The sequence below is a fragment of the Hymenobacter lapidarius genome, assembly GCF_001816145.1.
Taxonomy (GTDB): Bacteria; Bacteroidota; Bacteroidia; order Cytophagales; family Hymenobacteraceae; genus Hymenobacter; species Hymenobacter lapidarius.
The window spans coordinates 1-57671 of sequence record NZ_MDZB01000091.1 but is presented as its reverse complement, the minus strand read 5'-3'; the positions used below and the strand labels follow the sequence as shown (position 1 = coordinate 57671).

General features: G+C 61.9%; 39 protein-coding genes, 1 tRNA gene, 1 rRNA gene and 1 pseudogene. 25 read left to right on the top strand and 17 right to left on the bottom strand.

Annotated elements, in window-relative coordinates; all coding sequences use genetic code 11:
- Positions 1 to 128: 128 nt before the first annotated feature.
- Positions 129 to 1945 (bottom strand): annotated as a pseudogene (locus tag BEN47_RS06485) (DUF885 domain-containing protein).
- 177 nt (positions 1946 to 2122) lie between these two features.
- A complete protein-coding gene (locus BEN47_RS20160) occupies positions 2123 to 3376 on the bottom strand; it encodes a T9SS type A sorting domain-containing protein (protein ID WP_083322179.1) in 1254 nt (417 codons plus the stop codon).
- A gap of 468 nt (positions 3377 to 3844) precedes the next feature.
- Between BEN47_RS20160 and BEN47_RS06475 the strand changes: the two genes are divergently transcribed.
- The 4 genes from BEN47_RS06475 (at position 3845) to BEN47_RS21990 (ending at position 11740) form a co-directional block, all read left to right on the top strand.
- On the top strand, positions 3845 to 7012 hold the full coding sequence (locus tag BEN47_RS06475) for a serine hydrolase domain-containing protein (RefSeq protein WP_239691523.1): 3168 nt from the start codon (positions 3845 to 3847) through the stop codon (positions 7010 to 7012).
- A 177-nt stretch (positions 7013 to 7189) separates the two neighbouring features.
- A complete protein-coding gene (locus BEN47_RS06470; RefSeq protein ID WP_070726436.1) occupies positions 7190 to 9952 on the top strand; it encodes a TonB-dependent receptor in 2763 nt (920 codons plus the stop codon).
- A 163-nt stretch (positions 9953 to 10115) separates the two neighbouring features.
- Positions 10116 to 11558, top strand: coding sequence for a long-chain-fatty-acid--CoA ligase (locus tag BEN47_RS06465; RefSeq protein WP_239691522.1), 1443 nt, complete (start codon positions 10116 to 10118; stop codon positions 11556 to 11558).
- Positions 11519 to 11740: an AMP-binding enzyme gene (locus BEN47_RS21990; RefSeq protein ID WP_239691521.1), complete on the top strand. Its 222-nt coding sequence runs from the start codon at positions 11519 to 11521 to the stop codon at positions 11738 to 11740. The genes BEN47_RS06465 and BEN47_RS21990 overlap by 40 nt, the downstream gene beginning before the upstream one ends.
- A gap of 256 nt (positions 11741 to 11996) precedes the next feature.
- On the opposite strand, the gene proC is transcribed toward BEN47_RS21990, so the two are convergent.
- From proC to nagB, 7 genes are all read right to left on the bottom strand, one after another.
- Entirely contained in the window at positions 11997 to 12797 is an 801-nt protein-coding gene (gene proC, locus BEN47_RS06460; protein ID WP_070726432.1) for a pyrroline-5-carboxylate reductase, read from the bottom strand.
- 177 nt (positions 12798 to 12974) lie between these two features.
- Entirely contained in the window at positions 12975 to 13424 is a 450-nt protein-coding gene (locus tag BEN47_RS06455; RefSeq protein ID WP_139147351.1) for a hypothetical protein, read from the bottom strand.
- Positions 13425 to 13836: 412 nt separating this feature from the next.
- Positions 13837 to 15018 carry an acyltransferase family protein gene (locus BEN47_RS06450; protein ID WP_070726426.1) on the bottom strand — a complete coding sequence of 394 codons (1182 nt, stop codon included), beginning with the start codon at positions 15016 to 15018 and terminating at the stop codon, positions 13837 to 13839.
- 163 nt (positions 15019 to 15181) lie between these two features.
- Positions 15182 to 16525 carry a RagB/SusD family nutrient uptake outer membrane protein gene (locus BEN47_RS06445; protein ID WP_070726470.1) on the bottom strand — a complete coding sequence of 448 codons (1344 nt, stop codon included), beginning with the start codon at positions 16523 to 16525 and terminating at the stop codon, positions 15182 to 15184.
- Between the two features lie 171 nt (positions 16526 to 16696).
- Positions 16697 to 19744: a SusC/RagA family TonB-linked outer membrane protein gene (locus BEN47_RS06440; protein ID WP_070726423.1), complete on the bottom strand. Its 3048-nt coding sequence runs from the start codon at positions 19742 to 19744 to the stop codon at positions 16697 to 16699.
- Between the two features lie 138 nt (positions 19745 to 19882).
- Positions 19883 to 21094 (bottom strand): anhydro-N-acetylmuramic acid kinase, encoded by a 1212-nt coding sequence (locus BEN47_RS06435; protein WP_070726421.1) that lies wholly within the window; start codon positions 21092 to 21094, stop codon positions 19883 to 19885.
- A gap of 136 nt (positions 21095 to 21230) precedes the next feature.
- The gene (gene nagB, locus BEN47_RS06430; RefSeq protein WP_070726418.1) at positions 21231 to 23165 is read right to left on the bottom strand and encodes a glucosamine-6-phosphate deaminase; all 1935 of its coding nucleotides are present in this window, start codon (positions 23163 to 23165) and stop codon (positions 21231 to 21233) included.
- Positions 23166 to 23530: 365 nt separating this feature from the next.
- Between nagB and BEN47_RS06425 the strand changes: the two genes are divergently transcribed.
- From BEN47_RS06425 to BEN47_RS06415, 3 genes are all read left to right on the top strand, one after another.
- Positions 23531 to 26665 carry a SusC/RagA family TonB-linked outer membrane protein gene (locus BEN47_RS06425; protein ID WP_070726416.1) on the top strand — a complete coding sequence of 1045 codons (3135 nt, stop codon included), beginning with the start codon at positions 23531 to 23533 and terminating at the stop codon, positions 26663 to 26665.
- Positions 26666 to 26767: 102 nt separating this feature from the next.
- Complete coding sequence (locus BEN47_RS06420) at positions 26768 to 28318, top strand: SusD/RagB family nutrient-binding outer membrane lipoprotein (RefSeq protein WP_070726412.1); 1551 nt, start codon at positions 26768 to 26770, stop codon at positions 28316 to 28318.
- Positions 28319 to 28389: 71 nt separating this feature from the next.
- Entirely contained in the window at positions 28390 to 29658 is a 1269-nt protein-coding gene (locus tag BEN47_RS06415; protein WP_125921542.1) for a hypothetical protein, read from the top strand.
- A gap of 131 nt (positions 29659 to 29789) precedes the next feature.
- Here BEN47_RS06415 and BEN47_RS06410 read toward each other — a convergent pair whose 3' ends face one another.
- On the bottom strand, positions 29790 to 31529 hold the full coding sequence (locus BEN47_RS06410; RefSeq protein ID WP_083322181.1) for a glycoside hydrolase family 10-like protein: 1740 nt from the start codon (positions 31527 to 31529) through the stop codon (positions 29790 to 29792).
- A gap of 351 nt (positions 31530 to 31880) precedes the next feature.
- Positions 31881 to 32159 (bottom strand): hypothetical protein, encoded by a 279-nt coding sequence (locus BEN47_RS06405; RefSeq protein WP_070726402.1) that lies wholly within the window; start codon positions 32157 to 32159, stop codon positions 31881 to 31883.
- A gap of 150 nt (positions 32160 to 32309) precedes the next feature.
- Between BEN47_RS06405 and BEN47_RS06400 the strand changes: the two genes are divergently transcribed.
- From BEN47_RS06400 to BEN47_RS06385, 4 genes are all read left to right on the top strand, one after another.
- Entirely contained in the window at positions 32310 to 33149 is an 840-nt protein-coding gene (locus tag BEN47_RS06400; protein WP_070726400.1) for a hypothetical protein, read from the top strand.
- A gap of 111 nt (positions 33150 to 33260) precedes the next feature.
- Complete coding sequence (locus tag BEN47_RS06395; RefSeq protein ID WP_070726397.1) at positions 33261 to 34136, top strand: rhomboid family intramembrane serine protease; 876 nt, start codon at positions 33261 to 33263, stop codon at positions 34134 to 34136.
- A gap of 216 nt (positions 34137 to 34352) precedes the next feature.
- Positions 34353 to 35363, top strand: coding sequence for a zinc-binding dehydrogenase (locus BEN47_RS06390; RefSeq protein WP_070726394.1), 1011 nt, complete (start codon positions 34353 to 34355; stop codon positions 35361 to 35363).
- Positions 35364 to 35502: 139 nt separating this feature from the next.
- Complete coding sequence (locus BEN47_RS06385) at positions 35503 to 35775, top strand: hypothetical protein (protein ID WP_070726391.1); 273 nt, start codon at positions 35503 to 35505, stop codon at positions 35773 to 35775.
- A gap of 94 nt (positions 35776 to 35869) precedes the next feature.
- Here the strand turns inward: BEN47_RS06385 and BEN47_RS06380 are convergent, their stop codons facing one another.
- Complete coding sequence (locus BEN47_RS06380; protein WP_070726388.1) at positions 35870 to 37258, bottom strand: FAD/NAD(P)-binding protein; 1389 nt, start codon at positions 37256 to 37258, stop codon at positions 35870 to 35872.
- A gap of 144 nt (positions 37259 to 37402) precedes the next feature.
- Positions 37403 to 38371 (bottom strand): ADP-glyceromanno-heptose 6-epimerase, encoded by a 969-nt coding sequence (gene rfaD, locus BEN47_RS06375; RefSeq protein ID WP_070726385.1) that lies wholly within the window; start codon positions 38369 to 38371, stop codon positions 37403 to 37405.
- Between the two features lie 150 nt (positions 38372 to 38521).
- Between rfaD and BEN47_RS06370 the strand changes: the two genes are divergently transcribed.
- The 5 genes from BEN47_RS06370 (at position 38522) to BEN47_RS06350 (ending at position 46078) form a co-directional block, all read left to right on the top strand.
- Positions 38522 to 39400 (top strand): ABC transporter substrate-binding protein, encoded by an 879-nt coding sequence (locus BEN47_RS06370; protein WP_070726381.1) that lies wholly within the window; start codon positions 38522 to 38524, stop codon positions 39398 to 39400.
- A gap of 24 nt (positions 39401 to 39424) precedes the next feature.
- Entirely contained in the window at positions 39425 to 40405 is a 981-nt protein-coding gene (locus BEN47_RS06365) for a FecCD family ABC transporter permease (RefSeq protein WP_239691520.1), read from the top strand.
- Positions 40406 to 40490: 85 nt separating this feature from the next.
- The gene (locus BEN47_RS06360) at positions 40491 to 40907 is read left to right on the top strand and encodes a 6-pyruvoyl trahydropterin synthase family protein (RefSeq protein WP_070726372.1); all 417 of its coding nucleotides are present in this window, start codon (positions 40491 to 40493) and stop codon (positions 40905 to 40907) included.
- Positions 40908 to 41018: 111 nt separating this feature from the next.
- Positions 41019 to 42131, top strand: a complete 1113-nt coding sequence (gene lpxB, locus BEN47_RS06355) for a lipid-A-disaccharide synthase (protein WP_070726364.1) — start codon at positions 41019 to 41021, stop codon at positions 42129 to 42131.
- A 218-nt stretch (positions 42132 to 42349) separates the two neighbouring features.
- A complete protein-coding gene (locus tag BEN47_RS06350) occupies positions 42350 to 46078 on the top strand; it encodes a reprolysin-like metallopeptidase (RefSeq protein WP_094123006.1) in 3729 nt (1242 codons plus the stop codon).
- Between the two features lie 251 nt (positions 46079 to 46329).
- On the opposite strand, the gene clpX is transcribed toward BEN47_RS06350, so the two are convergent.
- Complete coding sequence (clpX, locus tag BEN47_RS06345; protein WP_070726358.1) at positions 46330 to 47553, bottom strand: ATP-dependent Clp protease ATP-binding subunit ClpX; 1224 nt, start codon at positions 47551 to 47553, stop codon at positions 46330 to 46332.
- A 495-nt stretch (positions 47554 to 48048) separates the two neighbouring features.
- On the opposite strand from clpX, the gene BEN47_RS06340 reads away from it, so the two are divergent.
- On the top strand, positions 48049 to 48306 hold the full coding sequence (locus BEN47_RS06340; protein WP_070726356.1) for a hypothetical protein: 258 nt from the start codon (positions 48049 to 48051) through the stop codon (positions 48304 to 48306).
- Entirely contained in the window at positions 48300 to 48770 is a 471-nt protein-coding gene (locus BEN47_RS06335) for a hypothetical protein (protein ID WP_070726352.1), read from the top strand. Before BEN47_RS06340 ends, BEN47_RS06335 begins: the two co-directional genes overlap by 7 nt.
- A gap of 108 nt (positions 48771 to 48878) precedes the next feature.
- Here the strand turns inward: BEN47_RS06335 and BEN47_RS06330 are convergent, their stop codons facing one another.
- The 3 genes from BEN47_RS06330 to BEN47_RS06320 all read right to left on the bottom strand — a co-directional run bounded on the left by BEN47_RS06330 (position 48879) and on the right by BEN47_RS06320 (position 51230).
- Entirely contained in the window at positions 48879 to 49586 is a 708-nt protein-coding gene (locus BEN47_RS06330) for a ClpP family protease (protein WP_035562744.1), read from the bottom strand.
- Positions 49587 to 49732: 146 nt separating this feature from the next.
- Positions 49733 to 51061, bottom strand: coding sequence for a trigger factor (tig, locus tag BEN47_RS06325; RefSeq protein ID WP_070726349.1), 1329 nt, complete (start codon positions 51059 to 51061; stop codon positions 49733 to 49735).
- A gap of 87 nt (positions 51062 to 51148) precedes the next feature.
- Positions 51149 to 51230, bottom strand: a tRNA-Leu gene (locus BEN47_RS06320).
- Positions 51231 to 51368: 138 nt separating this feature from the next.
- On the opposite strand from BEN47_RS06320, the gene BEN47_RS06315 reads away from it, so the two are divergent.
- The 7 genes from BEN47_RS06315 to BEN47_RS06290 form a co-directional block, all read left to right on the top strand.
- Positions 51369 to 53567, top strand: coding sequence for a RelA/SpoT family protein (locus BEN47_RS06315; protein ID WP_070726347.1), 2199 nt, complete (start codon positions 51369 to 51371; stop codon positions 53565 to 53567).
- A 41-nt stretch (positions 53568 to 53608) separates the two neighbouring features.
- Positions 53609 to 53902, top strand: a complete 294-nt coding sequence (locus BEN47_RS06310; protein WP_239691519.1) for a CHY zinc finger protein — start codon at positions 53609 to 53611, stop codon at positions 53900 to 53902.
- Between the two features lie 136 nt (positions 53903 to 54038).
- A complete protein-coding gene (locus tag BEN47_RS06305) occupies positions 54039 to 54581 on the top strand; it encodes a Fur family transcriptional regulator (protein ID WP_070726469.1) in 543 nt (180 codons plus the stop codon).
- Entirely contained in the window at positions 54578 to 54928 is a 351-nt protein-coding gene (locus BEN47_RS06300; protein ID WP_070726333.1) for an STAS domain-containing protein, read from the top strand. Before BEN47_RS06305 ends, BEN47_RS06300 begins: the two co-directional genes overlap by 4 nt.
- 233 nt (positions 54929 to 55161) lie before the next feature.
- The gene (locus BEN47_RS06295; RefSeq protein ID WP_070726467.1) at positions 55162 to 56430 is read left to right on the top strand and encodes an adenylosuccinate synthase; all 1269 of its coding nucleotides are present in this window, start codon (positions 55162 to 55164) and stop codon (positions 56428 to 56430) included.
- A gap of 7 nt (positions 56431 to 56437) precedes the next feature.
- A complete protein-coding gene (locus BEN47_RS20155) occupies positions 56438 to 56830 on the top strand; it encodes a DUF2750 domain-containing protein (RefSeq protein WP_083322177.1) in 393 nt (130 codons plus the stop codon).
- 658 nt (positions 56831 to 57488) lie between these two features.
- A 16S ribosomal RNA gene (locus BEN47_RS06290) occupies positions 57489 to 57671 on the top strand; the annotation flags it as partial.

Sequence of the window (57671 nt, the reverse complement as noted above, 5' to 3'; positions counted from 1 at the left end):
ACGAAGCTGCTATGGGGCAGCAAGCTACGCCAACTCGCGGTTTTGAATAGGTAAATGATAGAGGTATTTTAAAACCAAAACCCGCACCGTAGTAACACAGTGCGGGTTTTCTGTTCAGTAAGCCAAAGCTATTGCTTGGCGGCCCAGGCGTCCATCTTCTTTTCGAGCACGGCCAGCGGCATCACGCCGTCTTTCAGCAGTTCGTCGTGGAAGTTGCTCAGCGAGAATTTGCTGCCCAATTGCTTCTCGTACTTGGCCCGCAGCTCCTGGATTTTCAGGGCGCCGGTTTTGTAGCTCAGGGCCTGGCCGGGAATGGCCATGTAGCGCTCAATCTCGGCCACGGCGCCGTCTTCCGAAATGGCCTCGTTGTCCATCATGTACTTGATGGCTTCTTCGCGGCTCATGTTGCGGAAGTGCAGGCCGGTGTCCACCACCAGGCGCACGGCGCGGTGCATCTCATCGCCCAGCGCGCCCATGTACTGGTAGGGGTCGGTGTAGAGGCCCAGCTCCTTGCCCAGGCTCTCGGAGTAGAGCGCCCAGCCCTCGCCCATGGCGCCGTACCAGGCAAAGCGCCGGAACTTGGGCAGGTCGTTGTTTTCCTGCTGCAGCGAAATCTGGTAGTGGTGCCCGGGAATGGCCTCGTGCAGAAACAGCGACTCCATGCCCGAGGTGGTGTTGAAGGTGCTGGCGTCCACAATCGGAATGTAGAAAACGCCGGGCCGCGAGCCGTCCGGCGAGCCCTGGTTGTACTCGGCCGAGGCTGAGGCGGCGCGGAAAGCCTCCGTCTGCCGAATCTCAAACGGCGTTTTGGGCGTGCGGCCGAACATCTTTTTCAAGTTCGGGTCAATGGTCGTCTGGATGTTGCGAAAAGCATCCAGTACTTCCTTCGCCGACTTGTAGGGCATGAATTTTTTGTCGGTTTTCAGGTAAGTGAAAAACGCCTTCAGGTCTCCTTTGAAGCCGGTTTCGTTTTTCACGCGCTCCATCTCGCCCCGAATTCGGCCACTTCGGCCAGGCCGGTCTGGTAGATTTCGGCGGGCTGCTTGGTGGTGGTGGTCCAGTAGCCCACGTAGTAGCGGTACATTTCGGCGCCGCCGGGCACGCCCGTGATGCCGCTGGTGGCGCGGGCCTTGGGCAGGTACTCCCGCTCCAGAAAGTCGCCCATCTTCTTATAAGCCGGCACCAGCCCCGTGCTGATGGCCTTCTTGTAGGCCTCGGTCAGCCGGATTTTATCGGCATCCGAAAAGTCTTTGGGAAAGCGCGTGATGGGGCCGTAAAACAGGCTCTTGGTGGGGTCACTTACGGCAATGTCTTTGCCGCGCATCTGGGGCAGCATTTTCACTACCAGGGCGCGGGGCAGCACCACGCCGGCCCGCATGCCCTGCCGGAAGTTGGCAATGGCCGAGTCGGTCCACACCGAGAAGCCGCGCACGCGGCCCAGCCAGTTGTCGTAGTCCTGCACCGTTTTGAAGGGCTGCACGCCCTCGCCCGAGCCGTACTGGCCCATGGTGATGGGCAGGCCCCAGAATTGCTGGGTCGGAATCATCCAGGTATTGAGCTTGAGGCCGGCCAGGCGCTGCTCCATCTCATACTTAAAGATGTCGTAGCTGATTTTGTCGTTGTCGCCCAGCTGCGCCCGGTCAAACTTGTCCAGCCGGGCCAGGTAATCGCCGTAAAACGTGCGCAGCGTGTCGCGGAAAGCGCGGGTCTGGTCGTTGGGCAGGCGGTTGTTGTAGCGGTTGTCGCCCTGGGCGGTGGCGGCCAGCGGGTCGAGCCGCGACTGCGTTTCCCAAAAGCTGCCAAACAGGCCGTTGAGGCCGCTGGTGGAGTCGGCCGCGGTGCCAGTACCCGCCGCGTCGGTGGTGGCCGTTTCGGTGGTTTTGGTCTGATTGCAGGCCGTGGTGAGTGCCGCGGCCACAAGGCCGGCGAGGGCAAGTCTTTTCATGAAATGATTGGAAGCAAAAGTAAAGAAAACCGTAGGGTCAAAGAACGTGAAAATCCCGGGGTGGCTGCAAAACCACATTTCTCCCTCGTACGGGTCGCGCTCCTGGGCAGGAGGGAAGCACAAAAAAGCCCGGCATCCTTGGGAGGGCGCCGGGCTTCTAAAGCGTTTGGCTAACTGCTACTCGCGCACCAGGCGCTGGGTAGTGCGGCCGGCGGCACCGGACATTTCCAGGAAGAATGGGCCCTTGGGAACCTTCGTCAAGTCAATAGTCTCGTTGCCAGCAGCTTGGCCATTAAGCAACGTTTGGCCCAGTGCATTGAAAATGCGGTAATGAATAATACCTGCCGATGCGGGCAGTTTCATAGTGCCTGTGCTGGGGTTTGGATAAGCCAAGGCATCCTGGCTGGACCGAGCAGCCACTACGGCTACAGGCGAATAAGAAACCGTGCCGTCGGTGTCTACCTGCCGTAGGCGGTAGTAGGACTGGCCGGCAAACGGCCGGCTGTCCACGAAGGCGTACTCGCGCAGGCTGCTGCTGTTGCCCTGGCCCTTCACGGTGCCAATAGTCAGGAATGCCTCACCGGTAGAGCTGCGCTGCACCTCAAACCGGTCGTTGTTCTTTTCGGAAGCGGTGGCCCAGTTCAAGCCGATGCCATTGGCTTGGGCGGTGGCTGCAAAGCGAGTGAGAGAGACGGGCAGGGGTGAGTTATTGCCGGAACTCAACGTAACATCATCAATCAGAAGCTCGGCTTTGTTGGCTGCTGCAATAACAATACGGACAGCCACCTGAGTGCCCGCAGTAGCAGAAGAAGGAAGCGTTATGATAATCGTTGAAGGACCCGTAGAATTGGTGCCGCCAACGAGTACTACTGAAGTCGGGGTGCCGGAGTCTGACGTTTGGGTCGTGCCCATGCCAAAACCATAGATGGGGCCCCTGTCGGCAGGGCCTGTAATTTTGAGTTGAGGAGTGGCAGGAAACCCAGCTCTATTAATGTCGAGATACACTTCGATCTTGGAATTTGCTTCAAATCCCTTTCCACCGTTAGGGGCTCCTAGGCTTGCTAAAGAAAAAGTAAGCTTATTGGGGGACGTGGCGGAACCTGAGCCAGTCGCAAAAGTTCTTTCCAGAAAATCTAACTGGACGGTATTAGCGGTACTGTTGTTGTTGCCATCAAAGGCTCCGTAGGCGCCAAGTCCTGGTTCGCCGGTTATCGGGTCAAAATATCCGGTTTGGCCAACACCACCCACCAAAACGGTGGCAGTGAAAGGAAGCTCAGTTTCCGCCGGTGGGTCTGTGGTAAAGGTTTGCTTAACCCGGCTTGTTGTCTGGGCTTGGCCACTCAGCGAGCTCAGCAACAAAAGAAACCCACCCGACAATACAAGTTTGCGATAGCCGGCACGGAGATTAAAAGATGAGGAGCAGTTGAGCATGAGGTAAGTGATTTTTTTATAAAAAAAGTGTAATGCAACGAGGCGTCAGCGCTTAGTAAACAACATCGAATTGTTCCAGGCGAAACAAGATTTCAAGCTTTTATGATGAAATATGGAGCAGCTACTTGAATTCAGTCAAAAGCATTAACAAGGTAGCGCTGCATACGGCAATTGGTGAAACTGTCGTCATAAGTATTCTGCAGATAATAAATTATTTAAAATACAATTTAAAATACAAGTTGCTACTATTCAATTACTTGTGTTTGTAAATCAAGAGCTTAACTTTTTTTTGGCAAAAGCCTAAATACGTATTTATACGTAAGAACTTACTAGAAATGGCGGGGGATTTATCCCAGGCTCAGCTTTTCCCTGATGGCTCAGCCGGTCTCGTTCCCCACCCCCCCTGCGGCGCCCGGGTTGGTTCGTGGCGACAGGCGTTACTTTCGCATAGAAATCCCGCCCTCGCCCTTGTCGCTCCTCAAATCTCTCTCGCTGCTGCTATTAATGGCAGCCCCGCTACTGGCCCCGGCCCAGCGCCGCGCTGCGCCCAAGCCCAGGCCAGCGGCTTTCCGCCAACTCCCTGCGGCCGGCCCCAAAGCCCAGGCACTCAGCCGAAAGGTGTCGGCAGGACCCGCCAAGACCAAAAGAGCCGGCCGCCAGCCTGTAATGCGCAAGCCCACCGCTGGGGCCACCCCACAACCCAGCGACCCGGGCTTCATCCAGTACCTGCACTCGCCCTGGGTCGATAGCCTCATGCGGGTGCTCACGCCCAATCAGCGGGCGGCGCAGCTGTTTATGGTGGCGGCTTATTCCAACCGCAAGCGCATCGACGAAGATTCGATTTCGGCCCTGATTCAGCAGTACGGCATCGGCGGGCTGATATTTTTCCAAGGCGGGCCGGGGCGGCAGGCGCGCCTGCTCAACCGCTACCAGAGCCAAAGCCGGGTGCCCCTGCTGGTGGCCATGGACGGCGAGTGGGGCGTGGGCATGCGCCTCGACAGCGTGGTGAAATTCCCCTACCAAATGAGCCTGGGCGGCGATGTGGATACCGCCCTGCTCTACGACATGGGCACGGAAGTGGCCCGGCAGTTCAAGCGGCTGGGCATGCACGTCAACTTCGCGCCGGTGGTAGACGTGAACAACAACGCCGCCAACCCCGTCATCGGCTTCCGCTCCTGGGGCGAAAACCCGGCGGCGGTGGCGCGCGACGGCCGCCAGTACATGCGCGGCATGCAGGACGCGGGCATTCTGGCCGTGGCCAAGCACTTCCCCGGCCACGGCGACGTGGACGCCGACTCGCACCTGGCCCTGCCCACGGTGCGCGTCGACCGCCGCCGGCTCGACACCCTGGAGCTGCCGCCCTTCCGCAGCCTGATTGCGGGCGGCCTGGGCGGCATGATGGTGGCCCACCTCAACGTGCCTGCCCTGGACGCGGTGCCAGGCCCCAGCACCCTGTCGCGGCCCATCGTCACGGACTTGCTGCGCGATAAAATGGGCTTCAAAGGGCTGATTTTCACCGATGCCATGAACATGAAGGGCGTCATCAGCATGTACCCGCCCGGCGAGGCCGACGTGCGCGCCCTCATGGCCGGCAACGACATTCTGGAGTTCAGCAAAAACGTGCCGCTGGCCATCCAGATGGTGCGCGCCGCCGTGGACAGCGGCCGCATTTCGCAGCAGGAAATCGACGTGCACTGCCGCCGCGTGCTGGCCCTCAAGCAGTGGGCCGGCCTGCACCGCTATCGGCCCATCGAGACCAAAAACCTCATCCCGGACCTCAACCAGCCGCACGCGCAGTACCTCAGCCACCGCCTCACCGAGCTGAGCATGACCCTGCTGCGCAACCAGAAAAACCTGCTGCCCCTGCAGCGGCTCGACACCCTGCGCATTGCCACGCTGGTGATTGGCGGCACCGCGCGCGACACCACTGACTTCCAGAAAACCGTGGCCGATTACGCGCCCGCGGCCCATTTCCGGGTTGCGGCCACGCCCACACTCGATGAGCTCACCAAGCTGCGCGAGAGCCTGAAGCCTTACAACGTGGTGCTGGTGGCTCTGCAGGGCCTCGGCCGCCTGCCCGCCACCAGCTTCGGCATCACGCCCGAAACCAACCTGCTGCTCCGCGAGCTGGTGAGCCAGAAACAGCAGGTGGTGCTGAGCGTGTTCGGCTCGGCCTACGCCGTGGCCCGCGTGCGCGACCTGGACCGCGCCGGGGCCGTGGTGCTGGCGTACCAGGAGAGCAAAGACGCCCAAAGCCTGGCCGCGCAGGTCATCTTTGGGGGCAGTGCGGCCAGCGGCAAGCTGCCCGTTACGGTGTCGGACCGCTACCCGCGCGGCTTTGGGCTGCGCACGCCCGGCAACGCCCGCCTGCGCTACGCCAACCCCGAAGACGTGGGCCTGGACGGCCGCCTGGAAGCCCGCGTGGACAGCCTGGTGGGGCAGGCGCTGGCCGCCCAGGCATTTCCAGGGGCGCAGGTGGTCATTGCGCGGCGCGGCACGGTGGTGCTGCGCAAAAGTTACGGCAGCCAGACTTATGCCGGCTTCATAGCCAGCGCCGGTGCCGGCAGGAAATCCCAGGAGCCAGCTCCCAGCCCGAAGAACATCTCGGTGCCCCGTCCGGTGCAGGACGGCGACATCTATGACCTGGCCTCGCTCACCAAGCTCATGGCCTCGGCCCCGGCGCTGCTGCGGCTGCAGGAGCAGGGCAAATTCAGCCCCGACAGCACCCTGGGCAACTACTTCCCCTTCCTGCGCGGCACCAACAAGGAGGGGCTGAAAATGCGCGACGTGCTGGCCCACCAGGCCCGGCTCAAAGCCTGGATTCCGTTCTGGAAGGAGCTCACGAATAAAAAAGGCAAGCTGCGGCGGCGCTACTTCCGGGCCGATTCGTCGGCGCGGTTCCCGCTGCAGGCGGCCAATGGCTTGTGGGCGCGCAAAACCCTGCCAGCCCGCATTTACAAGGAAATAGGGGAGTCGCCGCTGAACGAGAAACCGGGCTACGTGTACTCCGACCTCTCCTTTATCCTGTACCCGGAGCTGGTGAAAGCCCGCACCGGGCTGTCGTTCGACGCGTTTTTGCAGCGCGAAGTGTACGGCCCGCTGGGCGCCACCACCCTGGGCTTCCGGCCCACCAACCGCTTTCCGCTCGCGCGCATCGTGCCCACGGAGGTGGACTCGGCTTTCCGCGGGCAACTGCTGCACGGCACCGTGGACGACGAGGGCGCGGCCCTGCTCGGTGGCCTCTCGGGCCACGCCGGCCTGTTTGGCAACGCCAACGACGTGGCCAAGCTGGCCCAGACCTACGCCTGGGGCGGCCGCTACGGCGGCCAGCAGCTGTTCAACCAAGCGATTCTGGCTGACTGGACGCGCTGCCAGTTTTGCCCCGACAACCGCCGCGCCCTGGCCTTCGACCGCCCGGCCGCCAACCCCACGGTGAATTCGGCCAAAGGCGCCTCGCCCGGCAGCTACGGCCACACCGGCTTCACGGGCACTTATTTCTGGGTCGACCCCAAGGAAGAGTTGGTGGTGGTGCTGCTCACCAACCGCGTGCATCCGTCGCGAAAAAACAACCGGCTGACGGAGTTGGGCGTACGCTCGGCGCTGTTGCAACTGGCCATCGAAGCGGTGCGCAAGTAGCCCGCTAGACCGCACGCACCCTGGCCTTACCAACGCCCGCAGACCTGTTTTTTTTGTAAAAACGAACTCAGTTATATGTATTGACCAAAATTATTATGCTTGCATACTATAAATTTTTTTTCAATTAGACAATAAGTAGTTAGGTTTGTGGAATAAACCCCACCTAATCCTGACGGTATGCGCCACCTCTTCGCTGGTTTTTTATTAATTCTGTGGCTGCCGCTGTGCGGGTGGGCTCAAAACGTGCAAACCGTGCGCGGCACGGTACAAGATGAGGCCGGCCGGCCGCTGCCCGGCGTCACGGTACTAATCCGGGGCACGGGCACCGGCGATGCCACCAACGAGCAGGGTGCCTTTGAGCTGAAGGCCGACTTCGCAAAAGCCCCCGTGGTGCTGGTGGTTTCGTTTGTGGGCTTCGCCGCCCAGAACATTCCGCTGAGCGGCCCCGAAACCGCACTAGTGGTGAAGATGCGCACCAGCGGCATGCTCGACCAAGTAGTGGTGTCGGCCTCGCGCATTGAAGAAAGCATTGGCCAGGTGCCGGTGACAGTGGAGAAAATCGACCAGCGCCAGGTGAACAACATCACCACGCCCGACCTCGTGTCGGGGCTGGCCCGGTTCAAGTCCATTGACGTGAGCAACTCCAGCATGCTGCTGACCAGCTTCAGCACCCGCGGCTTCAGCTCGTCGCGCTCCGACCGCGTGATTCAGCTGGCCGACTACGCCGACACCCAGCTGCCCAGCCTGAGCTCGAACTTTGGCAACCTGCTCGGTACGCCCATTCTCGACGTGGCCAGCGTGGAAGTGGTGCACGGCCCGGCCTCGGCCCTCTACGGCGCCAACGCCTTCAACGGCGTGCTGCTCACCAACTCGAAAGACCCTTTTAAGGATACCGGCCTCTCGGTGCGCCTGCGCGGCGGCAACCGCGACCTGCTCGACGGCCAGCTGCGCTACGCCGTGAAGCTCGGTGAGCGGGTGGCCTTTAAGATATCGGGCGGCGGCATCCGCGCCAACGACTTCACCGGCAACAACCTGGACGCCACCTCCAAGTTGCTTGAACCGGCCAACAACCCCGCTGGCTCCAATCTGGGCTACGACGCGGTGAGCGTGTACGGCGACGCGGGCAACACCTTCGGGGCCACCGGCGGGGCGCTGGCTGGCAAAACGGTCTTCCTGCCCGGCTTCTCGGAAGCCGACCTGATTACCGGCAACAACCTCACGTACTCCGTGAAGGTGTCGCCCAGCTTGGCGGTGAAGCTCACCGACAACATCAAGGCTACGGCCAGCTACCGCTACGCGGCCACCAATACCACTTTCCAGGCCGCCAGCCGCTACCGCATCGTGAACACCGGCGCCCAGCAGGGTAAGCTGGCCATCGAAGGTCGCAACTGGGTTGTGCGGGCTTTCCAGACCCGCGACTTTTCGGGCGGGCGCGACCCCCAGACCGATGGTTCTTATAACCTGGGCTTTCTGGGCGGAGTGCTGCAGTTGCAGCAGGCCGTGGGCGCCAACGGCCAACCCGTGGTGGACGCCAGTGGTCGCCCGGTAACCTACGCCCAGCGCTACTTCGGCACCTACGCGGCCGCTTACAACGCTGCCCTCCAGGCCAACGGCGGCAATGCCGACGCAGCCGCCCTCACGGCCCGCACCACGGCCAACACGGTGGCGCCCGTGCTGCAGCCTGGCACCCAGGCCTTTAAGGACGCCCGCGACCGCATCATACACAACCCCACGCCCGGGCAGGGCGCCCGGCTCATTCTGCGCTCGGTACTTTCCGAAGCCAGCGGCCAGTACAACTTCAACTCCGAAATCGTGGATGTGGTGGTGGGCGGCTCCTACCGCCGCTACGACCTGGGCTCTGATGGCAGCCTTCTGGAAGACACCCGCGAAAGCGGCCGCATCCGGAACTACGAGTACGGTGCCTACGCCCAAGCCAGTAGGGCATTTTTGGACGACCACCTGAAGCTGGCTGCCGCTGGCCGCGTGGACCGGTTCCAGAACTTTGGTACCGCCTTCTCGCCCCGCGTATCGGCCGTGTATTCAGTGGGCGCCGAGAAGCAGCACAACTTCCGCACCAGCTACAGCCGTGCCTTCCGCGCGGCCTCGCAGGACGCCCAGTACATCCGGCTCGACGTGGGCCGGGCCATCCTGGTGGGCAACGTGGGCGCGGGCTTCCGGGGCTATACCACCGGCTTGGCCACCCAGCTGCCCGGCATTCTGGCCCCCACCCGCGCCGCCGACCTGGCTGCCTTGGAGTACCAGAGCCCCGGTCTGAAGCTCGAAAAAGTGAACAGCGGCGAAGTGGGCTACCGCGGCCAGCTCACCAGCAAGCTCTTCGTCGACCTCGACTACTTCTACAGCGCCTACGACAACTTCATTGCCACCCGCAACTTCATCGGCAACGTGGACGGCAGCCGGCCCACGACGGCGCAGATAGGCGCGGCAGCTCCGTTCCGCTTCGCCAACGCGGCGCTGCCCACCCGCGTCATCCAAATCAACACCAACGTCGACCAGACGGTGAAAAGCCAGGGCGCGGGCATCTCGCTGGGCTACACCTTCTCGCCGGCCCTCACGGCCACCGGCAACTACAGCTACAACGCCCTCATTACGAAGGACTTTCAGCCCGGCACGCTGTCGTTCTTCAACACGCCTGAGCACAAGTTCAACCTCGGCGTCGACGGCCTGCTGCTCGAGCGCAAGCTGAGCTACAACGCCAACTTCCGCCGGGTGAGCAGCTACACCTTCGAGTCGACTTTTGCCACCGGCACCATCCCCACGGCCCACGTCGTGGACGCGCAGCTGGGCTACACCGTGGCCAAGCTGCACACCACTGTGCAGGTGGGCGGCACCAACCTCTTCGACAGCACCAACTTCCAGGTATACGGCGCGCCCAGCCAGGGCCGCATCGTGTACGCGGGCCTGCTGTTCGACATCGACTAGCTGGCGCTACGCACCGGCTGAGTAAGATTGAAACGGGGAAAGGGTGCCGCATTGGGTACTGCTTTCCCCGTTTTAATTAACCGCCTGTTTGCCGCCTAATCGGCTGAAAATGTGTGGGCCGTTGCTACCTTACACTTCTACTTTCATTCCCACCCCGCTTCCCATGCAAGGACTCATGATGACCGACCAGCTCCGCGTAGCTGGCCTTCTGGAACACGCCGCCAAGTGGCACGCCGATACCGAAATTGTTTCGCGCCTGCCCGAGGGTGGCATGCACCGCTACGGTTACGCCGCCGCGCACGGCCGCAGCAAGCAGCTGGCCAACGCCCTGCTGAAGCTGGGCATGGCCAACGGCGACCGGGTGGGCACGCTGGCCTGGAACACCCACCGGCACTTCGAGCTGTACTTCGGGGTGGCGGGCATTGGGGCGGTGTGCCACACCATCAACCCGCGCTTGTTCCCGGAGCAACTCGTCTACATCATCAACCACGCCCAGGACCGGCTGCTGTTCTTCGACCTGACCTTTTTGCCCCTGGTGGAGCGGCTGGCGCCTTTGTGCCCCACCGTAGAAAAATGGGTGCTGATGACGCCCGCCGCCCACCTGCCCGCCGCTTCTGTTATGCCCGGCCTGTGCAGCTACGAAGACCTGCTGGCTGCCGAAACCGCCGACTACGCGTGGCCCATGCTCGACGAAAACACGGCCTGCTCGCTGTGCTACACCTCCGGCACCACCGACCAGCCCAAGGGCGTGCTGTACTCGCACCGCTCCGCGGTGCTGCACGCGCTGGGCATTTCATTGCCCGATGCCCTGAGCTGCTCGGCCCGCGACGTGATAATGCCCGTGGTGCCCATGTTCCACGTCAACGCCTGGGGCCTGCCCTACGCCGCGCCGCTCAACGGGGCCAAGCTGGTGCTGCCCGGCGCCGGCATGGACGCCGCCAGCCTGTACGAGCTGTTTGAGGCCGAAGGCGTTACGTTCTCGGCTGGGGTGCCCACCATCTGGCTGGGGCTGCTGCAGTTTATGCGCGAAGGCAGCCGCAGGTTCTCTACCCTGAAACGCACTGTAGTAGGCGGCTCCTCATGCCCGCCGGCCCTAATGAAGGCCTTCGAAGAAGAGCTGAATGTGACCATTCTGCACGCCTGGGGCATGACCGAAACCAGCCCCCTGGGCACCACCAGCAGCGTGAAACCCAAACACGCCGCCCTCAGCCCCGCCGACAGCCTGGCGCTGCGCGCTAAGCAGGGCCGGCCCGTGTATGGCGTAGACATGAAGATTGTGGGCGACGACGGCCACGAACTCCCGCACGACGGCGTGGCCTTTGGCGACCTGCTGGTGCGTGGCCCCTGGGTGGTGCGCGACTATTACGGCAGCGGCACGTCCGGCGAACTCACCGCCGATGGCTGGTTCCGCACCGGCGACGTGGCCACCATCGACGCCGACGGCTTCATGCAAATCACCGACCGCTCGAAGGACGTCATTAAGTCCGGCGGCGAGTGGATTTCCAGCATCGACCTCGAAAACCTGGCCGTGGGCCACCCCGCCGTGGCCGAGGCGCCGTTATTGGGGTGCCTAGCGCCAAGTGGAGCGAGCGGCCCCTCCTGGTAGTGGTGCGCCGCCCCGGCATGGAGGTGTCGGCCGAAGAGCTACTCGCCTACTTCCGAGGCAAAGTGGCCAAGTTCTGCGAGCCCGACGCCGTGGAATTTGTGGAGCAATTGCCCCACACAGCCACCGGCAAGCTGCTCAAAACGCAGATTCGCAAGGATTTTGCGGGCTATTCGGTGGCGTAAGGTGCATTACAACATTTCAGAATAGGACCGTGATGCTGAGCTTGTCGAAGCATCTTTGCCGCACCTCCTGTCATGCTGAAGAAGGAAGCATCTTATCAGGTTAGAACAAATCGTTCCGCTGTGAGAAGGTCTTCGCAAGCTCAGGATGACAGGAGGCGCGGTAGAGATGCTTCGACAAGCTCAGCATGACCGCCCAGGGACTTTCTAACAGTTTCGATGAAACATAACCAGGCATAAAAGTGGGCTGCCTGGATTTCTACTTGCCCAGTTCCTCCGCCCGGTCGCGGGCAGCGCCGGCACCGGCCATCAGGCCTTCGCGCACTTGCCCGGCCCCAAAAGCCCGCATGGCGGCTTCGGTGGTGCCGCCTTTGGAGGCCACTTTGGCAATCCAGTCGGTGCAGCTCAGGCCCGATTGGGAATATAGCTCCACGGCGCCCCGAAACGTCTGGCTCACCAGCAGCTCGGCTTCGGCGGGGCTGAAGCCCATGGTGGTGGCCGCCGCCATTAGGGCATCCATGCAGTAGTACACGTAGGCCGGGCCGCTGCCCGAAATGGCCGTAGCCGCGTCAATGGCAGCTTCTTCTTCCACGTATACCGTTTTGCCGGTGGTGCTGAGCAGGTTTTGCACTTGCACCAGCTCGGCGCGGGTCACGGCGTCGGTGCTGGTAAAGGCCGTCATGCCCATGCCGATTTGGGCGGGCAGGTTGGGCATGGCCCGAATGACTTTGGGCGTGCCCAGGGCCTCGCGCAGCGTGGCAATGCGCACCCCGGCCATGATGCTGAGCACCACCTGCTGGGGCTGCACCAGGCCGCGCAACGACTCAAAAAGCGCGGGCGAATCCTGTGGCTTCACGGCCAGGATGAGCAGGTCGGCGCCGGGCACGCACTCGCCGGGGTGCCCCCACACCGTACCGATTTCGTGAATGGTCAGGGCCGGCACCCGCTCGGGCGAGCGGGCCAGCAGCCGCAGGTCGAGCCGAGAGGTGATGTGCGCCCGCACGAAGCTGCGGGCGTAGGTCAGGCCCATGTTGCCCCCGCCGATGATGAGAATTTTCATGGTAGACTCGCTGGCTGCCTGATATATGCGATATGCGCAAACTCCTTAAAGCGAGTCAAATGCCACTAAGTAATGAGCTTTTGGGGTTTGGCAGATGCTGCCAAACTACTAATCTGAGCTGCCACTGCCACTGCCACTGCAGAGCAGTACGCAGTGACAGCTGTCAGCCAGGAGTTGCTACAAGGTATCGTGGTAAGCTAATAACTCCACTACGTCTGCCTCTTTGTCCAGCTTTAAGCGCTTCTGCTGGATGAAAGCGGCCGTAGCCGTGGCGTGGGCGGGGCCCAAAGCAGCCAGCACAGCTGCTTCGGCAAGGGCAACGGGGGCCAGGTTATTGTCCGGTGTCCTAATAAAGTACGTGGTGACCACACGCTGGCGCAGGGCGGAGTTGCGGCCCCGGGCGGCGTTATCTGAAACCATGCCCACGGAGCGGCGGCAGAGCAGGGCCGCGCGCCCGGCGTCGTAGCGCACCTCAAAAAAGGCTAGCCGCAGGGCAGGATTCTCGATGCGGGCGGTGAGGTAGCGGCGGTAGATACGCTGAGTCCCCAGAAGCGAGTCGCCTAGGGTGAATTCCCGGATATTGTCTAAGTCGACCTGAGCAGATTCGCCGGAGGGCAAACGGGACACGAGTTTGTTGAAGATAAGGTCGTACTTGAGCCAAGGGTGCATGGCTGGGCCTGCGTAGGGCTGTACGGTGCCGCGCGTCCAATACGGCAGCATGTGGGCGGAGGAGGGGTCCGTAAGAGCGCCAGGGCCAGTGGTTGGGGCTGGGCTCTGGGTAGTTGTCCGGGCGCGTGAGGGGGGGTCTGGGCTTCCGGTCGGCCGTGGGCTAACTCCCCCTACGGATTGACCTGAGGGCAGGAGCTTTTCAGGCGTCATGACGCCTCGGCTAGTTAAGTCCTGTGCCTGAGATATTTGGGAGATGAAAATCCCCAGTGCTGGTAGAAGGTAGAGTCGCATTGCTAAGAAGAAAAGGATGAAAGGGAGTGTTCAGTAAATATATGTAAGGAAACGGCTAGAATGATGACAACTCAGGAGTTTACACCTTCAGTACTACATTTTTCTTATACATCCAGCTCAGAATAAAATACCAGATGATGATGAGCACGACCGCGCCCACCAGCGAGGCCGCGCGCGGGTCGGTGAAAAACGGCGCGATGCCCCATTCGTAGAGCCACTCTTTCAGCCCCCCGGTTTTGCCCGTTGGCCCGGTGAGTTTGAACAGCCCGAAGGTGCGGGACAGCAGGGCCGACAGGCAGAACACCAGAATGGCATTGACGCCGTAAACCAGTGCCGGTTTGGTCCAGGCGCGGTAGCCCTGCACGTCGCATATCCAGTAGAGGGCCGCCAGCCCTGCCATGGCCAGCCCGCCGGTGTACAGCACGTAGGGGCTGGTCCACAGGGCTTTGTTGATGGGGAACCACGGGGCCCATACCAGCCCCAGGATGGTAACAGCGCCGGCGGCTACAAACAGCCAGGCCACTTTGGCGGCGGGCTCTTGGTCGCGCCGCCGTAGCCACTGGGCGGTGAGGCTGCCCAGCAGGCCCGTGCCCAGCGCGGGCAGCGTGCCCAGCAGGCCTTCCGGGTCCCAGGTCTTGCTGGATTTCCAGAGGTGGGCTTCGCTAAATACCAGCCGGTCGAGCCAGGCGCCGAGGTTGGTGGCGGGCTCCAGGTTGGCGGGGCCGAAGCCGGGTACGGGCACCACCTGCATCAGCACCGCGTAGCTCACCAAAAACACCACCACCAGCCACGCTTGGGTGCGCCAGCTGGTTTTCAAAAAGATGAAGCCACAACCCAGAAAAACCAAGGCAATTCGCTGCAGCACCCCCATGATGCGCACCACCGAGAAGTCGAATTTGGGGTAGAGCGACAGCAGCAGCCCCAGCCCAAACAGCACCGCCGCCCGCCGCGCCACGCGCCACAGCACTGGCCCCTGCGGGCCGCCCTGCTGCTTCACCCCATCCAAAGCATACACCAGGCTCACCCCCACAATGAACAGGAAAAAGGGGAAAATCAGGTCCGTAGGTGTGCAGCCGTTCCATTCGGCGTGCTCGAAGGGCGGGTAGATGTGGCCCCAGTCGCCGGGGTTGTTCACCAGTATCATGGCCATCACGGTGATGCCGCGGAAGACATCCAGCGAAACGAGGCGGCCGGGCTGCGAGGCCTCAACCAGCGGCTGGGCCCCCGTGGTGGCCACAGCAGCTTGGGTAACGGTATTCATGGGCGGCGAGCTGGGAAAGGAAACGCTGCTAAGGTCGGAATTCGCCGGGTATTGGAGGACAGTCCCGCGCCGTCTGTCATGCTGAGCGCAGCGAAGTATCTTATCGCCACTGAGCGAGTCGTTTTCACGTGACAGGATGCTTCGCTGCGCTCAGTATGATAACCTAAATAGCCGGGTCGGCTGGGGTATTGGTGTTATTCACCCGCTCCTGCTGGGGGTAGGGGTAGAAGTTGCGGCTGCGCTCGGCCAGGCTGGTGGGCGGGGCGGGGCGGCCGAAGCGGCGGCTGTCCTCCAGGCGCTGGCCGCTCAGAAACAGCTCGGCGCTGCGCTGCTTGTACACTTCCAGCAGCAGGGCATCCACAGTGACGGGGCCGGCGTAAGCGGGCAGGTTGGGGTACACGTTCCACGGGTCGCCGGTGGTTTGGGTGCGCACGGCGTTGATATCGACGAGCGCCGCGGCAAGGTCGGGCGTGGCCTGGCGCAGGTTGGTTTCGGCCCGTATGAGGCGCATTTCGTCGGGTTGGTAAGCCGGGATGTCGCTAGTTTGGGTGAGGAAGAACCCGGCCAAGGTGCGCACATTATCGGTGCTGCCGTTGTTGCGGTCCACCACCACCGGCCCGCTCAGGAAAAACGCCAGGCGACCGTCGCCGGGCTCTACCAGAGCGGCGGGCAGGCCAAAATTGTCGCGCGGCCGGAAGTTGGCCCCCGCCAGCGTCGAGTTCTGAAAAATGGGGTTCGGCAGTTGGTTGGAGTAAGCAAAGGCCGAACGCACGGTCAGGGTCACGAGGTTGGCGGCGGCGCGGGCGGCGGCGTAGTTGCCGGCCCGTAGGTTGAAGCGGGCGCGGTAGGCCTGGATGGTGTTGGGCAGGTTAAAACCGGCGCCCAGCACCTGGGTGTTGAAGTCGGCCGGGGGCGCGTTGCTGGCAAACTCCGTGGCCGCCAGGTCGAGTAGGCGAATGGCCTCGGCCAGCAACTGTGCGCGCGGCACGAAGGCGGGCGCGCCGTCGCTGGCCGTGAGTGGGCCCTGCTCGAAGCCCTGGGCCACGCCGGCCAGCGCGGCGGCCTTGAACAGGTAGGCATTAGCGAGCACCGCGCTGCGGGCGGGGGCGTCGGCGGCCAGCACGCCGGGCGCGGCGGCAATGAGCTGGTCGGCCACGCGCACCACGCGGTAGTTGCGGGCAAACAGGGCCGTGGTGTTGGCGTTGTTGGGCGAAAGCTGGGCGCCGCCCTGCTCCACCTCCGTAACGTTAAAAAACGTGGTGACGCCCTTCACCTCGCGGGTCGTGGCCCCGGTGGTGAGGATAATGGGCTCCAGCGCCGAGGTGGAATACGCCTGGCGCAGGCCCACACTAAGGGCAAACAGGCCCTCGCGGGTGGTCAGGGTTTGCACGTCGTCGCCGGCGTTGGGGTTGGGCAGGTCGAGGCTGCAGGCACTGGTGGCCAGTAGAGCCGCCCCGAGCAGGAACTGGGCGGCCAGGCGGCGCGGCCGGGTGAAGATGAAATTCATATCAAAAGGAATGTCGAAGTGTAAAATCAATATTTTGTCCGTCATGCTCATCTGGCGTCCGTGGAGTCGAAACCTCTCTGCCGCATTAGTAATCAATGCGGCTGCAACCAAGCGGTAGAGATGCTTCGGCTCCGCTCAGCATGACGTTCTTTTTTAGCTGACCTCGCTGCTCTAAAACGAGGCGTTGAAGCCCAGCGACACGGCCCGCGGAATGGGCACCTCCACGAAATCGAAGCCGCGCACGGCGTTGCTCTGGCCAGCGGCGCTCACTTCGGGGTCGTAGCCGCTGTACTTGGTGAACACCAACAGGTTGCGACCGGCCAGCGAAAGGCGCAGGTCGCGCAGGCCCAGCAGCTTGGGCGTGAGGCGGTAGCTCACCGAAGCCTCGCGCAGCTTCACGAAGGAACCGTCCTCAATCCACTTATCAAACGTGTTGTAGGCGGCAATGCTGCTGCCCTTGGCCACCTCGCCGCGCAGCTCGGGCTCGTAGCCGGCCAGGCCGCCAAAGATGTCGCGGGTGCCCACGCGCTTCGTGAAGTTGAACACGTCGAAGTCCTGCTGGGTGTCAAACTGCACCCGGAATACGAGGTTGCCCTTCAGCAGCTCCACTTCGTTGATAAGCGAGGCCACGTAGCGCGGGTTGGGGTTGCCGAGCACGCCGTTGAGCAGCGTGCCGCTGGGCTGGCCGTCGGCGCCGCGCAGGGGCACATTGGGTGCCCCAAACGTGCCCTGAGTGCCGCGCTCGCGCTGGGGCAGGCCGCCAGCCGTGAGCAGCAGCGAGCCGTCGGGCCGGCGCGCCGAGTACGTGCCGTAGTACGTGCCCAAGGGCCGGCCCTCCACGGCCGCCACCAGCCCAAAGCCGTCGGGGAAGGTGAGCAGGCCGTTGGGGATGTTGGTAATGCGGTTCGTGTTGTGGGTGAAGGTGGTGGTCACGGTCCATTTCACGGCCGCGCTCTGCACCGGCGTGCCGCGCACCAGCAGCTCCACGCCCTGGTTGCGCATGTTGCCGATGTTGTCGAAGCGCGTGGTGAAGCCGCTGCTCAGGTTCAGGTCGCGGCGCAGCAGCAGGTCGGTTACTTTTTTGTCGTAATACGAGAACTCGATGCCCACCCGGCCGCCAAACAAGCCCAGGTCGGTGCCGACTTCAAACTCGGATTGCCGCTCCGGGCCCAGCACCGAGTTGCCCTGCAACGTGGACGTGAGCAGGCCCGGCAGGGTGCCCGCCACCACCGGCCCGAAGTTGGTGAACCGGTCGTAGGGCCCAATGGCGGTGAGGTTGCCCGCCTGCCCGTAGGAGGCGCGCAATTTCAACTGGGGCACGAGGCGCGCCAGCGGCCCGTCTTTCCAGAATTTCTCCTCCGATACCACGTAGGCCACGCTGGCCTTGGGGTAATACTGGGTGCGGTTGCTGGGGCCGTACACCGAGGCCACGTCCACGCGCAGGGCCCCGGTCAGAAACAGCCGGTTGCCCAGGCCCAGGGTTTGCTGGGCAAATGCCCCGCGGATGCTGCGCTCCGAGCGGGACTCGCTCGCCACGGCAATGCCGCTGCCCGTGGTTTGCACAATGGGGGCCAGCGTGGTGCTCACAATGCCGGTGGCGAAGCCCTGCTGGTACTGCAGCGTGCCACCCACGGTGGTGGTGCTGGCCAGCCACTCCGTGAAGTCGCGCCGGTAGCTGGCCGTCAGGTCGTTGTTGACGAGAATTGTGGTTTGGTCTGCGCGGCGGGCGTAGCCGGCGGTGTAGGTGGGAGCGGTGCTGCCAGTGGGAATAAAGCCCGTAGCCACCTGCGTGCTGGCGTCGTAGCCCAGCACATAGTCGAGGGTGAAGCCCTCAAACGGCGTGAGGTTCAGCTGCGCGTCGCCGATGAAGCGAGAGGTGCGTTGGCGGAAATCGAAACGGTTGATGGCTTCCAGCGGGTTGGTGCGGGCAATGCTCAGGGCCGTGCTGGGGTAGCGCCCGGTAGCGGGGTCGCGGCTGGGGTCGATGAAGTTGTTGGAGAAAATGAAGCCCGTGAGTGCGCCGTAGGCCTCGCTGATGCCGCCATTGGGCACTTCCTTGCTCTGGCTCAGGGTGTAGTTGGCGCCCACGCTCAGGCTGGCCTTCGAGCCCAGGGTTTGCTGCAGGCGCACCCGGCCGCCGCCCCGGCTGAAGTTGGTGTTGTCCACGATGCCCTGGTTGCGGAAGTAGTTGCCGGAGGCAAAATACTTGGTCGCGTTGGTGCCGCCGCTCAGCGACACGTAGTCGTCGGTGCCCACGGCGGTCCTGAAAATCTGGTCCTGGTAGTCGTAGCGCGTCACCGGCACCTGGCTCAGGTCGGTGGCCACGGTATTGGTGAAGCGGAAGGGGTGACGGTTAACGTCCAGCTTCTTGCGCAACTGCGACACCATGAACTGCGACGACACCGTAATCTGCGGGGCCCCGTCGCGCCCGCGCTTGGTGAAAATCTGCACCACGCCGTTCGAGGCCCGCGAGCCGTAGATGGCCGCCGCCGCCGCGCCCTTAATCACCTCGATGCGGTCCACGTCGTTGGGGCTGATGTCGACCAACCGGTTTTGGGCGTAGCCGCCTAGGTCGAGCAGCTGGGGCGAGTCGTTGTTCACAATTACCCCGTCGATGATGTAGAGCGGGTCGGAGGAGCCGGCCACGGTGCTGGGCCCGCGCAGCCGCACCGAGATGCCGCCGGCCGGGTTGCCCGAGTTCTGAGTAATCTGCACGCCCGCGAACTTGCCCTGGAGCGCTTGGTCAATCTGGGTGGGCACCACTGTGCGCAGCTCCTCGCCGCTCACCGTGGCAATGGTGTTGCCGAGCTGGCGCTTGCTGGTGGCCACCGAAGTACCGGTCACCACCACTTCGTTTAGACCCACCCGGTCTTCGGTCAGCCCCACATCCCCAACCGCTACGGTGGTCTCGGCGCCCAGCGTTACGGCGCGGCGCACGGGCCGGTAACCCACCGAGGAGATTTCGAGCTGGTAGGTGCCAGGGGAGAGGCCGGCATCAATGGCAAAGCGCCCGTCGGCGCCCGACGAGGTGCCCACTACCGTATTGAGCAGGCGCACCGTGGCGCCCGGCAGGGCATCATTGGTCGCATCGGTTACCCGGCCCTGAATGGTGTAGCGGGTGTTTTGAGCCGCCGCCGGCTCACCGAGCAAGAGGACAAGCGCCGCCAAAAAGCTCAGAAAGTAGCCCGGCAGGCCACGCGAATTGTAGGGGTGGGACATAGAAAAAATGAAAAATGGGTGGAAATGCTACTGGTGCTTTGGCTACTCAAATCGTAATGTACATAATTCAGATTATGCAATATATTCATGGTCGGCAAAGCGGGTTGTCTATGCTTATGCCTTCTTGATTTTCGGGCGTCAGCCCGGAAAGGAAATCTTGCCCATGCTCACCGCGGGCACCCGCTGCCGCCCCGCCCCAATGCTGATAGGCTGGCCGGCTACCGCTTCGTTGGCCAAAACTGCGAACAAAATGGCTTCTTTCGCATCGCCGGGCACGCCCAGCGCATCGGTGCTCCCAAAGCGGGCTTCGGGCAAGTGGCGGCCCAGGGCGGCCAGCAAGGCCGGATTGTGCGCCCCGCCGCCGCTGGTATACACGGCCGCCGGAATGGCCCGCTCCGCAAAAGCCGCCCGCACGGCCCGGGCCACGCCCACGGCACTCAGTTCGGCCAGGGTGGCCAGCGTGTCTTCCAGGCGCAGGTGAGAGGTGCCGCTGCGCTGTTGCGCCTCCGCCAAAAAAGCTGGGCTGAAGAGCTCCGGGCCAGTGGTTTTGGGCAGCGGGGCAGCAAAAAACGCATGGTCCAGCAGCGCCGCCAGCAGCCCTTCGTGCACCTGGCCGGCTGCTGCCAGCCGCCCGTCCTCGTCGTACTGCAGGCCGGGCCGCTGGGCGCGCACCGTGGCATCGAGCAAAGTGTTGCCCGGGCCGGTATCGGTGCTGAAAGCGGTGCTGGCATCGCCGCCGGCGCGGGGCAGGTAGGTGAAGTTGGCAATGCCGCCGAGGTTGAGGAGCAGGCGTTCTTCGTCGGGGCTGCTGAGGAGCAGGAAGTCGCCGTACGCGGCCAGCGGCGCACCTTCGCCGCCGGCGGCAATATGCTTCTGGCGGAAGTCGCTGAGGGTGATGATGCCGGTTTCGACGGCCACGTGGTCGCCATCGCCCAGCTGCAGGGTGGCGTTGCGCGGGAAGTCGGCGCGCTGGTGCTGGTGTTGCGGAGCGTGGTACACCGTCTGGCCGTGGCTGGCAATCAGGTCAATTTCGGCGGGTGCAATGCTCCATTCGCGCAGGCAGTCCAGAATGGCCGCGGCATGCAAGCTGCCCAGCCAGGGGTTGAGCAGCGTGAGGTACTCCAGGCTGACTTGCTCCCGGGCAAACACGGTGCGGATGCGCGCCCGCGTGTCATCACTATAAGGAACGGTGCGGAACTGCTCCAGCACCAGCTGCGTGCCCGGCCCGTGGCCGGTGAGGCGGCACAGCGCCACATCCAATCCATCAAGCGAGGTGCCCGACATAAGGCCGATGATGCGGCGGCTGGGCTGGCTGGCTATCTGGTGCAGGCGGGCGAGGTAAGGGTTCATAGGGTGGGGTTTAGCTTTCCCGCAGAGGGCGCAGAGGAAGGCGCAGAGGTTCGCTGAGTCGTTCAGAAAGCAATCCGCACTCTGCGGACCTCTGCGCCTTCCTCTGCGCCCTCTGCGGGAAAGCTACTTGTTAAAACTAAAACTGCCAGCGCACAAACGCCTCAATGCCCTCGTACTCGGGCAGGCCCAGCTCATCGTACAGTTTGGCGGTGGTGCGGTTACGAGCCTCGCTGCGCTGCCAGAACTCGCGCTGGTCGGCGCCCGGGAACAAGGGCCGGTCCTTCTGCGACTGGTGCTTGAAAATGGCGCGGCGCTTGCGCGTGAGCTCCTGCGGCGAGAGCGGCACGGCCATCTCAATCTGGTAGATGTCCCATTCCTGCCAGGCCCCGCGGTAGAGCCAGACCCAGCAGTCGTCGAGCCAAGAGGTGCCGGAGGCTTTGAGCTGCTGAATGGACTGGAAAATGGCCGCCAGACACACGCGGTGGGTGCCGTGCGGGTCGCTCAGGTCGCCTGCCGCGTAAATCTGGTGGGGCTGAATGCGCTTGAGCAGTTCCATGGTGAGGCGAATGTCCTCGTCGCTGAGCGGCTTTTTGCGCACCCGTCCGGTCTCGTAAAACGGCAGGTTTTGGAAGTGGGCGCGGGTGGTGGGGTCGAGGCCGGCGTAGCGCAGGGCCGCCCGCGCCTCGCCGCGGCGGATGACGCCCTTCAGGCGCTGCACTTCCTCGGAGTCGACCTGGCCGGGGGCCTTGGCTTGTAGGAAATCGGCCACGCGCTGGTAAAACTGCTCGCCGGCCGGGTCGTTTTGCTGGAAGTTCAGGTCGTACTCGGCCGCGAAATCCGCGAAGCGCAGGGCCTCCTCATCGAACACGGCGATATTGCCGGAAGTCTGGTAGGCCACGTGCACCTCGTGGCCCTGGTCTACTAGCCGCAGCAGGGTGCCGCCCATCGAAATCACGTCGTCGTCGGGGTGGGGCGAGAAAATGAGCACGCGCTTGGGAAACGGCGCCGCCCGCTCGGGGCGGTAGGTGTCGTCGGCGTGGGGCTTGCCGCCGGGCCAGCCCGTGATGGTGTGCTGCAGCTCATTGAACACCCGAATGTTGATGTCGTAAGCCGGGCCCGACTCCGCCAGCAGCTCCGAGAGGCCGTTTTCGTTGTAGTCTTCCTCGGTAAGCTTGAGAATGGGCTTGCCGACGGTGCGGGCCAGCCAGGTCACGGCTTTGCGCACCAGGGCGGCGTCGTGCCAGTTGCAGGGCAGGCCCTGGAGCCAGGGCGTTTTGCGGGGCGTGAGTTCGGCGCCGGCGGCCTCGTCCAGCACCACCTGCACGGCCGGGTGGCGCTGCAGGTAGGTGGCGGGCACGGTATCGGTCACGTCGCCTTCCACCATGCGCTTCACCACGGCGGCTTTGCCTTCGCCCCAGGCCAGGAGCACTACTTTACGGGCTTCCAGAATGGTGCCCACGCCCATGGTCAGGGCGCGGCGCGGCACGTTTTCTTCGCCGTAGAAGTCCGAGGCGGCGTCGGTGCGCGTCACGTGGTCGAGGGTGATGAGGCGCGTGCGCGACGCCGGGCCCGAGCCGGGCTCGTTGAAGCCGATGTGCCCGGTGCGCCCGATGCCGAGCAGCTGCAAATCGATGCCGCCCTCCGCGCGAATCTGCGCTTCGTAGTCCAGGCAGTACGCGGCCACCTGCTCCGGCGGCACCGTGCCGTCGGGAACGTGCACGTTTTCGGGCCGGATATCGACGTGGTCGAACAGGTACTCGCGCATGAAGCGCACGTAGCTCTGCAGCGAGTCGGGCGCCATGGGAAAGTACTCGTCGAGGTTGAAGCTGACCACGTTCTGGAAGCTCAGGCCTTCTTCGCGGTGCAGGCGCACCAGCTCCTCGTACACGCGGGTGGGGGAGGAGCCCGTGGCCAGCCCCAGCACGCAGGTCTCGTTTTCGGCCGCGCGCGTCCGGATGAGGGCGGCTATTTCGGCCGCCACGGCGGCGGAGGCTTCCTCCGAATCGGCGTAAAGGCTGACGGGCAGGCGGGCACCGGCCGTGGCGGGTAGGGTAGCAAGCGTTGGAGCCATGGGGACCTGGAAAGTGGAAACGGCCGGAAAGGTGGCGAAAGCCGGGCGGTATTCAAAGCCGGTTTGAATATCAAATAGATAATTATTGACAGATAGTATAACTATATTTTGAATGGTAAGTGGCTTAAAAGGTTATTAATTAGCGAAAGCAGAAGAACTATTAGGCGAATAATTCGCACATTTGAGTTAGCAGCACTCCGCTTGATGGCGTTTTGCAAGGGTTTTATGAGTGTCAAGCCGTTCTATTGTAATAGTGTAAGGCTTTGTCCGACCCCCACGGCCGGAACCTGATAGCGCGCGGCGCCGGGTTCCGGTTTTTTTGTTTTCCATCATTCCCCTCCTTTTCCATCCCGTTCCATTTCCCTATGAAAAAAAAATACTGGTTTCTCTTTCTGCTGCTCGGCGTGCTGCTGGCGCCCCCCGGCCGGGCCCAAACGGCCGGCACCGTGGTCGGTATCGTGACTTCGGCCACTGACCAGAGCCCGCTGCCCGGCGTGACGGTGCTCGTGAAAGGCACCACCGTGGGCAGCACCACCGCGGCCGACGGCCGCTACGCGGTGCAGGCCGCCCCCGGTGCGGTGCTGGTGTTCAGCTTCATCGGCTACGCCTCGCAGGAGCGCACCGTGGGCTCCGACGCCACCATCAACCTGAACATGAAAGAAAGCACCACCGGCCTCGACGAGGTGGTAGTGACGGCCTACAACATCACCCAGGACAAGCGCGAGCTGGTGACGGCCGTGCAGGAAGTGAAGGCCAAGGACATCATCGACTCGCGCCAGACCAACGTGGTGAACGCGCTGCAAGGCAAAGTGGCCGGCGTCAACATTACTTCCTCGGGGGGCTCGCCGGGCGAAGGTGCTTCCATCATCATTCGCGGCGGCACTTCGCTCGACGGCGACAACCAGCCGCTGTTCGTCATCGACGGCATGATAATGGACAACAGCTCGTTTCAGGAGAGCACGGCACCGGGCGGCGGCTCGGCCTTCAACGGCCTGCTGGGCCGCTCGGTGGGCTCGGCCAACCGCGCCGGCGACCTCAACCCCGAAGACATTGCCAGCATTACGGTGCTGAAGGGACCCGCCGCGGCGGCCCTCTACGGCCTGCGCGCCGCCAACGGCGCCGTGGTGATTACCACCAAGAAGGGCGTGGCCGGCCGCACTACGCTCAACTTCCGCACCCAGTACTCGGTGGACGAAGTGAACCGCCTGCCCAAAATGCAGAGCGAGTACGGCCGCGGCTCAAACGGCATTTTTGACGCGGCCACGCGCATTTCTTACGGCCCGCGCTTCGCGCCGGGCCAGGAAGTGTACGACAACCTGCGCAACTTTTACCAGAAGGGCCACGCCTTCCAGAACTTCCTGAACATGTCGGGCGGGTCGGAGAAGGCCAACTTTTTTGTGTCGGCCTCCAACCTGGAGCAAACCGGCGTGACGCCGAGCAGTCGCTACGACAAAAGCACGGTGCGCCTGTCGGGCACGGCCGAGATTTCGCCCAAGCTGAGCGTGAGCGGCTCGAGCCAGTACCTGACTTCGGGCGGCGAGCGGCCCATTCAGGGGCCGGGCCTGTTTGGCTCGTCGGGCGGCTTCATGCTGAGCTTGTTGAACTGGCCCCGCGACGACGACGCCCGTAACTTCCTCAACCCCGACGGCAGCCGCCGCCGCCTGCTGGCCCTGGGCAACGGCACCGACGCCGACGCCGACAACCCGTACTGGACGGTGAGGAACAACCCCCAGACCGACCGCACCAACCGCTTCATCGGCAACGTGCAGCTGGGATTCAAGGCCACCGGCTGGCTGCAGCTAAGCCACAACATCGGCACCGACCTGTACACCACGCGCACCACTTCGGTGCGTGCCGTGGGCACCTCGCAGGTGGGCAACCAGAACGGCGGCCTAGCCGAAAGCGTGGTCCAGTCCCGCCTGATTACGGCCACTAGCCTGGCCACGCTCACGCACACCGTGAACGATAACCTGAGTGGTTCTCTGATACTGGGCAACACCATTGAGGCGAATGAAAGCGAGGCCGTGGACTATATCGGCCTGATTTTTCAGAACCCGACCTTCATCGGCCTCAACAACACGGTGAACCGCAACGCTCTGCAACGCGACGCCACGCGCCACCTCATCGGCAACTTTGCCCGCCTGAACTCCACCTTCTTCAACCAAGTGTTTCTGGAGCTGCAGGCCCGCTACGACCAGTCGTCGACGCTGCCCCGGCCCGACGAAGGCAAAATATTTGGCAAGGGCTTCCTCTACGGCTCGGCCGGCCTGGGCTACGAGTTCAGCAAAACGCTGGGCCTGGAGCAAAGCAACATCCTCAACTACGGCCAGCTGCGGGCCTCGGTGGCCGAAGTGGGCCGCGACACCGGCCCCTACCGCGTGCTGTCGGCCCTGACGCAGAACCAGTTCATCGGCGGCGGCTTCCGCAACGACTTCTTCGGCTCAAACCCCAACCTGAAGCCCGAACGCACCCGCACCTACGAAGCCGGCGTGAAGCTGCAGTTCCTAAAAAACCGGCTCGGGCTGGACTTCAACTACTATTACTCCCGCACCCGCGACCAGCTCATCGCACCCCGCGTGAGCCAAGCCGCGGGCTTTATCCTGCAGTACATCAACGGCGGCATCGTGACCAACAAGGGCCAGGAAATTGCCATCACCGGCACGCCCGTGAAAACGCCGTCGGGCTTCACCTGGGACGTCATCGCCAACTTCTACCACAACACCAACCGCGTGGAAGAACTGCCTACCCCCCTCACGGTGGTGTTCCAGTCCGATGCCTTCATCACCAACGTGCACCAGGGCGGCGCCTTCCCCGGCCGTCCTATATCGGGCGTGGGCGCTTCGGACTTCAGCCGCGTAAACGACCCCAACAGCCCCAATAACGGCAAAATCATCATCAACGGGGCCACGGGCTATCCGGTGGTGAACCCGGCCTTTGCCTACGCCGGCAACCGGGCCCCACGCTTCACCACCCAGTTCACCAACACCTTCACTTACAAAGGCTTGTCGCTGACTTCGCTGCTCGACTTCCGCGTGGGCGGCGTGGTGATTAACGGCAACGACTGGTACCAGACCACGGTGGGCACCTCGGAACGCACCGCCGACCGCTACAAGCAGGTCGTATTCGATGGCGTGGTACGCAATTCCGACGGCACCTTCACGCCCAACACCCGCCCCGTGGAGCTTACCCAGGCCTACTACACCAGCATTCTGGGCGCCGCCGGTACGGCCTTCATCGAAGACGGCTCGTGGGCCCGCCTGCGCTACGTGACCCTGAGCTACGGCCTGCCGGTTTCCTGGCTGAGCGCTACCAAGTTCATCAAGAGCGTGGAGCTGAGCGTAACCGGACGCAACTTGGTGCTGCTGACGAACTACACCGGCGCCGACCCCGAAACGGCAGCTGCCGGTTCCGGTGTGCGCGGCGGCGGCTCGGGCGGGTTTGATTATGGCAACGTTCCGGCGACGCGCGGGGTTGACATGGGCCTGCGGGTAAATTTCTAATTGTCAGTGGTTGGCGGTCCGTAGCCCAGGCAGAATATCACCTGGTTACGGCCCTCAACCCTCAATGCTGACAATCATCAACTAATAATCGACAACTGCGATATGATAGCCAAAAAATACCTGCTTGGGCTGGGCCTGCTGCTTGGTGGCAGCGCCCTCACGGCATGCGAGAAGTTTCTCGACGTGAACACCAACCCCAACAACCCGACCGTTGCCACGCCCAATTTCATTTTGCCGGGCATCATTTCCAACGGCATCCAAACCCAGATGTTCTCGGCGCTGCGCGTGAACTTCATCACCCAGTACATCGTGAACCGGACGCCTCTGAGCGCCAACGACCAGTACTTTTTTACCAACGGCCAAAGTACCAACACCTTCAACTTCTCCTACTTTCAGTCGGGCGGTAATATTCCCGGCATGGTGAAGGCCGCGGAGGAAGAAGGCTCCTCGTACTTTGTGGGAGCCGGCAAAATCATGCAGGCCGTGATTCTGGCCCATCTCACCGACATGCTGGGCGACGTGCCTTTCTCGGAAGCCTACCAGGGCGGGGCCAATTTCACGCCCAAGTACGACCCGCAGGAAAAGCTCTATGGCGACATCAACCGCCTCTGCGACGAAGGCGTGGTGGAAATGGCCAAGCCCGCCAGCAGCCAGAAGCGCCCTTTTTATAGCACCTCGCCCAGCGAAAGCGGCGACATTCTCTACAAAGGCGACCCCGGCAAGTGGACGCGCCTGGCCTACGCCCTAAAAGCCCGCCAGGCCCAGCACCTCACCAAAAAAGCCAGCTACGACCCCGCCGCCGTGCTGGCTCTGTGCGCCCTGGCCTTCCGCAGCAGCGCCGACGACGCCCAGCTGCAGTTCCAGACGCCCGTGGCGCCGCTCGTGAACACCACCAACATCTTCGGCATCACGCGCTCCAACTTCGGCGGTGCCACGTTCTCAACCAATCTCATCAACTACCTGAACGGCACCACCTTTGCCGGCGTGGTTGACCCGCGCTTCGGCATCATTGCGCCCACCACCAGCACCGGCGGGCGGCCCGGGGTCACGACCCCGGCCGGCACCAACGTGGCCCCCGGTAGCACCACCACCACCGACTTCTACGCAAGCTGGTACGCCCGCGACCTAGGCTACTACGAAGTTATCACTTACCACGAGGTCAAGTTCATTGAGGCCGAAGCGGCTTTCCGCGCCGGCGATAGAGTTAAAGCCCTGGCCTCGTTGCGCGAGGGCGTGCGGGCCCATATGCGCAAGATTGGGGTAGGAGGCACTTTCGGGCCGCCTGTTATCACGTTCCCAGCCATTACCGAAGCGCAGATTACGGCCTACCTGGCCAGCGCGGCCATGCCCCAGACGGAGGCCGCCGTCACGCTGCGGTCCATCATGGAGCAGAAATACATTGCCATGTTCCTGAACCCGGATTCGTGGTCGGACCTGCGCCGCCTCGACTTCGACGAGAACATCTACGTCAACTTCCTGTACCCGGTGGGAGCTAACAGCATCCTGTCTGGCCAGACCGACCGCACGCGCCGCTACCCGCGCCGCCTGCTGCCGGGCGCCACCGAAGTGACCGCCAACCCCAACGAAGTGGCCCGCGTCGGCGGCAACGACCCCGACTACATCACGCGCCCCCTCTGGTTCGACATGCCCTGAGTGGCCCGCCGGCGTAATGGCCGGCCCTTTCCTTCTGGCCCCCGGGCCGAAACCCTAACTGAACAAGCACTATGCATTCACAACTAAAAACCGGGGCCTGGCCCCGCTTGCTCCTGCTGCTGGCCGTGCTGGCTACGGGGTGCAAGAAAGACGAGCTTGATGATTTTTATACCGAGGTCGGGCCGCAGTTTCCCACTTTCCTCGGCAACGCGCTCAACACGGCTACCAAGTACGCCACCGGCGAAATCGTTACGTTTGAGCTGCAGTTTGCTCCGCAAACCGACCCCATCAAACAGGTAGTTATTCTGCAAAGAGTAGAGCCCTCGCGCGACTCGGTAGCGGTGCAAACCATCCCGTATGCTCCGGCGTTTTCCCGCCTAAAACGGGCCGATACACTCGTGGTCCGGTACACAGTGCCCGCTGGCGCCAACAAGGCGCTGGTGCGCGTGGACGCCCGCGTGGAAAGCACCACCGGCCAAAGTAAAATCCGCACTTTCTACTACCGTCTGGCCGAAGCAACTCCCACCATCATCATCAACTCGGGCCCGACCAACGTGACGGTGCCCGCGGGCGCCTCGCCCGCCCCCGGCGACATCGTGCGCTACAACGTGACGCTAAATGCCGGAGGCATTACCACCGCGCCGGTTCCGCCGTCCACGGCTGCCGTGCCTGCCGGTACGCTCTACAAAGACCTCGACAGCTTGGTTGTGTTTGCCCGGGTGGGCACCGGGCCGGAGCGCCGGGTGGTGCGCATCAAGACCGCCGCCAGCGGGGCCCAGCTCACCCAGAATGTCGACGTGCCCCTGCCCGCCGGCAGCGCCGGCCAGCCGGTGTTCTTGCGCTTCGAAGCCAAGGTGCGCACGCCTGCCCGTTCGGCTTCGGTCACGGCCGCGCCCATTACGCCGGTGGCTCCCACGCCCTTTAGCGCCACCGTGCGCACGGCCACGCTCACCTACACCGGCACCACCGGTGGCGACTTGGCCGCCTACGACCTCACCACCTTCACGGCCGTAGCGGCGGCGGGGCCGGCCACCAGCAAAGACTTGGTCATCAGCAGCACGGCCACCAACCAAGTGCAGTTCCGCACGCTGAGCACCAACACGCGTTTGGTGCGCTCCACCGCGGCCGTTTACAACGCGGCCACGCTCACCAGCATCCGGCAGATTTACAATGCCACCGCGGCAACATCTCAGGTAACTACCCTCGACAACATCGTGGTAGGTGATGTCATCATCACTAAACTGCGCGGCCTCGACCAGTACGCGGTGGTGCAGGTAACCGGCATCAACCGCACCTCGGCCACGGATGCAACGGTTTCGCTAAATATCAAGGCGCTGTAGCTCGGAGCTGGTGTCAGCTTTTCTACACAAAAAAGACCCGCTTTCCGTCAGGAAAGCGGGCTTTTTTTGTGTAGTACTTGCGCGGCCGGGCGCCAGCCCGACGACTGCGTAACAGCAGCGAATAGCAAGCGCTAATTGCCAAACAGACGGTCCAAGAAGCCGCGTTTCTTCGCTTTTACCTTCACTTTTACTTTGGTAGCAGGCGCGGCGGCTTCCGGGTTCTCGGTGGAAGGGGTGGGGCGAATGGCCGGGCGCGGCTGCGGGCGGACCGGCGCGGGCTGCGTGGCCACGGCAGCAGCGGGAGGCGCAACGCCCGCCGGTGTCTGGCCCACGGCGAGTTCCACCGCCTGCTGGCCCGAGGTGATGACCCGCATGGGCCGGCTTTCGTTGTGCAGGCGGTCCACGGCCGTTACGTAGTAGGCATAGGCCTGGCCGGGCACCGCCGTGGTATCCACAAACGTGGCGGGGAAGCCGGGGGCCGGGCGCGGCAGCGCCAGAATGCGGCGCGGGTCGTGCGGCGACGACCGTTCGTCGGCCCCGAAGCGGTAGAGGACGTAATACGTGGCGATGTCCCCATCGGGGGCCGCCGCGCCCGACTGCCAGCTCAGCGTGACCGCGCGGCCGAGGCGGCGCAGGGTGAGGTTGGCGACGGGCAGGGGCGGCACGGCGTCCATCCAGGGCATGGTGGGCATCAGAGCCGGGTAGCGAAACAGGTCTTGGCGGAGTGAGTCGGTGGTGCGCAGCGGGTTGGCCAGCACAGACTTGGCCGAGAAGAACACGCTGCCGCTGGCATCGTCCGGATAGGTGCGGTTGAGGCGGATTTGGCGGGGCAGCTCCCGCGGGTTGCGCCAGGTGGTATCGGAGCGCGTGCTTTCCAGCATGCGGTAGGTGCCGTGCCCGATGTAGAGGTGGCGGTCAAAGTGGTTGCGCGTCCACCATTCCAGCAAAATGGGGTAGGGCACGAGCTTGAAATTGGTGCTCCAGTACAGTTGGGGCAGGATGTAGTCAATCCAGCCTTTTTCCAGCCACAGGCGCGAGTCGGCATACAGGTTGGAGTAGGACGGCTGCCCGGCGCGGGTGTCGGACCCCAGCGGATTGGCCGATTTATTCATCCAGACGCCGAAGGGCGAGATGCCGAATTTCACCCAGCGCTTGGCGGTTTGAATGCTGTCGTGCAGGTCGCGAATGAGCACGTTCACGTTGTTGCGGCGCCAGTCGGCCAGCTTTTCGAAGCCGTCGGGGTTGTGGTCGCGGAAGGCGGCTTCGTCGTGAAATACCAGGTTGGGGGCGGGGTAGGGGTAGAAATAGTCGTCGAAGTGCACGGCGTCGATGTCGTAGCGGCGCACCACGTCCATAATCACGCGCGTGATGTGGGCGCGCACCTCGGGCAGGCCGGGGTTGTAGAGCAATTGCCCGCCGTAGCGCAAAAACCACTGCGGATGCTGGCGGTAGGGGTGGTTGGGCGCCAGGCGGCGCGTGACCGAGTCCATGGTGGCGCGGTAGGGATTGAACCACGCGTGAAACTCCATGCCGCGCCGGTGCGCCTCCGTGATGAGAAAGGGCAGCGGGTCGTCGCCATCGGACGGGGCCTTGCCCTGCGTGCCGGTCAGCCACTTGCTCCAGGGCTCAATATCGGACTTGTAAAAAGCGTCCGACGCGGGCCTGATTTGCACAAACACGGCGTTGAGGCCGGCGCGCTGGCCGGCATCAAGCAGGCGCAGGTATTCGCGGCGGTACTGCGCCGGCGATGCGCCCCGCTGGGTGGGCCAGTCGATGTTTTCGACGGTGGCAATCCACATGCCGCGCATCTCGCGCTTGGGCGGTGGGTCGCCGGCCAAATCAGCCACCGGCTGGGCCTGGGCTGCAGCCATCAGGCTGCCCCAGCTAATGAATACAAGGAAAAAAAAGCGACAGCGAGCGGCGAGCGTAGGGAACATCAACAAAAATCAGCAACACGAGTAATGGCCGCAAATTACGGCGCAGCTGCCCCATCAAGGCCAACCGGTGCTTTAGATGAGTGAGGAGTAAGGGGAAAAACCCGGAAAATCCGGCTGTATAAAACGCATCAGAGCAAGGCCAAACACAACGCCGAACGGTCCGGCAAAGGGCCCACGAAGCAAAAGATGCTTTGGGGGCGCTTTGCCGGACCGTATGGCTGGCAGCACAACGCTCCCAACGGGCGCGCTGCTTTTAGTAATGTGCGGGCAGGGCGGTATTGGCCCTTACGAACCGGTCAGCTCGGTGTCGGTTTTGGGCGAATCGGGGCCGCCTTCCATGCCGTTGGTCTGGCTGGCGTTGCCGTAGTCGCCGCGGATGCCCGCGCCGTCGCCCATGTTTTCCTGGGTGCTTTCGGGCATGGCACCGTCGGCGGCGGTGCCGGCTTCGGGGTTACCGCTGGCGTTCTGGTCGCGGTCGGTGCCTTGGGGCGTGGTTTCGCCGCCGGTGCTGGTGCTGGCCATATCGGGACGGGGGTCGGTGGGGGTTTGTTCGGGAGTAGGCATGGGTTGGAAGTAGGAAAGAAGAAAACGGAGGCGCGGCTGCGCTCCGGTACCAGGCTTTACGGGCGCGGGGCGCAACAGTTGGGTATGGCATATTGCGCGCTATTAGCGAACTTGCTGCATCCTTCACCCTCACCAGCCCAACCCGCGGCCATGTCCAGCTCTGCCACCGACTTCTACCACCAAAAAACCGACGATGAACTGTTGTTCTTTGTCCAGAACCCCGGCCAGTACGAGCCCAGCGTGGTGGAGGCTGCTCGGTGCGAGTTGACGCGCCGCGGTGCCGCCCCGCAAGCTACTGCGTCCGCACCGGCGCCCTACGTGTCGCCGCCCGTGGCACCGGCCAGTCCGGTGGGCAAAATAGTGGCCCTGGGCCTGATTGTGGTGGCCCTGGGCGGCGGCACCTACTGGCTAAAACAGCGCGACAACGCCCAGGTGGCCGCCGTGAAAGCCCGCCAGGATGCTCGGCGCAACCGGCCCGCCCCAAAGCTGGTGGAAGTAGCCACCAACGCCATTCCCAGCTACGATGGCGTGGTGGCCAACGCCGTGGCTGAACAGCTGGGCAAAATCCCGGCCCAGGAAAAAGCCAACCCGCAGCACCTGCGCCAGTTCCGGGAGCTGGCCAAGCGCTTCTGGGCCGCCCAGGCCCAGTCCGAATACCTCATCGACCAGGCCACCGCCGGCAAAGCCAACCCCATGTTTGGCGAACAAACCGTGGTAGCGCGCCAAACCTGGACCGCCTGGAACCACGCCGCCGTGTACACCTACAATTTTGGCCCCGAAATGGCCCAGCAGGTGGAGCATATGGGCAAGGTGGCCAGCAACCAGCAGCACATTCTCGACAGCCTGCCCGACCTGCTGGCTGACAACAAATACAAGTGGGACAAAGAAATGCTGAGCCGCACCGCCGAAGTAGAAGACCTGATGGCCAGCATCTTGCCCGTGTCGCCCGTATCGGGCCGCCAGTACAAGCGCACGGTGCTGCGCATGTAAGAGGCTGCAGTTGCGGCGGACTTGAGCGGCTGGTTGGGGTCGCCGGCCTAAACAACCTGGCAAAGTGGCGGCTTGCTAAGCGTGGCGCACTCCTTGCCGCGTATCGTTTCTATGGAAGCACCTGACCCCGGCCTGCCCAACTCCGGTTCTACTGCGGCGCTGGCCGAGCAGCTCTTTGCCCAGAAGCCCGAAGCCGAGCTCCTGTATCTGGCCCAAAACGCGGCCCGCTACCCGCCCGCCGTGGGCGCGGCCGCCATGGCCGAGCTGCGCCGCCGGGACCTGTTGCCGGAGGCTGGCACCCCCGCCGTGGCCGTGCCCGAAACCCACGAGACGTGGCCCGAACTCATTGGCCACCTGCTGCGCGGGCTGTTTATTCCCTCGCGCCGCTTCCTGGCCACGCCGCTGCTGCTCGACCTCAACCTGCTGGTGTTTGGCCTCATGGTTTTCAGCGGCGTGTCGGCGTCCGACCCTACCGGCCGGGAGCTGGTGGGCTGGGGCTCCAACGTGTCGGGCCTCACGCTGCACGGCGAGCCGTGGCGGCTGCTCACCAGCCTGTTTGTGCACGCCGGCCTTTCGCATTTACTGCTCAACATGTGTTCCCTGTGGCTGCTGGGCCTGCTGGTGGAAGACCGGGTGGGCCCGCTGCGCCTGGCCGTGGTGTACCTGGCCAGTGGCGTGGGCGGGGGCCTGGCCAGCCTGTGGTGGCACAGCAACGGCATTAACTCGGTGGGCGCAAGCGGCGCCATATTCGGCCTCTACGGTTTCCTGCTGGCCTTGCTGGTAAGCAAAAAGCTGGTGCTCGACAAGTCCGACCGCCGCGCCATGCTGGGCCTCGTACTGTACCTGGTAATCAGCAACCTGCTGTCCGGCCTCACCGGCAACATCGACAATGCGGCTCACCTTGGCGGCCTCCTTACGGGCCTGCTGGTGGCCGGGCCGCTGGCCATGCCGGGGCTGAAATCAGCGAACAACAGCAAGGTTCAATGAGTAATCGTTGGTACGCAGAAGCTGTTTAGAGGACCTCCGGAGCTAATTTGAACGTCATGCTCATCTGGCGTCCGCGTAGTCGAAGCATCTCTACCGCCATACTAAAATTGATTAGTAGCGCGGTAGAGATGCTTCGACTACGCGGACGCCAGATGAGCATGACGTTCTTTTGCTCACTGCTCACTGCTCACTGCTCACTGCTCACTTAAAGAAAATATGCAAGCCCTTCAGCTCGATGCCATTCATCAGCCCGTTGCCGTGCGCGACGTGCCCACGCCCACGCCCGCTTCTGGTGAAATCCTGGTCCGGCTGCACGCCGCGGCCCTCAATCACCGCGACGTTTTTATTCAGGAAGGCAAGTACGCGGGCATTAAGCTGCCCTGCACCCTCGGGTCCGATGGCGCCGGCGAAGTAGCCGCCCATGGCGCCGATGTGCCCGCCGATGCCCCGGCCGTGGGTAGCCGCGTGCTCGTCAACCCCGGCCTGCGCTGGGGCGACAACCCCCGCGTGCAGGCCTCCGACTTTGCGGTGCTGGGCATGCCCGACCCTGGCACCTTTGCCGAATACATCAGCCTGCCGGCCCGCTACATCCGGCCCTTACCCGCGCACCTCAGCTTCGAGCAGGGCGCAGCGCTGCCGCTGGCTGGCCTCACGGCCTACCGGGCGGCTTTCACCCGCGCCCAGGTGCAGCCCGGCGAACGCGTGCTGGTAACCGGCGTGGGCGGGGGCGTGGCCCTCATTGCCGTGCAGCTGTGCGTGGCCCGCGGGGCCGACGTCTGGGTGACTTCCAGCTCCGACGAGAAAATAGCCCGCGCCCAGAAAGCCGGGGCCAGGGGTGGCATTCGCTACAACGCCGAAAACTGGGTTAAAACCCTGGTCAAGCAGGCGGGCGGCGCGTTCGATGTCATCATCGACAGCGCCGGGGGCGCCGCCTTCGGGCCGCTGCTAGATGCGGCCGCGCCCGGCGGACGCATTGTTTTTTTCGGCGGCACCCTGGGCAACATCACCGATGTACCGCCCGCCAAAGTATTCTGGAAGCAGCTCAGCATCCTGGGCTCCACCATGGGCACCGAGCAGGACTTCGAAGACATGCTGCAGCTCGTGACCGAAAAAGGCATTGTGCCCGTTGTGGACGAAGTGTTCCCCCTGGCCGAAGGCGAAGCCGCGTTGCGCCATTTGGAAGCCGGCGCGCAGTTCGGCAAAGTGGTGCTGAAAATCGTTGCGTAAACACCTGTTGATAATATGATTAACAGCTTGTTTTCAGGTGTCAAAAACGCTCGAATTCCGCACCTTTTGGGAATGAAAAGACGGCTGATTTGGTTAATAAAGCAACCCAGTTATTATCTCAAATTCAGCCCGTTTTGCCATGAAGTCTGCTGCCGAATATCTTGAATCTCATGTTTTCGAAGCCCGCCGCCCGCGCCGCGAACTGCAGCCTGTTGTGGCCCATTCGGATGCCGTAGCGGCCATCGAGCAGGCCCTGGCCGATGCCGAGAAATATAAATACCTACTGATGCGCGCTCTGCGCCGCCACGCCGATGATACAGTTGACGTGGCCCCCGCTCCCGCGCCGTCTTTTTTCAACGAAGCTGCACCGGTGTTGCCCCTGTACCCCAGCCAGGAGCGCATGGCCGCTTAGGTACAGGCCACCTTTCCTTCAAAACAAAAGCCCCAGCTGCCTTTATCGGGCACTGGGGCTTTTGTTTTGAGGTAACTCAATCAAGTAATCGGCTTCACACCCGGCGGGCAATTTCGGCCGCCAGGTCGGCTGCCTGCTGCCGCAGTTCCGGCACGGCCGTCGACTCAAAATACGCCGGCCGCCGGCTGGGTCCCAGCGTAAACAAGGTGGTTGAGACCACGCCATTGGCCCCGCGCAGCGCGCCGTGCTCGTCGGTTTGCAGGCCCAGGTGCAGGCAATCGGGCGAAAGATGTCCCGCGTCGCGCAGGCTCATCACCAGCGGGTCGGTAATGCGGCCGTAATCGAGCAGGGGGCCGGCGCAGCATACCACGTGCTGGGCCACGTGCCAGCTACCGGGCGCGTCGTGGGGGCGCACCCGCACCCGCAGCCCGTTGCCATCGGGGATTATTTCGCGCACCGTGCCCACGTGCACCTGCACCAGCCCGGCAGCGGTGAACGCTTCTATGGCTTCTGCATTGCCGGGGGGGCTGCGGTGGCGCGCCACGGCCCACAGGCCCACAAGGTGCCGCAAAAACCGGCGCTGCTCATCCAAGGGCCACGCCGCCCAGATGCGGCCCAGGTCCGGGCGCAGCGAATCGAGTACCGGCCGCCAGTCGATGCCCTGGGCCGCCGCCGTGCGCAGGTGCCGCCTGAATACCGCCAGCACCCCATTTACCGTGGTTTCGGCGGCCAGCTCGGGGTAAAAATTGGGGTAGGAAGCCCCGACGGGGCCGTGGGCCGTGGGCCAGCGCCCGTGGCGGGCCACCACCGTCACGGGCGCGCGGTGGCCGTCCTGGCGCAGGGCCAGCAGTACGTCCACGGCCGTGAGCCCGGAGCCGATGAGCAGCACGTCGTCGTCGGGGCCAATGCGGCGCAGGTTGCCGGCGGCCCAGGGGTCGGCGTGGTAGGCGGGGTGGTGCAGGTAGCGGTAGTCGGGTCCGGCCGGGGGCGGGGGCGGGAAATTGCCCAGCGCCAGCACCACAAAGTTGCTGAGCAGGGTGGTGCCATTGGCCAGAAGTACTTCCCGGTGGCCATCGGAGCGGAGGGGGGCCACCACGGCGGTGGTTTGGTGCCAGTGCACGCCGGCACTGCCCCCGCCCGCACCCGCTAGCACGGCGGTCAACTCTTCGTGCAGATAGCGGCCGTAGGTGGTGCGGGCCGCGAACTCGGGCACGCCGGCCGCGCTTTCGGGCTGCTGCCGCAGCCACTCGGCAAAGTGCTGAGGGGCGTCCGGGTAGAGGCTCAGGGCGCCAGGGCGCACGTTGAGTAGGTACTCGGGCCGGCGGGCGGTGTAGGCCAGGCCCGGTCCGGGAACGGCCCGGGGCTCAATCAAATGAATCTCGGCCTGGGCCAGGGTGGGCTGCCGCCGGAGCTGCAACACCAGCGCCGTGCCCGCAAAGCCGCCGCCCACAACGGTGATAACGGGACGGGCAGGGTGGTTCACAGCGAAAAATATGAGTGGAAGATGCAGCGCGCACGCCAGCGTGTAGGCACGCCGGCAAGGGTAGCAACGGCAATGGAGACGTGCTAACCGGTGGCTGCCCGGTTGGGTTTTGCGTCGCTCTAGCTGCGCAAGCTAAAAAAAAGCTTACAAATACCGCCCGGGCACCAGGTAATTCTGCACGTAATCAGTTATTCCGTCTTCCAGGCGGGTGAAGGGCCGGGTGTAGCCGATGCCCTTGAGCTTGCTCATATCGGCCTGGGTGAAGTACTGGTACTTGTCCCGAATGTCCTCGGGCGTATCCTTGAAGTGGATATCGGCCGTGCGGCCCAGGGCCTGGAACGTGTTCATGGCTAGGTCCAGGAAGGTGCGCGCCTCGCCGCTGCCCAGGTTGTAGATGCCCGAATCTTTCCGGTGCTGCAGCAGGAAGAAGCACACTTCCACCACGTCCTTCACATACACGAAATCCCGCATCTGCCCGCCGTCGGTATAGTCGGGGTTGTGCGACTTGAAGAGCGTCATGGAGCCCGTTTTCTGAATCTGGTCGAAGGCGTGGAGTACCACCGAAGCCATGCGACCCTTGTGGTACTCGTTGGGCCCGTACACGTTGAAAAACTTCAGCCCGGCCCAGAAATACGGTTTTTCTTCCTGCGCCAGGGCCCAGTTGTCGAAGTCGTTTTTGGAGTCGCCGTAGGGGTTCAGGGGGCGGTAGAGAGGAAACAGGGCCTCGTCGGTGTCAGTGTAGCCCAGGATGCCATCGCCGTAGGTCGCGGCCGAGGATGCGTACACCAGCGGCAGCTGGTAGTTGCAGCAGGCCTGCCACATCTGCTTGGAGTAGTTCAGGTTGAGCAGGTCGAACACGGCCGGGTCCATCTCCGCGGTATCGGTGCGGGCGCCGAGGTGAAACACGAATTCCACCTGCTCGTGGTTGGCGTCGAGCCACTCAAAGAACGTTTCCCGGTCCACGTACTCGCGCAGCTTTTTGCCTTCGATATTGGGCAATTTTTTGGCAACCGAAAAATTATCCACCACGACTACGTCGTTGAAATTGGCGGCGTTGAGGCGGGAAACGAGGCAGCTGGCAATGAAGCCGGCCGCGCCAGTGACTACTATCATAGGGGGCGGGTTGGGGAGGGGCAAAGGTAAACCGGCGCGCCGGCCGAACAGATGCTGCCGTTTTCGACCCTGCCGGGGGCCTGCGGAAGGCTGTGCCGGCACCGGACAGACTGGAAATTTGCGGCACCCGTTGGGTTTACCTTTGCCGCTATGCGTTTTCTTTTGCTGCTTTTACCCCTAGCCGTGCTGTTGGGTTGCCAGCCGGCCCCGGACCAGGCCGCCACCGTTGCCACCACCGATGACCTGGGCCGCCGCCTCACCCTGCCCGCCCAGCCGCGCCGGGTGCTGGCCCTTGCCCCCAGCATGACCGAAATGCTGTACGCCGTGGCCGATACGGCCATAATCGTGGCCCGCGTGCCCCAGGACAACTACCCCGCCGTGGTGCAGCAGAAACCCGTTGTGAACAACTACCCCGTCGACCTGGAAAAGCTGGTGCTCCTGCGCCCCGACATCGTGTTCACGGTAGAGGGCATGACGCCCGTTGATGATGCCCAGCGCCTGCAGGAAGTGGGTGTGCCGGTGTTTTACCAGCGTTTTCGGCGGGTTGAAGACGTGTTTGCCGGTCTTGAGAAGCTGGGCCGCTTGCTGGGCCGCCCGGCCAAGGGTCGCCGCGTGGCCGATTCGCTCCGCACCGAGCTCAAAGCGCTTGTGGCCGCTGCCCCGCAACGCGCCGCCCCGCCCACCGTGCTGGCCATCACCTGGCAGGACCCCATTTACTGCTACGGCCAAAACACCCTGTTTACCGACCAGATTCGCCTGGCGGGCGGCCAGAACGCCGTCATCGAAACTTTCCCCCAGCCGTACCCGGCCCTCACCCGCGAGTACATCCTCAAGCTGAATCCCGACGTGCTGCTGGGCGGCACCTTCGAAAAGATGGACAGCACCTTCTTCAAGAACTACCCCGAGCTGCGGCGCATCAAGGCCTACCAAAACCGCCGCGTGTTCGCCATCACCGGCAACCTCATGGAGCGGCCGGGCCCGCGCGTAGTGGAGTCGGTGCGCGAACTGCAGAACTTGCTCAAAAAGTAAAAATTGAAGAATCCCCGCCCCCTTTTGTGGCTGCTGCTTGGCGTCGTGCTCGTGTTGGGGCTGGCGTTGTTGGGCCTGCGCGTGGGCAGCTACTCCACCTCCTACGGCTTTGTGCTGACCACCCTGCAGCACTACGACCCCACCGACCCGGCCCAACTGGCCCTTGTGCAGCTGCGCCTGCCGCGCATTGTGCTGGCGCTGCTGGCTGGCGCCAGCCTGGCCGTGAGCGGCTACCTGCTCCAAACGCTGGTGACCAACCCCCTGGCCGACCCGTACTTGCTGGGCACGGCTTCGGGGGCGTCGCTGGGGGCCATTGCCTCGTTTGTGCTGGTGCCTTCGCTCACGGTGGCGGGGGTGTATTTGCCGCCGGTGGCGGCCTTAGCGGGGGCTTTTGGCGCCACGCTGCTGGTGGTGGCGCTGGGCACCCGGCGGGGGCGCATCCTGCCGGCGCCGCTGCTGCTGGCGGGCGTGGCGGTGGGGGCACTGGCGGCGGCGCTGGGCAGCCTGCTCACCTTCCTGGCCAGTGCCGAGGGCAGCTTGCGGAGCGTGGTGTTCTGGGCGTTCGGCAGCTTCGAGCGGGCCGGCTGGGAGGTGCTTCCGTACCCGGCGGCGGCGCTGGGCATCAGCTTATTTGTGCTGGCTTTCATGCAAAAAGACCTGAACCTGCTGCTGCTGGGGGAGGAGCGGGCCGCCGCGTTGGGCCTGCCCGTGGCGCAGCGGCGCTGGCTGCTGGTGCTGCTAGCCGCCGCCCTCACCGGGGGCGTGGTGGCGCTGTGCGGCCCGGTAGGCTTTGTGGGTCTGCTGATTCCGCACCTCACGCGGGGGCTGCTGGGCACCACCGGCCGCTACAATTTACTGGTCTGCGCCCTGCTGGGTGGTGGTTTTCTTCTGGCCTGCGACTTGTTCGCCCGCCTGCTCTACCCGCCCGCCGGGTTGCCGGTGGGCTTGGTCACGGCCCTGTTCGGGGTACCCTTCTTCGTATATTTGCTGCGGAAAAATAATTAGTTGTTCGTTGTCAGTTGTTGTTGTCAGGGCTTAAATGAGCCGTTTCTTACTAATAACGAGCAACTGACAACGAATAACTCAGAGAATGATTTACGTTAGCCGTCAGGAACATTTCAACGCCGCTCACAAGCTGCACAACCCCAAGTGGAGCGACGAGCGCAACCGCGAGGTTTTCGGGCCGTGCGCCAACACCAACTGGCACGGCCACAACTACGACCTCATCGTGACCGTGAAAGGCCAGCCCGACCCCGAAACCGGGTTTGTGGTTGACTTAAAGGCCCTTTCCGACTTACTGCGGGAGCACATCACCGAGCAGGTCGACCACAAAAACCTCAACCTAGACGTGCCGTTCATGGCCGGCCAAATGGCCAGCACCGAGAACCTGGCCATTGCCTTCTGGCAAATCCTGGAGCGCGAGCTGCCGGCCATCACCCAGGCGCAGCTGCACTGCGTAAAGCTCTACGAAACGCCGCGCAATTTCGTGGAATACTACGGAGCGTAGCGCTCAATTATAAATTTTGAATTATGAATTATGAGTGGTGAAGTGCTGATTACCAAATTGAAAACTCGGCTCAATTCATAATTCATAATTCATAATTTATAATTCCCCCAAATGAAATACTACTTAATAGCCGGCGAGCGGTCGGGCGACTTTCACGCGGCCAACCTCATGCTTGAACTGCGTGGGCAGGATGCCGAGGCGCAGTTCCGGTTCTGGGGCGGCGACCAGATGGCGGCGGCGGGCGGCGAACTGGTGCGGCACTACCAGGACCTGGCCATTATGGGCTTTGTGGAGGCGGCCACCAGCGTCCTCAAGTTTCGCGGGTACCTGAAGCAGTGCCAGGCAGACTTATTGGCTTATAAGCCCGATGTCCTGATTCTGGTCGATTATGCCGGTTTCAACATGCGGATGGCCAAAGTGGCCAAGGACCACGGCATCAAAGTGTTCTACTACATCTCGCCCAAAATTTGGGCCTGGAACCAGGGCCGCGTTGAGAAAGTCAAGGCGCGAGTCGACAAGATGTTTGTCATTCTGCCCTTTGAGGAGGCGTTCTACCGGAAGTTTGACTACAAAGTGGACTACACCGGCAACCCCACCGCCGATGCCGTGGCTGAATTTCAGCCTGCGCCCGACTTTTTTGAGCGCAACCGCCTCGACCCCGACCGGCCCATTATTGCCGTGCTGCCGGGCTCGCGCAAGCAGGAGATTGAGGAGACGCTTCATGAGATGATTGCCATTTTGCCGGGCTTCCAGGAGTACCAGTTTGTGGTGGCCGGCGTGAGCAATCTGGACCCCAACTACTACCGCCACTTCGAGCGCAACGGCATTAAGTTCCTGTTTGAGCAAACCTTCGACCTGCTCCACCACGCCAAGGCGGCTCTTGTGACCAGCGGTACGGCCACGCTGGAAACCGCGCTGTTTGACGTGCCCCAGATTGTGTGCTATCGTACCAGCGCCCTGAGCTACGCCATCGGCAAGATGGTTATCAAGGTGCCCTACATTTCGCTGGTCAACCTCATTGTGGGCCGGGCCGTGGTTAAGGAATTGATTCAGGGCGATTTCAACGCCCGTAACCTGCTCGACGAACTCAAAACCATGCTCACGGATGCCGACTATATGGCGCGCCTCAAAGTTGGCTACTCAGAGCTGCGCGAAAAGCTGGGCCAGCAGCAAGCCGCCCGGAAAACCGCTGAACTGATGGTGAACTACCTGAAAGCCAGCTAGACAGAGATAGTGCTTTGCCCAAAGTAGCCGAGGAGTTGCCTCTCAGCTCACGGCTCCCTAACAACGCCCCGGTGTTCCGCACCGGGGCTTTTTGTTGTCTTCTTGTCAGAATATATGCGTCCCCCACACCACAACAGCCCGAGCCGCAACACCTTCAGCGCCTTGTGTCCTCGCTTTGCCTTAGATTTACTTCTTCTACTTCAATCACGATAATTTAGATGACAAAGCGTTACGACGGCCGCTCGGCTACTGGAGGGGCAACGGCGATTTCAGCAGTCGGGGCGCGGCTGGGCCGGGCTGGCGCGTTGCTGTTCCTGGTACTGGGCATGGCCTTGGGGGCCAGGGCGCAATCCAAAGCCACGGCTCCCTTTTTCCGGGCCGATGGCGAAGCCCGTGGGGCGGCCGCAAAGTCCAGGCTGGGTGCGGCCCTCTTCCGTTCGCAGGCCCTGACCCTGGACGTAGCCGGTCTGCGCGGGGCCCTGGCCGCGGCGCCATCGGAAGCGCAGGCTGGCGCGGCTCCCCTGGTGCTGGTGCTACCCCTGCCCAATGGGAGCACCGGCCGCTTTGCCATCCGTCAGTCTTCCGTGTTGGCGCCCGCGCTCGCGGCCCGGTTTCCTGAGATAAAAACCTACGCCGGGGTGGGACTTGACGACGCGGCTGCCTCCGTGCGGCTCGACCTGACGCCGCGGGGCTTCCATGCCCAGGTACTCACCGGTGCCGGCAATAGCTTTTACATCGACCCCGTGGCCCCCAACGACACCCGGCATTACCTCGGGTTTTATAAGCGCGACATGAACCGCGCCGCCACGGCCCTGGCCTGCGGCTTCCAGCCCACTGCGGCCAACAAAAGCGCCACGGCCGCCCGGCGCAAATCGGCCCAGGCCGCGGTGGCGGCCCGGCCGGCTGCCAGCGGCCCGCTGTTGCGCACCTACCGCCTGGCCCTTGCCTGCACCCCCGAGTACGCCCTCACCAAGGGCAACACCGTGGCCGGCGTGCTTGCCGCCGAGGCAACCACCGTGAACCGCGTGGTAGGCGTGTACGAGCGGGAACTGACCGTGCGCATGGTGCTGGTGCCGAACAACGATAAGCTGGTTTTCCTGAGTGGCACCGGCCCCCAGCCTTCGCCGCCCTATACCGATAACAACGGCGAAGCCATGCTGGGACAAAACCAGACCAACATCGACCGCATTATTGGTAATGCCAACTATGACATTGGCCACGTGGTGAGCACCAACGGCGGGGGAGTGGCGCTGCTGGGCGTGGTATGCGTTCCAAGGCAAAAAGCCCAAGGCGTCACGGGCCTACCCAACCCCGTGGGCGATGCCTTCGATATTGATTTCGTTGCGCATGAAATGGGACACCAGTTTGGCGGCAACCACACCTTCAACGGCGATGGCGGCAACTGCGCCGGCAACCGCAATCCTTCTACTGCCTGGGAGCCGGGCTCGGGGTCTACCATCATGGCCTACGCCGGCATCTGCGCTCCGGCCGATAACCTGCAACCCAATTCCGACGCCGTTTTCCACACCGGCAGCTACGAGGAAATCCGGGCTTTCGTAGATGGCACTACCTGCGGTACCAGCGCTGCCACCGGCAACACGCCCCCCGACCTCACGGTCCCCCGCAGCGTGCGGACGCTGCCCATCAGCACGCCTTTCAAGCTGACGGCGACGGCGACCGATGCCCAGAACGACCCCATTACTTATTCTTGGGAAGAACTGGACCTCGGCCGGCCCGGCCCGCCCACCGCGGCCCAGGTGCCCAACGACAACCGGCCGCTGTTCCGCTCGTTTACGCCCACCCCGTCCGGGACGCGCTATTTCCCGCGCCTGAGTGACCAACTCGGCAACACTTCCTCCCGGGACGAACAGTTGCCAACGGTTACGCGTCAGCTTAATTTTCGCTGCACCGTGCGCGACGAGCACAACGGCCCCGTTGGGGTGGTAGGCGGCATCGATTTCAGCCCCACCCTGCGCCTGAACGTGAGCAGTACGGCGGGCCCCTTCGAAGTCACCGCTCCCAACACCGCCGTGTCCTGGACTGGTGGCAGCGCCCAAACCATTACCTGGAACGTGGCCAATACCACCGCTCCGCCCGTGAGTTGCGCCTTAGTCAACCTGCGCCTGAGCCTCGACGGCGGCCTGACTTACCCCGTGGTACTGGCCCTGAACGAGCCCAACGACGGCAGCGTCGTGGTAGCTGCCCCCAACGTGACCAGCAGCCAGGCCCGCCTCATGGTGGAATCCGTGGACAACTACTTTTTCGATATTTCCAACGTCAGCTTCAGCATTGCGTCTGTTGCGGCGCCCACCATCAGCAGCTTCTCGCCGGCGGGCGGGTTGTCCGGCACGGTGGTCACCCTCACCGGCACCAACCTCGCGGGGGCCACGGCCGTGAGCTTCAACGGTACTCCGGCCGCTTCATTCACGGCAAATTCGGCCACGCAGATTACGGCCACCGTAGCGGCTGGCACTAGCACCGGCGCCATTACCGTGGTGGGCCCTACCGGCACCGGCACCTCCGCCACGCCTTTTGTGGTAGGCGCTCCGCCCGCTATCAGCAGCTTCACGCCCGGTACCGGCGCGGTGGGCAGCCAGGTGGTGCTCACGGGCACGGGCTTCGCCAATGCAACTACTGTGCAGTTCAACGGCATTTTTGCTCCGGTATTTACTGTCAACTCGGCCACTCAGATTACGGTAACGGTGCCCCCAGGCGCGGTATCCGGCCCAATTGCCGTTACCACGGCCACCGGCACCGGCGTTTCGGCCGGTAGCTTCGTCGTGATTCCGGCCCCGGTTATTACCTCGTTCACGCCCAACGCCGGCTCGGCCGGCACCGTGGTCGTGCTCACCGGCAGCAACTTCGGCGGCACCACGCAAATCACGTTCAATGGCGTTGTGGCCCCCACTTTCACCCTCAACTCTTCTACCCAGATTACGGTCACTGTGCCAGCAGGAGCCACTTCGGGCCCCATTGTTGTCACGGCGGCGGGTGGCACGGGCGCCTCCGAAACCAACTTTCTGGTGCCTCCCGCCAATGACCTTTGCCTCAATGCTCTGCCGCTTGCCTGCGGCCAAACCGTAACCGGCAGCACCACCAGCGCCACCGCCACCGGCGACCCCGTCGACGACTGCTTCGAGACCGTAGATGCCGGGGGCGTGTTTTACACTATAGTCGGCAATGGCAGCCCCATCACCGTTTCTACCTGCAGCTCCACTACCAATTTCGACACCAAGCTTTTTGTGTACTCCGGGGCTTGCGGTACTTTTACTTGCATCGGCGCCAACGACGATGACCTGACGTGCAACCCCAACGGCGTTGCTTCTGCCGTCACGTTCAACACGACGGCCGGCACCAATTACTTGGTGTTCGTGAGCGGCTTCGACACCGAAACCGGTGATTTCACCCTCAGCGCCACGTGCTCTGCTACATCGCCCGCACCGGTAATTACCACCCTGAGCCCCGCATCCGGCCCGGTAGGCACGGCCGTCACGCTCACGGGCACCGACTTGAACGGGGCCTCCAGCGTCACGCTCAACGGCACTCCCGTCACGGGATTGTCCGTCCTGAACGCCACCACCATCACGTTCACCGTTCCCACGGGCGCCACCACCGGCAATGTGGTTGTGACCACTGCCTCTGGTACCAGCAACGGCCAGCTCTTCACCGTCGGCACTATCACGGCGGCTATCAACAGCAGCAAAAGCGAGTTCAGCATCTGGCCTAACCCTGTGGCCGGCAAAGGCTTGCTGCACATAAAGCTGGCCGCGCGTGCTGCCCAGGCCACCGTCACCCTGCGCAACGTGGTGGGCCAATTGGTGAGCACCCGCATCTTCAGCGGCAGCGAAACCGAGTTGTCCATGGCCGGCTTGTCCGCCGGTACCTACCTGCTCACCGTGCAAACCGACCGCCGCACGCCCACCGTCCAGCGGGTCGTAGTGGAGTAGGTTTTAGTTATTGAAGCAGTTTCAAAAATCGAAAAACCTGTCATCTGTCATCCCGAGCGGAGCGAAGGACCTCATCACACCTGAACTGCATCCGGTTGATGAAATTCCATTCGTGATAATGTCCTTCGCGCCGCTCAGGATGATAAACACTTGAAAAATCAACTTTATAAAAATCTTCAGCAATGAAAAATGCCCATCTGGATTACCAGACGGGCATTTTTCATTACTCATTATTAATTACTAATTCTTTTTTATGCCGCTCGCATCTGGCGCAGGGGCGACTTCTCAAACTTGCTGCGGCAGTAACTTAAGTTAATCTGCAGTGCATCGGCCCCTTCTTCCGAAGGCATCTCAAACATGGCATCGGTCATGATGCTCTCGCAGATGGAGCGCAGGCCGCGGGCCCCGAGGCGGTACTCGTCGGCCTTTTCCACAATGTATTCGAGCGCGTCCTCGGTGAAGCTGAGCTCGATGTTCTCCATGCCGAACAAGCGCTTATACTGGCGCACGAGCGAGTTCTTCGGCTCGGTCAGAATCATGCGCAGCGTGGTGCGGTCCAGCGGGTTGAGGTGGGTAAGCACCGGCAGGCGACCAATCAATTCCGGAATCAGCCCGAACGATTTGATGTCTTGGGCCGAGACGTAGCGCAGGAAATTCTCGGTGTCCACCTGGTCGTCGAGGTTCGTCTTGGCAAAGCCCATGGGCTTGGTGTTCAGGCGGCTCTTGATGATGCGGTCGAGACCCGAAAAGGCGCCCCCGCAGATGAAAAGGATGTTCTCGGTGTTCACCGAAATCATCTTTTGCTCGGGGTGCTTGCGGCCTCCCTGCGGCGGCACGTTGATGGCGGTGCCTTCCAGCAGCTTGAGCAACGCCTGCTGCACGCCCTCGCCGCTCACGTCGCGCGTGATGCTGGGGTTGTCGCTCTTGCGGGCAATTTTATCGATTTCGTCGATGTACACGATGCCGCGCTCGGCGGCTTCCAGGTTGTAGTCGGCCGCTTGCAGCAGGCGGGTGAGGATGCTTTCTACGTCTTCGCCCACATAGCCGGCCTCGGTGAGCACGGTGGCATCGGCAATGCAGAAGGGCACCTGCAGAATCTTGGCCAGCATGCGCGCCAGGAAGGTTTTGCCGGTGCCGGTTTCGCCCACCATGATGATGTTGGACTTTTCAATCTGCACCTCGTCCTCCTGCGGCTTCTGCATCAGGCGCTTGTAGTGGTTGTACACCGCCACCGACATCACGCGCTTGGCCTCGTCCTGGCCCACCACGTACTGGTCGAGGTGGTCCTTAATGGCCTTGGGCTTGATGAGGTTGAACTTGGGTTGCTTGCTGGCGTCCTGGGCTTTGGCTTCTTCGTCGAGGATATGCTGGGCCTGGCCCACGCATTTTTCGCAGATGTGGGCGTTGATGCCCGAAATCATAACGGCAACTTCGCGCTTGCTTTTATTACAAAAGGAACAGGATATTTCGGCCACGGAAAGAAGAATAGAATAGTAAGAGAGAAGGCTAGTTTTTGAACAAGCGGGCCCAAAGATACAACATGCCCAACGCCTGTTTGGCGAAAAATGGTGCCATTGTCAAAAGCGTAAGCCAGCCCTTCAATAACAAGCGAGCCCCTTAAAGAGCGTGGTGCTTAACAAAGTTCGGCCTTGAACTCCTGCTTGCTGGATTGGTGGGAGTCCTCACGCTGAGCGCACTACCACGACCAAAGGCCCTGGCACCGGGTTGCGCCGCACCATTAATGGCCAGGCTGCCTGGGTTTTATTCATAATTCAGTATTTCCTCCCAATAGTTTTCAGGCCCTGGCAGAGCTTGCCATACGCACTGCAATTAGGCATCTCAACCCCACCTAGATGCCATTTTGGCCATATTTTTGTCCTTCGTATTGGCTCCGACCGTTCCTGTACCAGCGGCGCACCTGGCTGCGTACCGTGCTATTTTCTTTTTCCAGCCACGTACTTTGCCTTTCTATGAAAAGCATCTTTCACATGCTGCTGGCGGGTGGGTTGGTGGCTGCCTTGCCACTAGCTGGCGTTCGCGCTCAAACTTCTACCCGCAAGCCCGCGCCCCGGCCCACTGCCAAACCCGCCGCCAAACCCGTCGCCAAACCCCCGGTTCGCACCGTGCCACCACCTGAGCCGGCCGCAGAAGCTGCGCCGTCGCTGCTCGAAACGGTGCTGCCCACCACGTTCACCGACGCCCGTTCCGGGCCGGCAACCAGGTGCTGAACCTCGGCATTGGGGTGGGCAGCGGCAATAACTACCGCAACAAGCAAACGGGTGGCACGTCTTCGGTATCGCCTGCTGTCAACTTATCGTACGAGCGTGGCCTGCTTCCCATTGGGCCCGGCGTGCTCGGCGCGGGCGCTTTTATCGGCTACCAGGGCGCTTCCTACAACCTGAGCGGGGGCGAGCGCTGGAAATACACCGACGTGCTGCTCGCCGTCCGTGGCGCGTTCCACTACCCCGTACTTCCGGAGTTTGACGCCTATGCCGGCCTCGGAGTTGGCCTGCGCTACAGCAGAGCGGCCTACGAAGGCAGCACCTCGGCTCCCGGCGCCGGCAGTGGCGCCAAGTTGGCGCCCGGCATCTTCGTGGGTGGCCGCTACTACCTGCTGTCCAATCTGGGCGTTTTCGCCGAGCTTGGCTACGACCAGACCTACCTCAAAGTGGGCCTCACCGGCAAATTCTAACGCATTCCGGAGCGGTTCGCGTCAGCACCAAACGCAAAAATCCCCCGCTGCTGCAGCGGGAGATTTTTGTTACAAGCGGAAATTCAAAAAATCAGACCCAACGCGGGGTTAGGCTTTCTTCTTCTCCAGCACCTCGTCAATCAGGCCGTACTCTTTGGCTTCGTCGGCACGCATCCAGTAGTCGCGGTCCGAGTTGTCGTGAATTTCCTGGTAGGTTTTGCCGGTGTGCTGCGCCAGAATGTCATACAGCTCCTTCTTCAATTTGAGGATTTCGCGGGCCGTGATTTCGATGTCCGACGACTGGCCCTGCGCACCACCCGAGGGCTGGTGAATCATGACGCGGGCGTGGGGGAGGGCCGAGCGTTTGTTCTCGGCGCCACCGGCCAGCAGCACGGCGCCCATGGAGGCGGCAAGTCCCGTGCAAATCGTGGCCACGTCGGGGTTCACGTACTGCATGGTGTCGTAGATGCCCAGGCCGGCATACACCGAGCCACCGGGCGAGTTGATGTAGAGCAGGATGTCCTTCTTGGCATCGGCCGACTCCAGAAACAGCATCTGCGCCGTCAGGATGTTGGCAATGTAGTCGTCCACGGCCGTGCCCAGGAACACAATCCGGTCCATGATGAGGCGCGAAAACACGTCGATTTCAGCGAAGCGCGTGGGGCGCTCCTCAATCACCGAGCGGGTCATGCCGGTAAAGTTCTGGCGGGCAATGCCCTCCATGTGGGTCAGGTACTGGTCCACGCCCAGGCCGTTGAGTCCCTGGCCCTTCACGGCAAACTTGCGAAACTCTTGCTTATTCAGTAATGGATTCATTGGAGAAATTTGGGGCGCACGTTGTGAGCTTGCGCGGGTGAGGTAACAAAGACGAGCGAAGTAAGGGAATGTTGTTGGAACACCAACAAAAAAAGCCCCTACGTTTCCGTAAGGGCTTTTCCGAAAGTCGGGCTGCTTGGCTATTGCTAGCTGTGCAGGGTCCGGAATTCTTCGGCCGTTACGGGCTTGTCCGTAACAACAACTTTGCCGCGCAGGTTTTCCAGCACTTTCTCTGCCAGAATGGCCTCGTACTCGCTCACGTAGTTTTTGCCGTTCTCCTGCTTCAGGAAGCTGTCGGCGTACTGCCGCATCGACTCGCGCATTTCGTCGGGCATGTTGGGCATGTTGAACTGGCCCATGATTTTGTCGAGGGTGCGGTCCACAATCTCGTCGTTGCTCACCTTCAGGCCGGCGTCTTCCACCACTTTGTTGCGAATCATGCTCCACTTCAGCTCCTTCTCGTAGTCGCTGTAGTGCTCCTCCACCTTCTCAGGCGTCAGTTTGCCTTCGTTGGCGCGCACCAGCCACTTCTTGAAGAACTCCGTGGGCACCTTAATTTCCACGGTGCTCACCAGCTGCTCCACAATGCTGTTGTTGAGGGCGCCGTCGCTCTCGCGGTCGTAGTTCGACTGGATGGTTTCGCGCACTTTAGCGTCGAACTCTTCCTGCGAAGCCACTGCCTCGGGACCAAAGACTTTGTCGAACAGCTCCTGGTTCATTTCGGGAGCCGTCGTGCGGTTCACCTTCTCCACGTTGAACACGTAGTCGCCGGTAGCCGTAGCGGCCTCTTCCTTGCTCAGGCCTGTCACGCTCGAAACCGTAGCCGCGTCGTTGCCGAAAGCGGCCTGCAGGTCAAACGTCACGGCGTCGCCGCCTTTTTTGCCCACAAACTGGGCCGAGTCGCCGGTGATTTTGGCGATGGGCAGCAGGATAGTGCGGCCTTCGCCTTCCTCATCAGCCTTCTTCAGCTTGCCGAAGAGGTAGTCGCCGGCTTCCGATTCCTCGGGGTTGGTCGTCTCGCCGTACTGCCGGGCAATTTGCTCGTTGGTCTGGTTGAGGGTTTCCTCGTCGATGGTTACCTGGTGGCGCTCCACTTGCAGCGCACCCTCGGCGGGCAGCTCAAAGTCGGGCAGCAGGCCCAACTCAAACTGAAATTCGAAGTCCTTATCGGTTTCGAAATTCACGTCGCTTGGCACGGGCAGGGGCTCGCCCAGCAGCTTGATGTTGTTCTCCTTAATGTAGGCATCCACCGATTTGCCCAGCATTTTGTTGATTTCCTCCGCCAGAATGCCTTTGCCGTACATCTTGCGCACCATGCCCACGGGCACCATGCCAGGACGGAAGCCCTTCACCTGGGCGCGCTTGGTGTACTCTTTGATTTGCTTGTCAACCGTGGGCGCGTAGTCGGCTTCGGTGAGCTGGACTTTCAGCAGCCCGGTCAGCTGCTCGTCGTTCTTGTCGAGGGTAATGTTCAAAACAGGGGAGCCGGCTTCCGCTGGCAGGTTGAAAAGTTGAAAAAAAAACCTCCAGCCTATGCGACTGAAGGCCTACATCAAAAAAAGTGCGGATAGAGGGACTCGAACCCACACGCCTTGCGGCACCAGATCCTAAGTCTGGCACGTCTACCAATTTCGCCATATCCGCATATGGTGCCGCACGCCGACTGCTACGGGCCCGCAAAGGTACTCGGGAAATTCATTGTGCGCAAAGCCCAAGTGTAAGTAGTCTGCGTAGGACCGTTTGGGCCACCTTTTCTCCCCGGCCTTTGTTACTTTACCACCTATGCCTCCCGTTATCTCTCCCGAAGCCGAACGCCAGGAAATCCTGCGCCACTACCGCCGCCTGCTGCGCACGGCCAAGCCCTACCTGCAGGATGGCGACACCAAGCTGATTAAAAAAGCATTCAATCAGAGCCTTGAAGCGCACAAAGAGATGCGCCGCAAGTCCGGCGAGCCCTACATTCTGCACCCGCTGGCAGTGGCCCAGATTGCGGTGGAGGAGATTGGGCTGGGCACCACGAGCATTGTGGCTGCCCTGCTGCACGATGTGGTGGAGGACACGCCCACGGAAATTTCTGACATCGAGCGCGAGTTCGGCCCGAAAGTGGCCCGAATCATCGACGGCCTGACCAAGATTTCGGGCGTGTTTGAGTACGGCACCAGCGAGCAGGCCGAAAACTTCCGCAAAATGCTGCTCACGCTGAGCGAAGACGTGCGCGTTATCCTCATTAAAATTGCCGACCGCCTGCACAACATGCGGACCCTGGACTCGATGCCGCGGCACAAGCAGCTGAAAATTGCTTCGGAGACACTGTATCTGTACGCCCCGTTGGCGCATCGGCTGGGTCTCTATACTATAAAGAGTGAGCTGGAGGATTTGTACCTCAAATTCACCGATACCGACACCTACACCGACCTCAAGGCCAAAGTGCGGCAGAGCCAGAGCGCGCGCAACCGCTTTATCAAGGACTTTGTGCAGCCCATTGAAGACGAATTGAAGGCGCAGGGCTTCGAGTTTGAGATAAAGGGCCGGCCCAAGAGCATCTATTCGGTTCTGAAGAAGATGAAGAAGCAGAACATCACCTTCGACGAGGTGTACGACTTGTTCGCTGTTCGCGTCATCTTGGACGTGCCGCCGGAGCAGGAAAAAGCGGCTTGCTGGCAGGTCTATAGCATCGTGACCGATTTCTACCAGCCCAATCCCGACCGGCTGCGGGACTGGGTCTCGACCCCCAAAGCCAACGGCTACGAGAGCCTGCACACCACCGTGATGTCGCGGGCCGGCCAGTGGGTGGAAGTTCAAATCCGCTCGCGCCGCATGGACGATATTGCCGAGAAAGGCTACGCCGCGCACTGGAAATACAAGGATACCGGCAGCATTCAGCCCGAAAGCTCGCTGGAAGGCTGGGTGAACAAGGTGCGCGAGATGCTGGAAACCAATAATTCCAGCGCCCTCGAATTCATGGACGAGTTCCGCCAGAACCTGTTCGTGAAGGAGGTCTACGCCTTCACACCCAAGGGAAAGCTGGTGATTTTGCCGGACAAAGCCACCGCGCTGGACTTTGCTTTCGACATTCACACCCACATTGGCCTGCATTGCCTCGGGGCCAAGGTGAACCAAAAACTGGAGCCGCTCAGCTACCAGCTGCACAACGGGGACCAGGTCGAAATCCTGACGTCGCACAAGCAGCGGCCCACGTCGGAGTGGCTCAACTACGTCATCACCACCAAGGCCCGCTCCAAAATCAAGGACTTCTTGCGCGACGACAAACGGGCGAAAGCGGAGGACGGGCGTTTCCTACTGGAAAAACGGCTGGAAAACATTGGCGTGCCCTTCACCCAGGAGAATTTCAACCGCCTGCTGGCCTACTTCAACGTGCCCAGCGCGCAGGAATTCTATTACCGCCTGGCCATTGGGCAGGTGGACGGCCGCACCATTCGCGAGTCGTTATTTAGTGCGGACAAAGCAACGCCCTCCGTACTTGAGCCCAAGGCGTTCGACAACGAAGTGCAGAAAATCCGCGGAGTGCGCCCCGACATGCTCGTGGTGGGCGAACACACCGACAAATTCGATTACAGCATTGCCCGCTGCTGCAATCCCATTCCCGGCGATGACGTTTTCGGCTTCGAAACCGACCAGGGCCTCATCATTCACCGCACCAACTGCCCCCGGGCCGTTGATTTGATGTCCAACTACGGCAACCGCATTGTGCGCGCTAAGTGGACCGACCAGCTTGAACTCGCCTTCTTGGCCGGTATTCGCCTGAAAGGCTCCGACCGGGTTGGTATCGTCAACGACGTCACGCGCATCATCAGCACCAGCCTGAAAGTAAACATGCGCTCCATCACCGTGGATGCCAACGACGGTTTCTTCGAAGGCCAGATTATGGTGTTTGTCAACGATACCGGCCACCTCGATAAGCTCATTCAACGGCTGAGTCGCGTAAACGGCGTGCTGCAGGTAGAGCGGTTTGATTCATGAAAATGAACCCGGAACCTGCAATAATCTGCCACGGAGTAGGTGTGAACGAGCGGACCCAGTGCGCGCACTATCATTCGGAGCGCGACATTATTGCCATCAAATTCAAGTGCTGCGATGCCTTTTATGCCTGCATTCAGTGCCACCAGGAGTCAGCCAGCCACGCGCCGGTAGTCTGGCCCGCAGCTGAGTTCAGCCAGGAAGCCATCTATTGCGGCAATTGCACCGGCGTCCTCAGCATCGCAGCATACCTGAGCTGCGGCAACACCTGCCCGCTGTGCCAGGCCGCTTTCAACCCGGGCTGCGCCAATCACTACCACCTCTACTTTGAACGCTGAAACCTAACGCGGCCGTTGCGGCTTAGCAAGCCTGCGTTTTTTACCTTTGTTCCTCAACACCCCATAGCCAGTGTCTTCCTCCCAAGTAGCTTCCGCGCATCTGCCCTCGCCCCCTGCCAAAGCGGCCGGGCAGGAGGTGGGCGGCTCCTCCGAAACCGGCTACGCGGCGAAGCACACGCCCAGTGCCGCCTCCCAAGCCGCCCTCAACACCGATAAGCTCGAAGAAGTCCGCAAGCTTTTTACGGCCCACCTCGAAAACAAAGGTTTGCGCAAAACCGGCGAGCGGTATTCCATCCTCGAAGAAATTTACGCCCGCTCCGGCCACTTCGATGTAGATGAGCTGTATGCCGGCATGAAGGAGCGGGGCCTGCAAGTGAGCCGTGCCACCGTTTACAACACGCTCGACCTATTGGTGGAGCAGGGCCTCGTGAGCAAGCACCAGTTCGGCCGCAACCTCGCCCAGTACGAGAAGAGCTACGGCTACCGCCAGCACGACCACGTCATCTGCACCGAATGCCATAAAGTGGTGGAATTCTGCGACCCGCGCATACATGGCATCCAAACCATGGTCGGTGAGCTCCTGAACTTCCATATCTTGCACCATTCTTTAAATCTTTACGGCATCTGCGGCGACTGTCGCGCCCAGGCTGCCGCCCGTTCTTCCGCCACTCCCGCATGACCACCACCAGCGCCGTTCAGAACGGCATCCTCTACGTCCGCCTCACCGGCGACCTCATCGGCAGCCCCGATACCGACCAGCTCCTCCAGTCCGTCAACAACCACCTCGGCGAGTCGCTCAACTTCTGCGCCGTCGATTTGTCCGAAATTCGTTACATCAACAGCACCGGCATCGGCGTATTAGTTTCCCTTCTTACCAAGTTCCGCAGCCGCGGCGGCGAGATGGTTCTCATCAATCCCGCCGAACACCCCAAGAAAATGCTGGCCCTAACCAAGCTAAACAACATTTTCACCGTTGCCGCCGACGAAGCCGCCGCCCGCCAACTTCTAACTCCGGCCGCCGTTTAGGCGGCCATTTTTTTGTCCCCATTTCTCATTGTGAGCGTGGATTTGTCATCCTGAGTTCGCACACCGAAGGTCGGCGTAGCCAAGGACCTTATCGCGCACGAACAAAGCAGTAATTCAATTCTCAACCAACAAAACACCTCAGCCTCCAAGAAGAACCGCGCCGCCGTGGCTCCCCTCTCCATCGGAGAGTGGCCGGGGTGAGGCGTTTCTCGGAGGGCGAAACCCAAACCATCATGCCAGTAGACGTATTAGTAGGCCTCCAGTGGGGCGATGAAGGCAAAGGCAAAATCGTAGACGTATTAGCACCCACCTACGAAGCCGTAGCCCGCTTCCAGGGCGGCCCCAACGCCGGCCACACCCTCACTTTCGACGGCATCAAGCACGTTCTGCACCAAGTGCCCAGCGGCATCTTCCATCCCCACATCCTTAATATCGTAGGCAATGGCGTCGTTCTTGACCCCGTCGTGTTCCGCCAGGAGCTCCAGAAACTTACCGATAGGGGAGTAGACTGGTCTAAAAACCTCTACATCTCCAAAAAAGCCCAGCTCATCCTCCCTTCGCACCGCGCCCTCGACCGCATCAGCGAAGAAGCTCGTGGCAACACCAAAATCGGCAGCACCCTCAAAGGCATCGGCCCCACCTATTCCGATAAAATCGGCCGCGTGGGCCTCCGCGTCGGCCACATCCTCTTGCCCGATTTCGAGCAGCGCTACAAAGAAGCCGTCGCCCAGCACGCTGCCATCGCTGCCCACAACCACAAAGAACTAGAAATCGAAGCCCTCGAAGCCGATTTCTTCTCCGCTGTCGAATTCCTGCGCACCCTCCAGCTCACCGACACCGAATACCTCCTCAACGACCTCCTCACCCAAGGCAAGCGCATTCTGGCCGAAGGTGCCCAGGGTTCCCTATTGGATATCGACTTCGGCTCCTACCCCTACGTCACCTCCTCCAGCACCATCGCCGCCGGTGCGTGCACCGGCCTCGGTATCGCGCCCCGTCATATAGATAAGGTGTACGGCATCACCAAAGCCTACTGCACCCGCGTCGGTAGCGGCCCGTTCCCTACTGAGCTCCACGACGAAGTGGGGGAGCAAATCCGCCAGGCCGGCCGCGAGTTCGGTTCCACCACCGGCCGCCCCCGCCGCACCGGCTGGATAGACCTGCCCGCCCTGCGCTACGCCATCATGCTCAACGGCGTGACCGAGCTTCACCTCATGAAAGCTGACGTTCTCGACGCCTTCACCGAAATCCAGGCCTGCACCCACTACCGCACCGCTACCGGCGAAAGCACCCCCAAACTCCCCGACCCTGGTGAACTCACCACCGTCACCCCCGAGTACATCACCCTCCCCGGCTGGAACACCGACCTCACCCAAATCACCGACGCCACTCAACTCCCTGCTAATTTGGTTGCCTATCTCGAATTCCTCGAGAAGGAGCTTCAGGTGCCCATCAGCATCGTCAGCGTCGGCCCCGACCGCGTCAGCACCCTCCACCGCTAGTTTTGAAATGGACTATAAGCCAAATCAAAAGGAAATAGCCAGTGTGTCGGCATTAAAGCCGTTTGACCGATATCAACACATGGTAAAAAAGGTTGTTGATTTTGAGATGGCATACACGCTTACCCGTGCAGACGGAACTTGGGCACTAGCTTCGGTTGAAGGCAATACACTGGTTTCAATTTGGCCAGCAGCAGTGTATTCTGAATTGAGTGCAGTAGGAGAGTGGCAAGAATACGTGCCACACGCTCTGTCGCTTCATGAGCTAATGACAACACGTCTAGAGGCTTTCGAGAAAAATGGCTTTTTGATAAATGTATTTTCGATTAACGGGAAAACAGGGTTTGTTGTCAATTCTAATGAGTTTCGCGCAGATTTAGAAGAAGAATCAGAGAATTACTGATGCAGGTAAGATTCGGGTGCAACATTAAAAATTTGCGCCCGAATCTCAACCACTTACAACCCTGAATCACCTATTTAGTGAAAGGCCGCTTGTCGCCCCCAAAACTCCTCCTACCTTTGCAGTCCCGAAACGTCAAACGGACCACGGGGCACGCCAAAACACAAGTTCTTGGCCGAATCTTAAAGGCCACGGAGCTCCGGCGATAATCAGTTCGTCTATCCATAGCCAAGCTCGCACGCTTCGAAATTTATTTCTCGAATCCCTTGCAAAGCGGAAAAAAGACGTCGTACCTTTGCACCCCGCCTCAACCGGAGGCGATCAAACTTGAAAAGTAAAGCGAAAAAATTTATGTTTTTTTTCGCTTTAATCTTTGAAATCAAGAAAAATTTGCTACCTTTGCACTCCCAAAATGAACAAAGCGCCGCAAATACCACGATAACGGATTGAAAAGCAATCTACACTGATACTTCAAATGGAAGTATCACACGTTCTTTGAATGACGGAAACAGACAAAATAGTAAGTGTTTCACTTGCTGCCTCTTCTTCGGAAGAAACACAGTGAAACAAACCAAGCGAAACGAATTTGACCATAACGTCAATATGTGAGCAAGGTCAGCACTCGACATCAGCCCAGGTTCGCCTGGGTGCAGGAATTTTTACAATGGAGAGTTTGATCTTGGCTCAGGATGAACGCTAGCGGCAGGCCTAATACATGCAAGTCGAACGGTCTTCAGCAATGGAGATAGTGGCGCACGGGTGCGTAACGCGTAACCAACCTACCCGAATCTGGGGGATAGCCCGCCGAAAGGCGGATTAATACCGCATAAAACGGCAGACCGGC

Bases quoted from the DNA above. Each gene is read 5' to 3' on its own strand.
- BEN47_RS20160 (WP_083322179.1), bottom strand. From the start codon at position 3,376: ATGCTCAACTGCTCCTCATCTTTTAATCTCCGTGCCGGCTATCGCAAA.
- BEN47_RS06470 (WP_070726436.1), top strand. From the start codon at position 7,190: ATGCGCCACCTCTTCGCTGGTTTTTTATTAATTCTGTGGCTGCCGCTG.
- BEN47_RS06465 (WP_239691522.1), top strand. From the start codon at position 10,116: ATGCAAGGACTCATGATGACCGACCAGCTCCGCGTAGCTGGCCTTCTG.
- proC (WP_070726432.1), bottom strand. From the start codon at position 12,797: ATGAAAATTCTCATCATCGGCGGGGGCAACATGGGCCTGACCTACGCC.
- BEN47_RS06450 (WP_070726426.1), bottom strand. From the start codon at position 15,018: ATGAATACCGTTACCCAAGCTGCTGTGGCCACCACGGGGGCCCAGCCG.
- BEN47_RS06445 (WP_070726470.1), bottom strand. From the start codon at position 16,525: ATGAATTTCATCTTCACCCGGCCGCGCCGCCTGGCCGCCCAGTTCCTG.
- BEN47_RS06440 (WP_070726423.1), bottom strand. From the start codon at position 19,744: ATGTCCCACCCCTACAATTCGCGTGGCCTGCCGGGCTACTTTCTGAGC.
- BEN47_RS06435 (WP_070726421.1), bottom strand. From the start codon at position 21,094: ATGAACCCTTACCTCGCCCGCCTGCACCAGATAGCCAGCCAGCCCAGC.
- nagB (WP_070726418.1), bottom strand. From the start codon at position 23,165: ATGGCTCCAACGCTTGCTACCCTACCCGCCACGGCCGGTGCCCGCCTG.
- BEN47_RS06425 (WP_070726416.1), top strand. From the start codon at position 23,531: ATGAAAAAAAAATACTGGTTTCTCTTTCTGCTGCTCGGCGTGCTGCTG.
- BEN47_RS06420 (WP_070726412.1), top strand. From the start codon at position 26,768: ATGATAGCCAAAAAATACCTGCTTGGGCTGGGCCTGCTGCTTGGTGGC.
- BEN47_RS06415 (WP_125921542.1), top strand. From the start codon at position 28,390: ATGCATTCACAACTAAAAACCGGGGCCTGGCCCCGCTTGCTCCTGCTG.
- BEN47_RS06410 (WP_083322181.1), bottom strand. From the start codon at position 31,529: ATGGCTGCAGCCCAGGCCCAGCCGGTGGCTGATTTGGCCGGCGACCCA.
- BEN47_RS06405 (WP_070726402.1), bottom strand. From the start codon at position 32,159: ATGCCTACTCCCGAACAAACCCCCACCGACCCCCGTCCCGATATGGCC.
- BEN47_RS06400 (WP_070726400.1), top strand. From the start codon at position 32,310: ATGTCCAGCTCTGCCACCGACTTCTACCACCAAAAAACCGACGATGAA.
- BEN47_RS06395 (WP_070726397.1), top strand. From the start codon at position 33,261: ATGGAAGCACCTGACCCCGGCCTGCCCAACTCCGGTTCTACTGCGGCG.
- BEN47_RS06390 (WP_070726394.1), top strand. From the start codon at position 34,353: ATGCAAGCCCTTCAGCTCGATGCCATTCATCAGCCCGTTGCCGTGCGC.
- BEN47_RS06385 (WP_070726391.1), top strand. From the start codon at position 35,503: ATGAAGTCTGCTGCCGAATATCTTGAATCTCATGTTTTCGAAGCCCGC.
- rfaD (WP_070726385.1), bottom strand. From the start codon at position 38,371: ATGATAGTAGTCACTGGCGCGGCCGGCTTCATTGCCAGCTGCCTCGTT.
- BEN47_RS06370 (WP_070726381.1), top strand. From the start codon at position 38,522: ATGCGTTTTCTTTTGCTGCTTTTACCCCTAGCCGTGCTGTTGGGTTGC.
- BEN47_RS06360 (WP_070726372.1), top strand. From the start codon at position 40,491: ATGATTTACGTTAGCCGTCAGGAACATTTCAACGCCGCTCACAAGCTG.
- lpxB (WP_070726364.1), top strand. From the start codon at position 41,019: ATGAAATACTACTTAATAGCCGGCGAGCGGTCGGGCGACTTTCACGCG.
- BEN47_RS06350 (WP_094123006.1), top strand. From the start codon at position 42,350: ATGACAAAGCGTTACGACGGCCGCTCGGCTACTGGAGGGGCAACGGCG.
- BEN47_RS06340 (WP_070726356.1), top strand. From the start codon at position 48,049: ATGAAAAGCATCTTTCACATGCTGCTGGCGGGTGGGTTGGTGGCTGCC.
- BEN47_RS06330 (WP_035562744.1), bottom strand. From the start codon at position 49,586: ATGAATCCATTACTGAATAAGCAAGAGTTTCGCAAGTTTGCCGTGAAG.
- BEN47_RS06315 (WP_070726347.1), top strand. From the start codon at position 51,369: ATGCCTCCCGTTATCTCTCCCGAAGCCGAACGCCAGGAAATCCTGCGC.
- BEN47_RS06300 (WP_070726333.1), top strand. From the start codon at position 54,578: ATGACCACCACCAGCGCCGTTCAGAACGGCATCCTCTACGTCCGCCTC.
- BEN47_RS06295 (WP_070726467.1), top strand. From the start codon at position 55,162: ATGCCAGTAGACGTATTAGTAGGCCTCCAGTGGGGCGATGAAGGCAAA.
- BEN47_RS20155 (WP_083322177.1), top strand. From the start codon at position 56,438: ATGGACTATAAGCCAAATCAAAAGGAAATAGCCAGTGTGTCGGCATTA.